Source organism: Nocardia pseudovaccinii NBRC 100343, assembly GCF_001613225.1.
GTDB classification, from domain to species: Bacteria; Actinomycetota; Actinomycetes; order Mycobacteriales; family Mycobacteriaceae; genus Nocardia; species Nocardia pseudovaccinii.
In genome coordinates, this window is the sequence record NZ_BDBY01000034.1 from 168,030 (window position 1) to 225,700 (window position 57,671).

52 protein-coding genes (2 of these 52 cut by a window edge) are annotated in these 57,671 nt (G+C 65.7%); 25 read left to right on the top strand and 27 right to left on the bottom strand.

All coding sequences use genetic code 11. From position 1 onward, the window contains the following. Together NP3_RS04825 and NP3_RS04830 are read left to right on the top strand one after the other, a co-directional pair. Nucleotides 1-203, top strand: partial view of a YggT family protein gene (locus NP3_RS04825; protein ID WP_063038113.1) — the 3' portion only. It extends 79 nt beyond the left edge of the window; only the last 203 of its 282 coding nucleotides appear in the window; its start codon lies beyond the left edge, outside the window; its stop codon occupies nt 201-203. Nucleotides 204-205: 2 nt separating this feature from the next. Beyond that, nucleotides 206-964 (top strand): alpha/beta hydrolase family protein, encoded by a 759-nt coding sequence (locus NP3_RS04830; RefSeq protein WP_063038115.1) that lies wholly within the window; start codon nt 206-208, stop codon nt 962-964. A gap of 46 nt (nt 965-1,010) precedes the next feature. Here the strand turns inward: NP3_RS04830 and NP3_RS04835 are convergent, their stop codons facing one another. Further along, complete coding sequence (locus NP3_RS04835) at nt 1,011-1,817, bottom strand: SAM-dependent methyltransferase (protein WP_063038117.1); 807 nt, start codon at nt 1,815-1,817, stop codon at nt 1,011-1,013. 297 nt (nt 1,818-2,114) lie between these two features. Here NP3_RS04835 and NP3_RS04840 point away from each other — a divergent pair, with 297 nt between their 5' ends. Continuing rightward, on the top strand, nt 2,115-3,755 hold the full coding sequence (locus NP3_RS04840; RefSeq protein ID WP_063824671.1) for a putative bifunctional diguanylate cyclase/phosphodiesterase: 1,641 nt from the start codon (nt 2,115-2,117) through the stop codon (nt 3,753-3,755). 5 nt (nt 3,756-3,760) lie between these two features. Here NP3_RS04840 and NP3_RS04845 read toward each other — a convergent pair whose 3' ends face one another. Then, nucleotides 3,761-7,231, bottom strand: a complete 3,471-nt coding sequence (locus NP3_RS04845) for a serine/threonine-protein kinase (protein ID WP_063038119.1) — start codon at nt 7,229-7,231, stop codon at nt 3,761-3,763. Nucleotides 7,232-7,576: 345 nt separating this feature from the next. Continuing rightward, nucleotides 7,577-8,032, bottom strand: coding sequence for an SRPBCC family protein (locus tag NP3_RS04850; protein ID WP_063038268.1), 456 nt, complete (start codon nt 8,030-8,032; stop codon nt 7,577-7,579). Between the two features lie 474 nt (nt 8,033-8,506). On the opposite strand from NP3_RS04850, the gene NP3_RS49770 reads away from it, so the two are divergent. After that, a complete protein-coding gene (locus NP3_RS49770; protein ID WP_218024805.1) occupies nt 8,507-8,770 on the top strand; it encodes a uroporphyrinogen decarboxylase/cobalamine-independent methonine synthase family protein in 264 nt (87 codons plus the stop codon). Nucleotides 8,771-8,776: 6 nt separating this feature from the next. Beyond that, nucleotides 8,777-9,301 (top strand): uroporphyrinogen decarboxylase/cobalamine-independent methonine synthase family protein, encoded by a 525-nt coding sequence (locus NP3_RS49775; RefSeq protein WP_218024806.1) that lies wholly within the window; start codon nt 8,777-8,779, stop codon nt 9,299-9,301. Here the strand turns inward: NP3_RS49775 and NP3_RS04860 are convergent. After that, complete coding sequence (locus NP3_RS04860; RefSeq protein WP_063038121.1) at nt 9,202-10,623, bottom strand: amidase; 1,422 nt, start codon at nt 10,621-10,623, stop codon at nt 9,202-9,204. The two genes, NP3_RS49775 and NP3_RS04860, sit on opposite strands and share 100 nt — an antisense overlap. Nucleotides 10,624-10,828: 205 nt before the next feature. Continuing rightward, nucleotides 10,829-12,088, bottom strand: coding sequence for a cytochrome P450 (locus tag NP3_RS04865; protein WP_063038270.1), 1,260 nt, complete (start codon nt 12,086-12,088; stop codon nt 10,829-10,831). A gap of 190 nt (nt 12,089-12,278) precedes the next feature. Between NP3_RS04865 and NP3_RS04870 the strand changes: the two genes are divergently transcribed. From NP3_RS04870 to NP3_RS04880, 3 genes are all read left to right on the top strand, one after another. Beyond that, nucleotides 12,279-13,571, top strand: a complete 1,293-nt coding sequence (locus tag NP3_RS04870) for a hypothetical protein (RefSeq protein ID WP_063038123.1) — start codon at nt 12,279-12,281, stop codon at nt 13,569-13,571. Between the two features lie 90 nt (nt 13,572-13,661). Further along, on the top strand, nt 13,662-15,185 hold the full coding sequence (adh, locus tag NP3_RS04875) for an aldehyde dehydrogenase (protein WP_063038272.1): 1,524 nt from the start codon (nt 13,662-13,664) through the stop codon (nt 15,183-15,185). Then, the gene (locus NP3_RS04880; protein ID WP_063038124.1) at nt 15,185-15,727 is read left to right on the top strand and encodes a DUF779 domain-containing protein; all 543 of its coding nucleotides are present in this window, start codon (nt 15,185-15,187) and stop codon (nt 15,725-15,727) included. The genes adh and NP3_RS04880 overlap by 1 nt, the downstream gene beginning before the upstream one ends. Before the next feature lie 34 nt (nt 15,728-15,761). Here the strand turns inward: NP3_RS04880 and NP3_RS04885 are convergent, their stop codons facing one another. Both NP3_RS04885 and NP3_RS04890 read right to left on the bottom strand, forming a co-directional pair. Then, the gene (locus NP3_RS04885) at nt 15,762-15,965 is read right to left on the bottom strand and encodes a hypothetical protein (protein WP_157124096.1); all 204 of its coding nucleotides are present in this window, start codon (nt 15,963-15,965) and stop codon (nt 15,762-15,764) included. Between the two features lie 92 nt (nt 15,966-16,057). Then, nucleotides 16,058-17,770, bottom strand: a complete 1,713-nt coding sequence (locus NP3_RS04890; protein WP_063038128.1) for a putative PEP-binding protein — start codon at nt 17,768-17,770, stop codon at nt 16,058-16,060. A gap of 146 nt (nt 17,771-17,916) precedes the next feature. On the opposite strand from NP3_RS04890, the gene NP3_RS04895 reads away from it, so the two are divergent. From NP3_RS04895 to NP3_RS04910, 4 genes are read left to right on the top strand one after another with little or no spacing between them, the layout of a single operon-like run. Continuing rightward, on the top strand, nt 17,917-18,684 hold the full coding sequence (locus NP3_RS04895) for a DeoR/GlpR family DNA-binding transcription regulator (RefSeq protein ID WP_063038130.1): 768 nt from the start codon (nt 17,917-17,919) through the stop codon (nt 18,682-18,684). Then, nucleotides 18,681-19,631 (top strand): 1-phosphofructokinase family hexose kinase, encoded by a 951-nt coding sequence (locus NP3_RS04900; protein ID WP_063038132.1) that lies wholly within the window; start codon nt 18,681-18,683, stop codon nt 19,629-19,631. The genes NP3_RS04895 and NP3_RS04900 overlap by 4 nt, the downstream gene beginning before the upstream one ends. 11 nt (nt 19,632-19,642) lie before the next feature. Then, the gene (locus NP3_RS04905; protein WP_063038134.1) at nt 19,643-22,012 is read left to right on the top strand and encodes a PTS fructose transporter subunit IIABC; all 2,370 of its coding nucleotides are present in this window, start codon (nt 19,643-19,645) and stop codon (nt 22,010-22,012) included. A 30-nt stretch (nt 22,013-22,042) separates the two neighbouring features. Further along, on the top strand, nt 22,043-22,300 hold the full coding sequence (locus NP3_RS04910; protein WP_063038136.1) for an HPr family phosphocarrier protein: 258 nt from the start codon (nt 22,043-22,045) through the stop codon (nt 22,298-22,300). 119 nt (nt 22,301-22,419) lie between these two features. Here the strand turns inward: NP3_RS04910 and NP3_RS04915 are convergent, their stop codons facing one another. Then, on the bottom strand, nt 22,420-23,115 hold the full coding sequence (locus NP3_RS04915; protein ID WP_063038139.1) for a winged helix-turn-helix transcriptional regulator: 696 nt from the start codon (nt 23,113-23,115) through the stop codon (nt 22,420-22,422). Between the two features lie 104 nt (nt 23,116-23,219). Here NP3_RS04915 and NP3_RS04920 point away from each other — a divergent pair, with 104 nt between their 5' ends. Further along, entirely contained in the window at nt 23,220-23,648 is a 429-nt protein-coding gene (locus NP3_RS04920; protein ID WP_063038141.1) for an organic hydroperoxide resistance protein, read from the top strand. 137 nt (nt 23,649-23,785) lie between these two features. Here the strand turns inward: NP3_RS04920 and NP3_RS47640 are convergent, their stop codons facing one another. After that, nucleotides 23,786-23,932, bottom strand: coding sequence for a hypothetical protein (locus NP3_RS47640; protein ID WP_157124098.1), 147 nt, complete (start codon nt 23,930-23,932; stop codon nt 23,786-23,788). 276 nt (nt 23,933-24,208) lie between these two features. Between NP3_RS47640 and NP3_RS04925 the strand changes: the two genes are divergently transcribed. The 3 genes from NP3_RS04925 (at nt 24,209) to NP3_RS04935 (ending at nt 28,034) form a co-directional block, all read left to right on the top strand. Beyond that, on the top strand, nt 24,209-24,769 hold the full coding sequence (locus NP3_RS04925) for a hypothetical protein (RefSeq protein WP_157124100.1): 561 nt from the start codon (nt 24,209-24,211) through the stop codon (nt 24,767-24,769). Between the two features lie 64 nt (nt 24,770-24,833). Beyond that, nucleotides 24,834-25,721: an aromatic prenyltransferase gene (locus NP3_RS04930; RefSeq protein ID WP_169814443.1), complete on the top strand. Its 888-nt coding sequence runs from the start codon at nt 24,834-24,836 to the stop codon at nt 25,719-25,721. 132 nt (nt 25,722-25,853) lie between these two features. Further along, nucleotides 25,854-28,034, top strand: a complete 2,181-nt coding sequence (locus NP3_RS04935; RefSeq protein WP_245720815.1) for a hypothetical protein — start codon at nt 25,854-25,856, stop codon at nt 28,032-28,034. A 54-nt stretch (nt 28,035-28,088) separates the two neighbouring features. Here the strand turns inward: NP3_RS04935 and NP3_RS04940 are convergent, their stop codons facing one another. The 5 genes from NP3_RS04940 to NP3_RS04960 all read right to left on the bottom strand — a co-directional run bounded on the left by NP3_RS04940 (nt 28,089) and on the right by NP3_RS04960 (nt 32,910). Further along, nucleotides 28,089-28,610: a flavin reductase family protein gene (locus NP3_RS04940; protein ID WP_063038147.1), complete on the bottom strand. Its 522-nt coding sequence runs from the start codon at nt 28,608-28,610 to the stop codon at nt 28,089-28,091. Next, nucleotides 28,603-29,112, bottom strand: a complete 510-nt coding sequence (locus NP3_RS04945) for an NADPH-dependent FMN reductase (protein ID WP_063038149.1) — start codon at nt 29,110-29,112, stop codon at nt 28,603-28,605. Before NP3_RS04945 ends, NP3_RS04940 begins: the two co-directional genes overlap by 8 nt. 23 nt (nt 29,113-29,135) lie before the next feature. Beyond that, a complete protein-coding gene (locus tag NP3_RS04950; RefSeq protein WP_063038151.1) occupies nt 29,136-30,344 on the bottom strand; it encodes an SfnB family sulfur acquisition oxidoreductase in 1,209 nt (402 codons plus the stop codon). After that, nucleotides 30,344-31,408 carry a dimethylsulfone monooxygenase SfnG gene (gene sfnG, locus NP3_RS04955; RefSeq protein ID WP_063038153.1) on the bottom strand — a complete coding sequence of 355 codons (1,065 nt, stop codon included), beginning with the start codon at nt 31,406-31,408 and terminating at the stop codon, nt 30,344-30,346. Before sfnG ends, NP3_RS04950 begins: the two co-directional genes overlap by 1 nt. Before the next feature lie 128 nt (nt 31,409-31,536). Beyond that, on the bottom strand, nt 31,537-32,910 hold the full coding sequence (locus tag NP3_RS04960) for a styrene monooxygenase/indole monooxygenase family protein (RefSeq protein WP_063038274.1): 1,374 nt from the start codon (nt 32,908-32,910) through the stop codon (nt 31,537-31,539). 124 nt (nt 32,911-33,034) lie between these two features. Here NP3_RS04960 and msrC point away from each other — a divergent pair, with 124 nt between their 5' ends. Further along, nucleotides 33,035-33,520: a free L-methionine (R)-S-oxide reductase MsrC gene (gene msrC / locus NP3_RS04965; RefSeq protein WP_063038155.1), complete on the top strand. Its 486-nt coding sequence runs from the start codon at nt 33,035-33,037 to the stop codon at nt 33,518-33,520. Here the strand turns inward: msrC and NP3_RS04970 are convergent. Continuing rightward, a complete protein-coding gene (locus NP3_RS04970; RefSeq protein ID WP_063038156.1) occupies nt 33,517-34,947 on the bottom strand; it encodes an LLM class flavin-dependent oxidoreductase in 1,431 nt (476 codons plus the stop codon). The genes msrC and NP3_RS04970 overlap by 4 nt on opposite strands. After that, the gene (locus tag NP3_RS04975) at nt 34,944-36,167 is read right to left on the bottom strand and encodes an acyl-CoA dehydrogenase family protein (protein ID WP_063038157.1); all 1,224 of its coding nucleotides are present in this window, start codon (nt 36,165-36,167) and stop codon (nt 34,944-34,946) included. The genes NP3_RS04970 and NP3_RS04975 overlap by 4 nt, the downstream gene beginning before the upstream one ends. Before the next feature lie 180 nt (nt 36,168-36,347). Between NP3_RS04975 and NP3_RS04980 the strand changes: the two genes are divergently transcribed. Further along, entirely contained in the window at nt 36,348-37,490 is a 1,143-nt protein-coding gene (locus tag NP3_RS04980) for an LLM class flavin-dependent oxidoreductase (protein ID WP_063038276.1), read from the top strand. A 185-nt stretch (nt 37,491-37,675) separates the two neighbouring features. After that, a complete protein-coding gene (locus tag NP3_RS04985) occupies nt 37,676-38,206 on the top strand; it encodes a TIGR03086 family metal-binding protein (RefSeq protein WP_063038158.1) in 531 nt (176 codons plus the stop codon). Between the two features lie 107 nt (nt 38,207-38,313). Here the strand turns inward: NP3_RS04985 and NP3_RS04990 are convergent, their stop codons facing one another. Beyond that, entirely contained in the window at nt 38,314-39,708 is a 1,395-nt protein-coding gene (locus tag NP3_RS04990; RefSeq protein ID WP_063038159.1) for a lipase family protein, read from the bottom strand. A 276-nt stretch (nt 39,709-39,984) separates the two neighbouring features. On the opposite strand from NP3_RS04990, the gene NP3_RS48910 reads away from it, so the two are divergent. Together NP3_RS48910 and NP3_RS05000 are read left to right on the top strand one after the other, a co-directional pair. Further along, nucleotides 39,985-40,461 carry a GNAT family N-acetyltransferase gene (locus NP3_RS48910; protein ID WP_063038161.1) on the top strand — a complete coding sequence of 159 codons (477 nt, stop codon included), beginning with the start codon at nt 39,985-39,987 and terminating at the stop codon, nt 40,459-40,461. Between the two features lie 230 nt (nt 40,462-40,691). Next, nucleotides 40,692-42,332 carry a GMC oxidoreductase gene (locus tag NP3_RS05000; protein ID WP_084508150.1) on the top strand — a complete coding sequence of 547 codons (1,641 nt, stop codon included), beginning with the start codon at nt 40,692-40,694 and terminating at the stop codon, nt 42,330-42,332. 25 nt (nt 42,333-42,357) lie between these two features. On the opposite strand, the gene NP3_RS05005 is transcribed toward NP3_RS05000, so the two are convergent. The 6 genes from NP3_RS05005 to NP3_RS05030 form a co-directional block, all read right to left on the bottom strand. Beyond that, the gene (locus NP3_RS05005) at nt 42,358-42,678 is read right to left on the bottom strand and encodes a DUF3349 domain-containing protein (protein WP_063038165.1); all 321 of its coding nucleotides are present in this window, start codon (nt 42,676-42,678) and stop codon (nt 42,358-42,360) included. A gap of 8 nt (nt 42,679-42,686) precedes the next feature. Beyond that, a complete protein-coding gene (locus NP3_RS05010; RefSeq protein WP_063038167.1) occupies nt 42,687-42,995 on the bottom strand; it encodes a DUF3349 domain-containing protein in 309 nt (102 codons plus the stop codon). A gap of 4 nt (nt 42,996-42,999) precedes the next feature. Beyond that, the gene (locus NP3_RS05015) at nt 43,000-43,290 is read right to left on the bottom strand and encodes a hypothetical protein (RefSeq protein WP_063038169.1); all 291 of its coding nucleotides are present in this window, start codon (nt 43,288-43,290) and stop codon (nt 43,000-43,002) included. A gap of 13 nt (nt 43,291-43,303) precedes the next feature. Continuing rightward, complete coding sequence (locus tag NP3_RS05020) at nt 43,304-44,494, bottom strand: inorganic phosphate transporter (RefSeq protein WP_063038278.1); 1,191 nt, start codon at nt 44,492-44,494, stop codon at nt 43,304-43,306. Nucleotides 44,495-44,787: 293 nt separating this feature from the next. After that, nucleotides 44,788-45,744 carry a trypsin-like peptidase domain-containing protein gene (locus NP3_RS05025; protein ID WP_063038171.1) on the bottom strand — a complete coding sequence of 319 codons (957 nt, stop codon included), beginning with the start codon at nt 45,742-45,744 and terminating at the stop codon, nt 44,788-44,790. A 26-nt stretch (nt 45,745-45,770) separates the two neighbouring features. Further along, a complete protein-coding gene (locus tag NP3_RS05030; protein ID WP_063038173.1) occupies nt 45,771-47,306 on the bottom strand; it encodes an MFS transporter in 1,536 nt (511 codons plus the stop codon). A gap of 174 nt (nt 47,307-47,480) precedes the next feature. Between NP3_RS05030 and NP3_RS05035 the strand changes: the two genes are divergently transcribed. Then, nucleotides 47,481-48,239: an LmeA family phospholipid-binding protein gene (locus NP3_RS05035; protein WP_245720816.1), complete on the top strand. Its 759-nt coding sequence runs from the start codon at nt 47,481-47,483 to the stop codon at nt 48,237-48,239. Between the two features lie 35 nt (nt 48,240-48,274). Here NP3_RS05035 and NP3_RS05040 read toward each other — a convergent pair whose 3' ends face one another. The 3 genes from NP3_RS05040 to NP3_RS05050 all read right to left on the bottom strand — a co-directional run bounded on the left by NP3_RS05040 (nt 48,275) and on the right by NP3_RS05050 (nt 53,978). Then, the gene (locus NP3_RS05040; RefSeq protein ID WP_063038282.1) at nt 48,275-50,875 is read right to left on the bottom strand and encodes a helix-turn-helix transcriptional regulator; all 2,601 of its coding nucleotides are present in this window, start codon (nt 50,873-50,875) and stop codon (nt 48,275-48,277) included. Nucleotides 50,876-50,988: 113 nt separating this feature from the next. Continuing rightward, on the bottom strand, nt 50,989-52,113 hold the full coding sequence (locus tag NP3_RS05045) for a catalase family protein (protein ID WP_063038175.1): 1,125 nt from the start codon (nt 52,111-52,113) through the stop codon (nt 50,989-50,991). Further along, a complete protein-coding gene (locus NP3_RS05050; RefSeq protein WP_084508185.1) occupies nt 52,110-53,978 on the bottom strand; it encodes a peroxidase family protein in 1,869 nt (622 codons plus the stop codon). The genes NP3_RS05045 and NP3_RS05050 overlap by 4 nt, the downstream gene beginning before the upstream one ends. 365 nt (nt 53,979-54,343) lie before the next feature. On the opposite strand from NP3_RS05050, the gene NP3_RS05055 reads away from it, so the two are divergent. Continuing rightward, entirely contained in the window at nt 54,344-55,090 is a 747-nt protein-coding gene (locus tag NP3_RS05055) for a hypothetical protein (RefSeq protein ID WP_063038286.1), read from the top strand. A gap of 467 nt (nt 55,091-55,557) precedes the next feature. Here the strand turns inward: NP3_RS05055 and NP3_RS05060 are convergent, their stop codons facing one another. Then, nucleotides 55,558-56,799, bottom strand: a complete 1,242-nt coding sequence (locus tag NP3_RS05060; protein ID WP_084508187.1) for a lipase family protein — start codon at nt 56,797-56,799, stop codon at nt 55,558-55,560. 492 nt (nt 56,800-57,291) lie between these two features. Between NP3_RS05060 and NP3_RS05065 the strand changes: the two genes are divergently transcribed. Continuing rightward, nucleotides 57,292-57,567 (top strand): hypothetical protein, encoded by a 276-nt coding sequence (locus NP3_RS05065; protein ID WP_157124102.1) that lies wholly within the window; start codon nt 57,292-57,294, stop codon nt 57,565-57,567. Nucleotides 57,568-57,659: 92 nt separating this feature from the next. Further along, nucleotides 57,660-57,671: the start of a hypothetical protein gene (locus NP3_RS05070; protein ID WP_063038179.1), read on the top strand. Its footprint extends 591 nt past the window's final position; 12 of the gene's 603 nt are visible here — the first part of the coding sequence; its start codon is at nt 57,660-57,662; its stop codon lies off the right edge, out of view.

Genomic DNA, 57,671 nt, shown 5'->3' on the forward strand with positions numbered 1-57,671 from the left:
GGGTAGGCGTGCTCGCCGATGGCAGGCATCCCCAGTGGGTGGATCGCGCCCGCGACCTGAGCCACAGCGCGACCGAACCGGTGATCGCCCCGGTGCGTCGGTACCTGCAGCCGGTTCGACTGGGCGGCCTCTCCATCGACCTGGCGTTCACCGTTGTGTTCATCGTCGCCTTGGTCCTGCGTTCGATCTTCTTCAGCCTGTAGCGATGGAATCCGTCGCCTACGGCCCGCACCGCGACCAGGTGGCCGACCTGTACCTGCCCGCAGTGGACGGTCCGGCACCGCTCGTCGTGGTGCTGCACAGCGGATTCTGGCGAGCGCAGTTCGATCGCGAGCATGCCCGGCCGGAGGCGCAGGCCTTGGCCGCCCTGGGCTATGCGGTTGCGAACCTCGAGTATCGCCGGGTCGGTGACCGCGGCGGTTGGCCGACAACCTTCGACGATGTCGCGCGAGCACTCGATGTTCTACCCGGATTGATCGAAGATGCACGGCCGGACCGCATCGACCAGGACCGCATCCTCTACATCGGACATTCCGCAGGCGGACATCTGGCGTTGTGGGCGGCACTGCGGCATCGGCTGCCGAGCGAAAGTGCTTGGCGCACTGCGGTTGCGCCGCGAGTGGCCGGTGTCGTGGCCTTAGCGCCTGCGGCGAATCTGGTCGATGCCTATCACCGCGGCAATGGCCAGGGCGCGGTCGCCGAATTGCTCGGCGGCGGGCCACCAGACTTTCCCGAGCGCTACGCCGCCACCGACCCATCGGTGCTCGGCACCGCCGACATCCCCATCGTTGTCGTACACGGCGATCGGGACCAACGCCTGCCGATCGAAATGGCGCGCGAGTACTGCGCGAAATCCGGCGCCGAACTCGTCGAACTGCCGGGCATCGGACATTTCGAACTCATCGATCCCGATTCCACCGCATGGCCTTTCGTCGTGCAGGCGCTGCATCGGTGCCTGCACTGACAAGGTGCGCGCCGTCAAGCGTGCCTGGGTAGCGCGGCAGTAGAGGTCAGATCTTGCGGGCCACACCGCCGTAAGCACCGGATTCCTCGGGCGCGGTACCGATATCGTCCGGATTGTCGGGCCGCCACAGCGGCAGATGCACAAGTCCGGGTTCGACCAGTGACCACCCGTCGAAGTATGTGGCGATCTCGTCCTTGGACCGCAGCATGATCTCGGTCGAGGTGCGGCCGGAGAGTTTCTGCGCCTCCAGCACTTCGCTCGGCTGCCCGTCGGAGGTGGCATGGGTGATCGCGAGGAAGCTGCCGCGACCGACCGAATCTCGCAGGGCGGCAACGCATCCGAGCGGATCGGCAGTGTCGGCGACGAAATGCAGCACCCCGAGCAGCAGCACCGCGACCGGCTGGTCCATATCGATCAGCTTCGCGACCTGCGGGTCCGCCAGAATCACATCCGGTTGGCTGATATCGGCTTGGACGACCGCCGTACGCGGATCGTCGTCGAGGATGGCGCGACTGTGCGCGACCGCGACCGGATCGATATCGACATAGACCACCCGCGCCGACGGATCACGCCCCTGAGCGACCTCGTGCACATTGCCGACCGTCGGAATCCCGGACCCGATATCGAGGAACTGACTCACCCCCGCATCCACGAGGAAACGCACGCACCGCCGCAACAGATCCCGATTCGCCCGCATGGTCTCGGCGATATTCGGCGTGAACGCCTCGATCTGTCGTGCCAACTGCCGATCGATCTCGAAATTGTGCATGCCGCCGACGAAATAGTCGTACACCCTGGACGCACTCGGCCGATCCAGATCGATACCCTCGGGAGCCCAACTCGGTCTGGTCATGAAAACCTCTCGTACCGCGCATATTTCGATCGCCCCCACACCAGCGAAACCGCCGCCATCGTATACCGGACGTCCCCACCACGCGCGCCGCCGAAGGTACTGGATATACCGCTGCGCCCGTCGGGCAGAACCCCCGGGAACGGCGGTGTCTCCCAACGTCATCGGTCGGGAGAGCGCTGTAAGATCAGGTCTCATGGGTTGGGAAGCCGGGCCCGGTTCAGGAGACGGCTCGCGCGGCGACCTGACCGGACGCTGGACTGCCGCGCTGACAGGTGGGGGCGTGATCATGTGGTACCGATGAGTGCGGGCGAGGCGCGCATGCTGCTGACGCGGCTGGCTATGGAGTTCGAAACAGCAACGCAGACAACCGAATCCGCCGATCGGGTGGCCGAGTTGGGTGCGGAGTTGGCGCGGTCGCATTTTGTCGGCGACGAGGTGCTCGGACGCAGCATCGCGGCGCTCAGCGCGCATTTCACCGAAGCGGGCACCATCGCAGCGGATCGACTGCCCGAATTGCTGGCTGCCTTCACAAACGGGTATATCCGCGCATTCCGGGCGTGGCTGCTGGCCGAGCAGGAGAGTGTCCGCGCCGCCGAAATCGCCGCCCGACGCGCCGTCGCCGAACAGTTGCGCGCGAGTGAGGCGCGGCTGCGATACCGCGCCCACCACGATCAGCTGACCGGCCTGCCGAATCGGACGAAATTCATCGACACGCTCGCCGCCGCCTTCGCCGATCCGAGCGCCGACTTCGGCCTCTGCTATATCGACCTCGACCATTTCAAACTCGTCAACGACACCTTCGGGCACGCATTCGGCGACCAACTGCTCATCCAGGCCGCCACCCGCCTGCGCGCCTGCGCCCGCCCCGGCCAATTGGTGGCGCGCATGGGCGACGACGAATTCGTCATCCTGGTACCGCAATCCCGGGAAAACGCGGCCGCGGTCGCGAAGCACATGCTCGACGCATTCACCAAACCCTTCGACATCGACGGCCACCACCTCACTGTCACCGCGAGCATCGGCGTCATGGAGGGACGCACCGAACACACCACCGCCGATGAACTCCTGCAGGCCGCCGGCACCACCATGTACTGGGCCAAGGCCGCGGGTCGCGGCCGCTACGCGGTCTTCGACGCCGATCGCGGCCGCCGCGAACATACCCGAGCCGAACTCTCGGCGGCCATGCCCGCGGCCCTGCTCCGCGACGAACTGTTCCTGGACTACCAGCCCATCGTCGCTCTCACCGACCAGCGAATCGTCGCAGTGGAGGCGCTGGTGCGCTGGCGGCATCCGCACCTCGGCGTACTGGCCCCGGCGCAATTCGTGGATCTCGCCGAGGACAACGGCCATATCGGCGCATTGGGCGCGCAGGTGCTCGAACGGGCGTGTCGCGACAGCCGAGACTGGCACGACCGGTTTCCGGGCCGGACGCCGATCGTGAGCGTCAATGTTTCCGCCGCCGAGGTCGCCGACCCGACCTGGCTGGATCGGGTTCAGGACGTCATCGCCGAGACCGGCATCCCAACGGACCGGCTACAACTCGAACTGACCGAGCGGGCGTTCATGCACACCACCGGTCGCCCGCTTCAGGCCTTGCGCACGTTGTCCGAGGCGGGGGTCCACATAGCCATCGACGATTTCGGCACCGGATACTCCAACCTCGCCTACCTGGGCCAGTTGCCGCTCGATGTCGTCAAACTCGCGGGACCGTTCATCCGCTGCATCCGCACCCCGGAATCCCCCGGTGCCACCGATCTGCTGGTGCTCGAATCCATTATCGAACTCACCCATGCCCTCGGCTTCACCCTCACCGCCGAATGCGTCGAAACGCAATATCAGGCCGATCGGCTGGAATCGCTCGGCTGCGACAGCGCGCAGGGCTGGCTTTTCCACCAACCTATGCCCGTCGAGCAGATCACCGAATTACTGGCCAGGTGATGGCATCAGATTCGTTGTGTCGCATGAGCATTGACCAATGCAAGTAGGAATTCCGCTGGCACATCGGGCCATTCGGGACGCCAGCGTCCGGTGACCTGATCTTCGTGCACGGCCGCGAGTGTGGCGACGACGTGTGGTCCCCCGTCCAGCAGATAGCGAACCGAACCGAGTTCGGCGCACTGGGCGGTTACCGTGGCCAGCAAGGTCTTTGCCGCATCGGTGCGGCCTGCGGCGCCGAGGCAGGCGATCAACATTCGGCGTGCTTTGAGCAATTCCCTCGGCCGCTCGACGGATTCGAGCAGATCCACCCATTCCTGGGCCCATGCGCAGGCGAGTTCGGTCTTCTCCGGTACTTCCGCGGCGAGCAGCAGCCGGATCGCGGTGAATTCCTCGTACAGAACGGTGAATTCATCGATCGCGTCGATCGGCTCGCGGCGGTTTCCGTAGTCGACAACTGGCAGCGGACCGAATTCCGGATGCGGCGGCAATCCCAATCGCAGCCGCTCGTTCTCGACCTCTGCGCCCAGCCGCGGCAATGACATCGAACGCGCGACGCGCGCACCCTCGTTCAATCGGCGAATCGCGGCCGCGCGATCGCCACGCAATGCCTTGATACGGGCCCCGACGACATAGCGCGCCAATTTGAAATCGACGACACCCGCCTCGGGCCCCAGCTTGTAGCCCTCGTCGAGCAGTCGCTCCGCATCCGCGACTTCCCCACGTTCGTAAAGCAATTCGCCGAGCAAGGATCCGGCCAGCCGCGCACCGTAGGAATGGCTGCCACCGGACTGCTTGGCCACCTTCATCGCCTTGCGGAAATACTGCTCAGCACTGGCGATATCGAGTTGCAGGCTCGCGGCCAGCCCGAGAAAGCACAGGCCGTGAATATTGTTGTAGAAGCCTTTGTTCTGGCGCATATACGGTGCGGACCACTCCTGGATGCGCAGCGCCTCGTCGAAGTCGTAGCGATACCCCGCGGTGAAGGTGGCGACATTCGCACCGATCGCCACTACATACGGTGACAGCTCCTCGGCCCGGAAAAAGCACGGCGCGAGCATGTCGTCGACTCCGGCCAGCGCATCCGCGCGCACCGCGACCACCGCACGCACCACACCGGCTTCGGCCCGCAGTCGCGCGGTGCCGCCTTCGTCGAGTCCAGCGTGATCGAGCGTCGATTCCGCAAGGCGCAGTGCGCGTTCGGCCGGTGCGGCCCGGTGCAGCAGGATATTCGCCCAGGCCAGATCCAGTTGCAGCCGTGGATGCGTTTCGATGATGGTCGCGGGCAACTTGTTGACCAGACCGATGAGACTGGCGAACTGCCCGTATTCCAGCAACGACATCCCGTCCCGCTCGACGATCTCGATGGCCCGCTGCTCATCCCCCGCCAAAAGTGCGTGATCGACCGCCTCGCTGACATGCCGATGCTCGGCCAGCCACCGGGAAGCCACCCGGTGCAATTCGGTGATCCGTTCGGGTCGATCGCGTTCCAGCCGCTGCTGCAGGAAATCTTGGAACAGGTGGTGATAGCGGAACCAATTGCCGTCATCGAGCTTGCGCAGGAACAGATCCTGCAGTTCGATCTGCTCCAGCATCGCCTGCCCGTCCGGTACACCGGTAAGTGCCGAGGCGAGTTCACCGCAGATCCGCGGCGTGATCGAGGTCGCGACCATGAAGTCGAGCGTTCCGGGTTCGAGGGTATCCAGGACGTTCTCGACCAGGAACTCGCTGATGGCGTGGTGTCGACCGGTCAGATGGCTGATCAGCTCTCCGGGATCGTCGCTGCCGCGCAATGACAGTGCCGCCAGTTGCAATGCGGCGACCCAGCCTTCGGTGGATTCGGTGAGGTCCTCGATATCGGCGCGATCCAGTTCCAGTCCGCCCAGCTCGACCAGAAACGTATACGCCTCCGCGATGTCGAAACGCAATGCGGTGGGACCGATTTCGACCAGTTCGTCGCGGGCCCGCATGGAACTCATCGGCAGTCCGGTCTGACTGCGGCTGGTGATCACCAGATGCAATGTGGGACTGCAGCCTTCGAGTAGAAAGCGCAGTGCGCGAGTCGTGGCGGGATCGGTGGCGCAGTGCCAGTCGTCGATGACGACCACGAGCTCCTCACCGCGCCGGTCGATATCGTTGATCAGCGAGGTCAGCACATAGCGTTCGGATTCGTCCCCGTGCTCCTCGAGCAGTTCGCCGAGCTCGCGCGCGAGCGAAGGTCGTGCGGCGCGAATGGCTTCGATCAGATGCGAGAGGAACCAGACGACATTGTTGTCGTCGTGATCGACGGTCAGCCAGGCCACCGCGACGCCCTCGGCGGTCAGGGCCTCGCACCATTGGGCCGCGAGGGTGGTTTTGCCGAATCCGGTGGGGCCGTGGACAACCGCGAGCCTGCGATTGCGTCCGTCGCGCAGCATTGCGATCAGGCGCTGGCGATCGACCAGTGGACGGTTGGCCACCGGCGGCCGCAAGCGGGTGGCGGGCACGGGTGGGGTGATGGTCGATGAGGTCGCCGAGGTACGGCGGCGGCCGGAGGTCGGTGTCGGTGACGGCCGATGTCCGACACGTTCGGCGGCGGGCAGCGGGACCGGCATATCGTCGGGCGACAGGCCGTGCCGCTCCTGGATCTCGCGCAGTTGCGCACCGAATTCGGCTGCGCTGGAAGGCCGTTCCGCGCGATCGCGAGACATCGCGCCTTCGATCGCGGCGGTCACGTCCGGGGGCAGGCCCGCCTCACCGAGATCCGGTATCGGCTGTTTGGTGATGCGCAGGAACTGGGCGACCAGCTGCTCGCCGTTGCGTCGCTCGAAGACCGCGTGACCGGTGCTGGCGCAGAACAGAGTCGAGGCCAGGCTGTAGATATCGGATGTCACGTCCGGAACATGGCCCTGCAGCACCTCGGGTGCGGTGAAGGCGGGTGAACCGGTGATCGTGCCCGCGGTCGTCTCGAAGCCGCCGACCAGCCGGGCGATACCGAAATCGGCCAGTTGCGGTTCACCGTATTCGGTGAGCAGGATATTGCCGGGTTTCACATCGCGGTGCAGCAGGCCGCGTCGGTGCGCGGTCTCCAGCGCGCCCGCGATCTTCACCCCGATATGCAGGGCGTCCTGCCAGCCGATCGGACCGTGCTCCTGAATGCGGGTGTCCAATGAGCCGTGCGGGTGGTACGGCATCACGATGTATGGCCGCCCGGTCGCGGTGGAGCCCACCTCGAAAACGCTGACGATATTCGGATGACCCGACAGCTTGCCCATGGCGAGCTGTTCGCGGACAAAACGTTCGAGATTCTCCGATTCCAGATCGGCGGTGAGCACCTTGATCGCCACCATGCGCTCGAGGGCGGGCTGGGCACACCGATAGACAACACCGAATCCGCCACGCCCGATCTCGGTGGCATCGGTGAACCCGGCGGCGGCCAGCTCTGCCGCGAACCCTGAGGTGAGGTCGCGTTGCGTGGAAAGCGGATCGATATGCGACACGACGACCCCGATTACAACTACCAGCCAGCTACTTCGAGCATATTCCCGTCGCGACGATTCCGCCCGCGCTCGGTAAGATGCCGCCGCAATTGCCTGCGGTGCAGGCGGTCCTGGCCGCCGAATGTCCGGCCGCCGAAACTATTCCCGGTCCGCACACCGGAAGGCTACCGGTTGGCGAACTGTGTCACGCCTTTGGTAGCCGCCGACGTGGCGCGGCAGCTGTGCGAGATTCATCCTGGGCAGTCCGGCACTGGCAGCGGCGGATCGGCATTCTCGACGAGCGATGCGAGCATGCGAGTCTGCCTTGGGATTTCGGCACGCAACCGAGCGAAGTTCAGCAAACGCCTACCCTTCGGCGATGGCCGCGAGTCGATCGATGGACGCTCGGAGTTTGTCGGACGTGGTGGCACGGGCGCGCGGGAGCCGGTTCTCGTCGGCCAATCGCGACCAGTCGTAGGTATGTGTGACCCGAGTGTGCGCCGCGTCCACCGGCTCGAGCTCCCAGCGCCACAGGTGGCCCGGCGGTTCGCTCGCCGGTTCCGCAGGCAGCCAGGCGATCCGGCGGCCCTCTTCGAATTCCACGATGTGGTTCTCGCGGATATGGCCCTTCGTGGTGGTCATGGCGAAGACCTCGCCGACTTCCTTGACACGTTGGCCCGCCGGGGCTTCGGCCAGGTTGTCGTTGCCGTCCCACCGCGGCTGTTGCGCCGGATCGGCGATCAATTCGAAGATTTCATCCGCACCGGCCGCGATCTCCCGGCTGGCGGAGACAATGCGTGGCACCTCGCTGTCGTCGGTCATACCCATGATCGAAGCATCCGAGCCCGGCTTCCGCCAGGTCTTGTGTTGCGATTTCCAACCGGGGCAGTCAATTCGGGTCTTTCAAATCGCAGATCCACCTACACTCGCGCCGTGAGCATCCCCACCGAGCCGATCGGTAGCATTCCTCGTTCCTGGCGGCCTACTACTCCGGAGAACTCGACGCACCCGCGCTCGCCGAACTCCAGGCCCGCGCGGTCTCCGAAACCATCGACGAACTGGCCGCCCTCGGCTCACCGGTCGTCACCGACGGTGAGCAGTCCAAACCGAGTTTCGCCACCTATCCCATCACCGGGCTGGCCGGGCTGGCACCCGACGGCGCGGTGATCCCCTTCGCCGACGGACATCAGCGACAGTTGCCGAGACTCACCGCGGGACCGTTCCGCTACCAGACCTTTGCGCAGCAGTATCTTCATGCGGCGCAACAACATTCGCAGCTTCCCGTGAAGCAGGCGGGTGATCGCGCCGTCCGCGCTGAGTCTGCTCTATCCGGCCGACGGCATCGAGGGCTACGGCCGCGAAACATTCCTGGCCGACCTGGCCGACGAAGCCGAAAAGGATATCCGCGGCTGTCTCGACGCGGGCGCACACTCGGTCCAACTGGATTTCACCGAGGGTCGGCTCTCACTCGAGCTGGATCCGAGCGGCGGCGTCCTCGAGAGTTTCATCGAACTGAACAACTCGGTGCTGGAACGCTTTTCGGATGCCGAACGCGCATGAATCGGCGTGCACCCCTGCCCCGGCGGTGATCAGGACTCCACGCACACTCTCGATGTCGAGTACACCGCACTGCTGCCGAAACTGTTGCAGCTCAGGGTCGGTGCGTTCTATGTACAGCTGGCGAGCGAGCCGGATCCCGACAAAATCCTGGCCGTCATCGCCGAATTCCTGCCCGCCGACGCCCGCATCTTCGTCGGCGTCACCGACCCCATCGACCCGCAGGTCGAAACTCCGGAGCAGGTCCGCGACCGCGTCCTCAACGCTGCCCGCTACCTGCCTGTCGATCGCCTCGGCACCTGCGACGACTGCGGTTTTTCGCCGTTCGCCGACGACACACCTCCACCTCCCGCGAGATCGCCTTCGCCAAGGTCCGCGCCCGCATCGAAGGAACCGCTCTGGCGGCTGCGGAACTGGGCGTCTGATCGCCGGAATCAGACCTGCTGCGTAGTGGGCTCCACGTCGATCCGCGGGAAGGGGTTCTCCGCTTCCAGCAGGTACCCGATCTCCAGCAAGGTGCGCTCGTCGCCGTAGGCCGCGCTGCACATGACGCCGATCGGGACACCGCTGGACCCGATGCGCGTCGGCATCGATAGGGAAGGCGCCCCGGTCACATTAGCGATCGGGGTGTAGCCCACATACGTCCGCAGCCGCTCGATCAGCTCTTCGGACGGCACCTTCGGATCGAGATAACCCAGCGGCGGCACCACATGGGTGACCACCGGCGAAAGCACGAGCTCGTACCGCGTGAATACCTCGGCATAGATCCGATACGCCCGGCGCAGCCGGTAGAGCGCGGCCGGTGTGCGCAGGATGCGCTCGCGGTGATAGCGACCCAGACCGCGCGTGAGATCGTCGAGCGCATGGCGATCGAATGACCTGCCGTGCAGGACCTTGCCACCGATGGCCGACATATCGGCAAGGAATGCCCAGTACAACAGGAAGTCGTCGGCGAGGTGCGGCGGGAAGGGGACAGCCATCGGCTCGACCTGATGTCCGAAGCGTTCGAGCAGCTTGGCCGCGAATTCGACCGCGCCGCGTGTTTCGGCATCCGGTTCAGCGCCGGTTCCGGCGGTGGTCAGCAATCCGATACGCAGGCGGCGGTCGGCCGGGCCGTGCACTTCGCCGATCGGCACGAGCTCCGGATTTCGCCAATACCGTTCGGCGGCAGCGGTATACGCGGCGGTATCGCGCACCGTCCTGGTCAACACGCCCTCGGAGATGAGCCTTATCGGCAGATGCTTGTCGAGAACGTTGTCCAGGTGCCGATATCGACTCGGCTTCAGTGCGACCAGTCCCGCGCACGCGGCCGGAATCCGCAACGACCCGCCGCCGTCATTGCCATGGGCGACCGGCACGACACCGGCCGCGACCATGGCGGCCGAACCGCCGGAGGATCCCCCGACCGAATACTCCGGATTCCACGGATTCCTGGTCGGCTCGGCGGCTTGGAATTCGGTCGTCGGGTTCAGACCGAATTCCGGCATCCGCGATTTGCCGAGCACCGTCACCCCGATGCTGAGGAACTGCGCGGTGTAGGCGTCGTCGCGAGCGGCCGGACGGGCCACGAACGCGGCGCTGCCCTGATTGGTCGGCATGCCCGCGACATCGGCATTGTCCTTGACGAACGTCGGAACGCCATACCAGGCACCGGCACGCCCCGACGCGTATCGCGGCCGATCGACACTCGCGTACGCGATGGCATTGAGCTGCGGCTCCACCAGCGCCGCGCGGTCGATCGCCGCTCGGGCCAGTTCCTTCGGACTCACCGCCCCCGACCGAACCATGGCCGCCAAGGCGACGGCATCGTGGTCGGCCAGGACGTCATCGGCGAATGCGTGTATTCGATCGGCCATAACACTGCCCACAGCTGCGAATCACGGGTCCGGGCGCGTCGAACCCTACGTAGTAGACGTTCGTCCAGCTAGGGAAATTGTACGCGCCCGGTCTCTGGCGAATCAGCAGTATCGACCTCCTCGCCTCCGCGCACGGATGCTGTTCCGTTGCGGCTCCACCGGCGGGTTCCCGCTCCACCGCGCGGCTACGACATTCGAGTGCGCGTCAGAAGACTTGCAGCGGAGGGGATTTGGGGAATGCAACAGGGAGGGCGACCACGGCACGGTGGAACGGCCCCGGTCGCCATTCCAGTTCTTCGACGGGGATGGCCAGCCGCATTTCCGGTAGGGCGTCCAGGAGTTGATCGATCGCGTCCTGCGCGATCAGGGTCGCGATCGAGCGGGCGGGGCAGGCATGCGGGCCGACACTCCAGGCCAGGTGGGAGCTGTTGTCGGTGTATGTGCCGGTGGTGATCGCGGGATCGTTATTGCTGCCGGTCATGCTGATGACGACCGGCTGGTGCGCGGGTAGCCACGAGCCCTCGATCAAAACCGGCTGCTTCGGGAAGGTGATGCAGTAGTTCGATAGCGGCGGATCAGTGAACAGCACCTCATCCAACGCATCGCGCGTGGACATGGTGCCGCCGAGTATGCCGCCGCCGAACCGGGTGTCGGTCAGCATCAGTCGCAGCGTATTGACGATCAAATTCTGAGTCGGTTCCATACCCGCGCCGAAGAGGCTGAGCACCTGGTGGATCATCTCCGGATCGTCGAGCTTCGCCGGGTGGGCGAGCAATCCGGAGACGATATCGTCGCCCGGCTGGTCGCGCTTGAGCTGGATCAGTTCGAACATCGCGTCCATGACCATCTTGTTGCCCTCGACGGCCGCATCCCCGCCTTCCATCAATGCGGCCATACCAGCCGCAGCACGCTGGCTGATCTCCTGCGGGCAGCCGAGTATTGCGTTGATCACCGTGAATGCCAGCGGCAATGCGTACTGCCCGACCAGATCCGCCGCGCCTTCCGCACAGAAGGTATTGATCAGCGGAGCGGCGATCCGCTCGACGGTGGTATGCAGAGCGAACAGGTCGACCACACCGAGACCCGCGACGGTCGCCTCCCGGTAGCGGGTGTGCTCGAGGCCCGCGGAACGAATTGCCGCCGGACGCCACTCGAGCATCGGCCGCACCGGGCAGTCCTCGGGAACACCCTGCTGCCAGCTACGCGAATCGTGCGGAAAATGGTCGGGATCATTGAGGATCTGCAGCGCGGTGTAGTAGCCGATCACCAAAGTCGCGGGTACACCCGGCGCCAACTCCACCGGCACCAGCGAACCATATCTCTTCCGCATCTCGTGATACGCCTCGTGCGGGTTCGCGGCGAATTCCGCTGAGTAGAGCGAGATTCGGGGGCCGTTGGTATCGATCGGCGAGCCGTGCGGGACAGGGCGGGGGCGGGTGGTGGTTGCCGACTCTGGCGTGGTCAAGAGACGTGACTCCAGTCGTTGAGCAGAAGCGATGAGCATGGTGCGCGACCGCAGGCGCATCCGTGCCGCCTGCGCAGAGCAGAGCCAGCGTACGTCGGCGGCCCGGTCCGCGCGTACCGAGCGCCCCACCGTTGGCCATACGACATGTGACCGGCATTACAGTAGGTAGGGACGACACGAAGGACGGCGATTGAGCACAGCAGCGCACGGCAACCCCTGGGTGGCCGTTCGACCGGAGGACGACCTCGCGCAGTTGGCGCGACAGGTGTCCTGCGCGCATCGCTGCTTCATCGAAGGCGACGAGCGGCTGCCGATCGATCCAGTACGGCCGGTGGTCCTGGATTCCTGGCGGCGCAGCCGCAGCAACGGCGTCGATCCGGACCGCTTCGGCGCCGGTGTCGACCTCGATGGCCTTGAACTGCAACGGTATCGGGCCACCCATCCGACCGCGCTGATCCGACCGGTGGTGCGCAAACTGCTCGTCGAGGATGCCGCCGAGGCCGGACTACTCGTCGCGATCAGCGATGCCGAGGGCCGATTACTGTGGGTGGAGGGCGATTCGAAGGTCAAGGACCGGGCGCTGGCCATGAATTTCGTCGAGGGTGCGGACTGGAGTGAGGACCGGGTCGGCACCAATGCACCCGGCACCGCACTCGCCCTCGATCACCATGTGCAGATCTTCGGGGCCGAACACTTCAGTCGCGTGGTGCACGAATGGAGTTGTTCGGCTGCGCCCGTACATGATCCGCGCAGCGGCCGGATCATCGGCGCCATCGATATCACCGGCGGACCCCGCGTGGCGGCGCCGGAGGTGTTGTCACTGATCCGCGCGACGGTATCGGCCGCGGAATCCGAACTGCGGCTGCTCATGCTGGACGCGCCGAAACCGCTCGTGTCGACGACGGCACGCCTCGAGGCGCTCGGCCCGGCCCGGCCGACGCTGATCCGCGACGGTGAGCGCATCCGTCTATCGCAGCGCCATGCCGAAATCCTGTTGCTGCTGGCCAATTACCCGGAGGGACTGAGCGCCGACCATCTCGCCATGCTGCTCGACGAATCCGAGCTGGATCCGGTCACGGTACGCGCGGAGATGTCGCGGGTGCGAAAGATGTTGGGCGCCAATGGTCTCGGCTCCCGCCCCTATCGGCTGCTGATGGATCTGGATACCGATGTCGACGAGGTTCGGCGTGCACTCGCGCGCGGCGATACGTCGGCGGCGTTGCGCGCCTATCCCGGCCCGATCCTGCCCCGCTCGCTCGCACCGGGTATCGCCGAGTTGCGCGTCGAATTGCGCGGACGCCTGCGCGCGGCCCTGTTGACGGCCGGTGATCGCCGCCTGCTCGCCCGCTGGACCGGTTCGGCCGACGGGCGCGAGGACGTTGCGGCGTGGACCGCCTACCTCTCCTCGCTGGACCGTCAGTCCTCGCTGTATGCCCAGGTGAAGACACAATTACGACTACTCGACCGCAAATTGGGCATCTGACCAGTCTCTTGCAACTGTCGTGCAACATGGGCGCTTCTAGTGTTCCGGATCACACCTGACGTGAAAAGTCAGCAGATCGAGGAGCATTCGATGACCGTCTTCGCCCGCCCAGGCACCCCCGGCGCCGCCATGTCGTTCCAGACCCGATACGACAACTGGATCGGCGGCGAATGGGTCGCGCCCGTCAAGGGGCAGTACTTCGAAAATCCAACTCCCGTAACGGGTCAGCCGTTCTGCGAGGTCGCGCGGGGCACCGCCGAAGACATCGAGCTCGCCCTCGATGCCGCGCACGCCGCCGCACCCGCCTGGGGCAAGACCTCGGTCGCCGAGCGCGCCCTCATCCTCAACAAGATCGCCGACCGCATCGAGGAGAACCTCGACGCGCTCGCCCTCGCGGAGGCCTGGGACAACGGCAAGCCGATCCGGGAAACCCTGGCCGCCGATATCCCGCTGGCCATCGACCACTTCCGCTACTTCGCCGGAGCCATTCGCGCACAAGAGGGTTCGCTGTCGCAGATCGACGCCGACACCGTCGCCTACCACTTCCACGAGCCGCTCGGTGTGGTCGGCCAGATCATTCCGTGGAACTTCCCGATCCTGATGGCCACCTGGAAGCTCGCGCCCGCGCTCGCCGCCGGTAATGCGGTCGTGCTCAAGCCCGCCGAGCAGACCCCGGCCTCGATCATGTTCCTGATCGGCCTCATCGGTGATCTGCTGCCGCCCGGTGTGGTCAATATCGTCAACGGATTCGGTGTCGAGGCGGGTAAGCCGCTGGCCTCCAGCCCGCGGATCAAAAAGATCGCCTTCACCGGTGAAACCACCACCGGCCGCCTGATCATGCAGTACGCGTCGCAGAACCTGATCCCGGTCACGCTGGAACTCGGTGGTAAGAGCCCGAATATCTTCTTCAGCGATGTCCTCGCCGCCAATGACGACTTCCAGGACAAGGCGCTCGAGGGCTTCACCATGTTCGCGCTGAACCAGGGGGAGGTCTGCACCTGCCCGTCGCGCGCGCTCATCCAGGCCGATATCTATGACGAATTCCTGGCCGCGGCCGTAGTGCGCACCAAGGCGGTGCGGCAGGGCGATCCGCTCGATACCGAGACCATGATCGGCGCGCAGGCCAGCAACGATCAGCTCGAAAAGATCCTGTCCTACCTCGAAATCGGCAAGGGCGAGGGCGCGACGCTGCTGACCGGTGGCGAGCGCGCCGACCTCGGCGGCGATCTGTCCGGCGGATACTACGTGCAGCCAACGGTTTTCGCGGGCAGCAATTCGATGCGGATCTTCCAGGAGGAAATCTTCGGACCTGTCGTCTCGGTGACCTCGTTCGCGGACTACGACGAAGCCATCAAGATCGCCAACGACACCCTCTACGGACTCGGCGCGGGCGTGTGGTCGCGCGATGGTTCGGTGGCATACCGGGCCGGGCGCGATATCCAGGCCGGACGGGTGTGGACCAACACCTACCACCAGTACCCGGCGCATGCGGCCTTCGGCGGCTACAAGCAGTCCGGCATCGGCCGGGAGAACCACCGCATGATGCTCGACCACTATCAGCAGACGAAGAACCTGCTGGTCGGCTACGCGTCGAAGGCGCAAGGCTTCTTCTGATGGCCGCAGTCCCCCGGCGCGTGCGCGCCACCGCGGCGGCGATGGACCTGCTCCGTCGCCTCCGCGGGCTGCACGGCCCGCTGATGCTGCACCAGTCCGGTGGTTGCTGCGACGGATCGGCCCCGATGTGTTATCCCGCAGGCGAATTCATAGTCGGCGATCACGATGTGCTGCTCGGATTGCTCGATCTGCGTTTGCGGGTCGACGAGTTGCCGGTTACCGCGCCGGAGCCCGACGATATCGCGCCGGTGTGGATCTCGGGGCCGCAGTTCGCTGCCTGGCAGCACACCCAGCTCGTCCTCGATGTCGTGCCGGGTCGCGGGTCGGGATTCAGTCTGGAGTCGCCCGAAGGGTTTCGATTCCTCAGTCGCGGAAGGGTTTTCGACGACGGTGAGCTCGCTGTTCTGGCTGCGGCCGAACCGGTGACGGGCGCGGGCTGGGAGCGAGGGGAACGTCCTGCGATCTCGCGCGAACCACAGGTTGTCGCCGCGGCAGCCGATGCCTGCCCAGTCCCTGGTAGCGGATCACGGCCGTCGCCTTGACAGCTAACTTTTACTGGGGCCCGCCGCTTCCGGCTCAGACTCCGGTTCGCGGCTCGATCGCGACCAGGTCGAGCACCAGGTCCTGAAGCACCCGGCGCGTGGTGTGCGCCTGCGCGATCAGCGGTTCGGATGATTCCATCTCGGCTAGCTCGACCAGCTTGTTGACGACGTGGCAGACCGCAACGAGTCGTCGGATCGCTTGACGACGCTCGGCGAGATTCATGGTGTCGGTGGCCATATTCACCAGATCGCCGCAACCGCCCCGACCGTTTCGCTCGAGTTTGCTGGATCATGAAGTGGCACTCATGGCAATCGTTGCGCAACCATCGATCATCCGGCGGACTGCAGGGCGGCGCGGGCGGCGGTGCGGGCGCTGTCCGGGTCGGAGGTCGACAGGACGGCGGCCGCGGCGCGGTGGCAGTCGTCGAGGGTGACGGCGGAGAGCGCGGCTCCGACGGCGGCTACCGCGACACCGGCGGCGGAGAGCGAGCTGATGCCGAATCCGGTTAGGACGCAAGCCAATAGTGGGTCGGCGGCGGCTTCGCCGCAGACGCCGACGGGCTTGTGCGCGGTCGCACCGGCAGCCGCGGTGCGGGCGACCAGCGCCAGGACTGCGGGTTGCCAGGGGTCGGTGAGTGCGGCGAGGTCGGCGGACATGCGGTCGGCGGCCATAGTGTATTGCGCCAGGTCGTTGGTGCCGATCGAGAGGAAGTCGACGTGTTCCAGAATTGCCTCGGCCAGAAGGGCGGCCGCGGGGACCTCGATCATGACACCGGGGACCAGTCCGCGCGCTCGCACCTTGGCGGCGAACGATTTCGCTTCGGCCGCAGTGGAAATCATCGGCGCCATGACCCACGGTGTGGGCGTGCGGTCGGCGGCGGCCTGGGCAATCGCGTCGAGTTGGCGGTCCAGGATTCCGCTGTCGCGGGCGGCGATGCGGATGCCGCGCACACCGAGCGCGGGGTTCGCTTCGTCGGCATGGTCGGCGAAACGCAGTGGCTTATCCGAACCGGCGTCGAGAGTGCGGATCACCACCTTCGACCCGGCATAGGCGTCGAAGACCTCGCGATAGATGTCCGCCTGTTCAGCGATGCTGGGCTCGGATTCGCGATCAAGGAAACATAATTCGGTGCGGAACAGGCCGATGCCCTCGGCCGGTTGTGAGAGTGTCGCGCGGGCTCCGGCCGCGTCTTGGACGTTGGCGAGAATCTCGACGCGATGCCCATCCGCGGTCGCGCCCGGACCGGTCCAGGCCGCCGTGCGCGATTCCTGTGCGCGATATTCGGCCACGGCGCGGGCTGCGGTTTCCGGGTCCGGACCGATGGCGACCTGCCCGGCCGCCCCATCGATCAGCACGTGCACTCCGGCTGGCACATTGTCGAGTCCGGCGATCGCGACCACGCACGGGATGCCGAGCTGGCGGGCGATGATCGCGGTGTGGCTCGTCGGGCCGCCGCGCGAAGTCGCAAGGCCGACAATGAGATTCGGATCCAGCCCGGCGGTATCGGCGGGGGCCAGGTCGTCGGCGAGCAGGATCGATGGCCTGGCGGGCGTAGGGATTCCCGGCTCGGGCACACCGGCCAGCTCGGCCACCACCCGGTCGCAGACATCGCGAAGGTCGGTGACGCGCTCGGCCATCAGCCCACCGAGTTTGGTGAACACCTCGGCGAACTGATCGGTGGCCGCGGTGGCCGCGACGGCGGCGGGACTGCCCGCGGCGATGAGTTTCTCGGCGGCATTGAGCCAGCCACGATCGGCCGCCATCGCGGCATTCGCGACGAGCACCTCCGCGGCCGCGCCGCTCGCGTGGTTGGCGCGCTCGCGCAAGCGCCGTGCAACCACCGATGTCGCGGCGAGGAAGGCCTCGTGTTGCGATGCCCGATCGGACTCGGCGACCGGTTCGGCACGAAGGTCCACGCGAATCCGCGGCGCCGGACGCACCGTTGGCGCGGCGGCGATTCCGGGCACCGCCGGGGTGCCGCGCAATGTCATGGCGCTGCGCGCAACCTTCACAGCGCCTGCGGCCTGCGGTGATCCGGACATTCGATTCCTCCTCCACGCCGATGTCGAGTGAGTGCGACCGATTACTCAGCTCGGCTCGTTGTGATCCAGACTACTCAAATCTCTTGACAAAGCAACACAGACGGGCATAAAACAACATAAACACACATTGCCAATCGGAGGACCGGATGTACGCAGAGGAGCGCCAGCAGGCCATCGCCGCCCTGGTCGGGCAACGCGGGCGCGTATCGGTCGCCGATCTGTCCGAGCAGTACGGGGTCACCACCGAAACCGTGCGCCGAGATCTGGCGGTCCTCGATCGGATGGGGCTGATCCGCAGGGTGCACGGGGGTGCGGTGCCCGCTGCGGCGCTCACCGCGATCGAACTCGGCACCACCGAGCGCGAACACACCCACGCCGCCGAGAAGGACCGAATCGCCAAGGCGGCGTTGGATTATCTGCCACCGACCGGCGGCAGCGTGCTGTTCGATGCCGGGACCACCACCGCGCGGGTGGCCGCCGCCCTGCCCGCCGATCGGGAGCTCGTCGCCGTGACGAACTCGGTGCCCATCGCGGCCCGGCTCAGTGGATTCGCCGGAGTGCGGCTGCATCTGATCGGCGGCCGAGTGCGGGGTGTCACGCAGGCCGCGGTCGGCGCGGAGGCCTTGCGAGTACTCGGCGAGTTGCGGGTCGATGTGGCGTTCATCGGCACCAATGCCCTGACCATCGGCCACGGACTGTCCACCCCCGATCCCGACGAGGCGGCGGTGAAGCGCGCCATGATCGCCAGCGCCCACCGAGTAGTAGTGGTCGCCGATGCGACGAAGGTCGGGCGCGAGGATCTGCTGAGCTTCGGTTCGGTCGAGGAATTCGATGTGCTGGTCACCGATACCGGGCTGCTCCCTTCGGTGCACAACGAACTCACCGAGTACGGCATCGAGGTGGTCACCGCATGATCGTCACACTCACCGCGAATCCCAGCATCGACCGCACCGTCAACCTGCGGGAACCATTGCGGCGCGGCGCCGTACTCCGGGCCGAGACCGCGCTGTCGCAGCCCGGCGGTAAGGGGGTCAACGTATCCCGGGTGATCGCCGCCGCCGGGTGCGAGACCATTGCGGTGCTGCCCGGCAATGCCGGTGATCCGTTGCTGCGCATGCTCACCGATGCCGATATCGAGCATCGCGCGGTGCCGTGCGCCACCCCGGCGCGCACCAATCTCACCGTCGCCGAACGCGACGGGACCACCACGAAGATCAATGAACCCGGATCATCGCTGTCCGCCGAATGCCTTGCCGCACTGGCGAATCAGCTCGATGCACTCGCGGATACGGCGAGCTGGGTCGTGCTGTCCGGATCCCTCCCACCCGCAGTTCCCACGGACTGGTACGCGTATCTGCTGCACCGGCTGCGCGACGTCCGGATCGCGGTCGATACCTCCGACGCTCCCCTGCTCGCACTGGCCGCCGAGCTGGAATCGGCTGCGCCGCAACTACTCAAGCCGAATGCCGAGGAGCTCGCCCAGCTCACCCACGGCGACCCCGCCGAGTTGGAGGATCCGGTCGCCGCCGCGCGTGCGGCGAGCACACTGGTCGCTCGCGGCGTCGGTGCCGTCCTCGCGACGCTCGGCGCGTCCGGAGCCGTACTCGTCACCGCGGACGGTGCGTGGCATGCCACCGCACCCGCCATTACCCCGCGCAGCACCGTGGGGGCAGGCGATTCCGCGCTGGCCGGATACCTGCTCGCCGATCTCGACGGGCTCGACGCACCGGATCGGCTGCGCCGCGCCGTCGCCTACGGCAGCGCCGCCGCCGCGCTGCCGGGGACCGGGCTGCCCGGACCACACCACACCGACCCCCGCGCCGTGGCCGTCACGACGTTGGAATCCCTGCACAGTCGCTGAAGGACACTGCGATGGCCCACTCCCCTGATTCGATCATCACCACCGAGCTGATCAGCCTCGATACCGACCTCGGCACCGCCAAGGAGACGGTGATCGCGACACTCGCCCAGCGGCTCACCGACAATGGGCGGGCCACCTCCGCCGAGGCGCTACGCGACGCGGCGCTGGCGCGCGAATCACAGTCCGCGACAGGGCTTCCCGGTGGGATCGCGATTCCGCACTGCCGGAATGCGGCGGTGACCAGTGCGTCGCTCGGATTCGCTCGGTTGGCGCCCGCGGTGGACTTCGGTGCTGCTGACGGGCCAGCGGATCTGGTATTCCTCATTACCGCGCCGGAAGGTGCTGGTGCGGAGCATATGAAGTTGCTGTCGAGTCTGGCTCGGGCGCTTGTTCGGCCGGAGTTCGTGCGGTCGTTGCGGGAGGCCGCGAACGCAGATGAGGTAGTTGCGTTGGTGACGGATGTGCTTGCGCAGAAGCCTGCGATGACGCCTAAAAAGGCTGCGACAGAGTCTGTTTCGAGTGACGCGGGTGCGTCCGCAGCTGCTTCGAACGGTACAGCCGTGACCGCGCCCGGCGGCGCACCCGTGGCCCACGCGGTTTCTGGTGCAGCCGCGTCCGGCGGCGTGTCCGCAGCCCAAGCGGCTTCGAACGGTACAGCTGGGACCGCATCCGGCGACACACGCGCGGCTCAGGCGGCGTCGAACGGTACAGCTGCGACCGGCGGAGCAACTGAGTCCCTGGCACGTTCGAACGGTGCGGCCGCACCCGCTGCGACCGACGGTGTATCCGCGTCCCAGGCGGCTTCGAACGCCGCTTCCGCCCCAGTAGCCGCTTCGATCGGCGCAACCACTGCGGCTGGAGTCAGCGCATCGCAGAGTGCGACCGACGGCGTTTCGGCTGACGAGTCGAGCGCGGTCGTCGGGCGAACAATCGTCGCGGTCACGGCTTGTCCGACAGGCATCGCCCACACCTACATGGCCGCCGACTCGCTCGTCGCCGCCGGTGACCGGGCGGGAGTCACGGTGCACGTCGAGACCCAGGGTTCCAGCGGCAGCACCCCGCTGAGTGCCGAAACCATCGCTGCCGCGAGCGCGGTCATCTTCGCCACCGATGTCGGGGTGCGCGGCCGGGAACGGTTCGCGGGCAAGCCGGTTGTCGAGTCCGGGGTCAAGCGCGCGATCAACGAGCCCGACACCATGGTCGCCGACGCACTGCGCGCCGCCCTCGACCCCGCAGCGGCAAAGGTCGCCGGATCCACACGCCCCGAAGGCGATTCGGCACCGGCAGCACTCGGCTGGGGTACCCGGCTGCGCCAGATCCTGCTCACCGGCGTCAGCTACATGATCCCGTTCGTCGCCGCGGGCGGCCTGCTCATCGCGCTCGGATTCCTGTTCGGCGGCTACGAAATCGCCGACCACGCCAAGAAGATCGTGCTCGACAACTCGCTGACCGCACTGCCCGACGGCGGCCTACCGACCTATCTCGGCGCGGTGCTGTTCCAACTGGGTTCGCTCGCATTCAGCTTCCTGGTACCGGCCCTCGCCGGATATATCGCCTTCGCCATTGCCGACCGGCCGGGTCTCGCACCAGGATTCACCGCCGGTGCGGTGGCCGTATTCGTCGGCGCGGGATTCCTCGGCGGCCTCGTCGGTGGTCTGATCGCCGGATTCGCGGCACTGTGGGTGGCGAAACTGCCTGCCCCGCAATGGGCGCGCGGACTCATGCCGGTCGTGGTCATCCCGCTGTTCGCGTCACTGATAGTCGGCGCGTCGATGTTCATCTTCCTCGGCAAGCCGCTCGCCGCGATCACCAGCGGACTCACCAACTGGCTCAACAGCCTCACCGGCACCTCCGCCCTCGCCCTCGGCGCCATCCTCGGCCTGATGATGTGCTTCGACCTCGGCGGGCCGGTCAACAAGGCCGCGTATTCCTTTGCCGTAGCAGGACTTTCGGTCACCGACCCAGCCTCGCTGCGCATCATGGCCGCCGTCATGGCCGCGGGCATGGTCCCGCCGCTGGCCATGGCATTGACCACTGCCCTGCGCCCCCGCCTGTTCACCACGGCCGAACGCGAAAATGGTAAGGCCGCATGGCTTCTCGGCGCATCCTTCATCTCCGAAGGCGCGATCCCCTTCGCCGCCGCCGACCCGCTGCGCGTGATCCCGTCGATGATGGCCGGTGGCGCGGTCACCGGCGCGCTGATCATGGCCACCGGAACCACCCTCAGCGCTCCGCACGGCGGCATCTTCGTCTTCTTCGCCGTCGGCCACATCGTCTGGTTCCTCGCCGCCCTCGTCGCGGGCACCGCGGTCGCCGCCCTCTGCGTCACCGCCGCCAAAGAATTCATCAAGCCACGCACCCCCGCCCTCGCCACCGCCTGAAATCCCCTCTCACCCAAGGAGAATCACCCCATGGCCAGCACCACGGTCACCGTCGCCTCCACCATCGGCCTGCACGCCCGCCCCGCCAACATCATCGCCGAAACCGTCACCGACTCCGGCGCCGATGTCACCCTGGCCCTGGTCGGTGGCGAGCCGGTCGACGCAGGCTCAGCCCTCATGATCATGACCCTCGGCGCCGCCTACGGCACCGATGTCATCGTCACCAGCGACGACCCCAATGCCCTCGAACTCGTCGCGAAACTCGTCGCCACCGACCTGGACGCCTGATCGGTCCAACCTGTTCATGCCGATTCCCTTGTCCCATGTGCTGCTCCGCGAACCTCCGCATCCACCGCGACGCAGTCGAAAGCGAGGTCATCGGATATGCGACAGCTCCAGCGGTGCAACTACGCGTGATCGGGACGGGGCAGGTCCACCTCGCGGGAACGCGGGGGTGGCAATCGGAAGAGCCCCTTCAGCCTGCGCAAGGCCTCCCTGTCGCCGGACGCCGACGCGGCACCGGTCTCGATCGCATCGGCGAAGGTCAGCCCATTGCTGGTCACGTCGAGGAACGCTTCCTCGCTGATCGTGATGGTCGCGTCAGGGTGCTGGGCAGGTCCGTGCAGAGCCTCGATCGTCCCGTCGTCGATCCGGGCGTGGAAGACCTCGTCGTCGATCCGGAACTCGTACACCGCGCGCAGACCGGCGGCGACCTCGGCATCGAAGCAGGCCCGTAGGCCGAGCACCGCCCACCCCGGATGGAACGTCTCGGACTCGCGCCGTTCGCCCATCGCCCACTTCAGACCCCATCGGGCCAGTCCCAGAATCGGCGCTCCGAGTTCCGCACCGGCCTCGGTGAGGGCGTACGCGGGGGTACGGGCGGGCGGCGGAAGCATGACCTTGTGCGCGAGCCCCTCCCGTTCCAGGTGCTTCAGACGAGCAGCCAGCAGACCGGTGCCGAGGCCGCGCAGACTGGCCTGGAGGTCGCCGAATCGCTTGGGCCCGGTCAGTAGTTCGCGGATCAACAGCAGTGTCCAGCGCTCGCCGACAAGGTCGAGGGTGCGCGCGGTCGCGCAGTACTGGTTGTAACTTCGCTGGTCCACTTCCTCATTCTAGACTCCGCACTTCCCGATTTTGAACTACCCATTGACTTCCTATTTTGAAAGTGCCAAGTTCATATACTGGTAGCCAAGGAAGGGAGTTCAGGATGACCGAGGCGCTCTACACGGCGGAGGCGCACGTCACCGGGGGAAGAAACGGCCGAGGACGTACCTCCGACGGACGGCTGGATCTAGACCTGCGACAGCCCAAAGAGCTGGGTGGGAACGGCGAGGGAACCAACCCCGAACAACTCTTCGCAATCGGCTACGCCGCCTGCTTCGGCACAACGCTCGCCCTGCTCGGGCGGCGCGGAAACCTCGAGGCGAACGACGCGGAGATCGACTCGTCGGTCTCCCTGATCCCGATCGACGGCGGCCGCTTCAAGCTCGGCGTCGAACTGCGGATCTCGCTGCCGTCACTCACCGGCCATCAGGCAATCGAACTTGCCGAGACGGCACACCAGGTCTGCCCATACTCCAACGCCACCCGCAACAACATCGATGTTGCCCTAGTGGTCAACGGCACTCGACTGTGAACCGCCCCGCTCCTCCCCGATGCGAGGAGCGGGCATCACACTCGACCGGCGACCTCCCCGAGCGCCGGGAGAATTCCTACACGCTCGGTGCCATGAGTTGGCGGCCCCGCCGGGGAGCTTGAAGAACTCCGGCGAGATCAGAACTGGGTGATCCCGCACCACGCCGCGAATCCGCGAATCGTTTCCGTGCTGCGGACGTCGTCGCGCGCCAGTTGCCGCACCGTCTCATGCACCTGGGGGTGGTAGCGGGTCTGTGTAGGCGCGGCCCTCTTCGCGATCCCCACATGCTCAATACCTCGGGATCTCCGGCTCCGAGCCGGTCCTCGATCCTCGAACGGCTCCCCTCGAGCAGCCGCTCGGCGGCAGCTTGTAACGACCTCGCTGGTCGAAGCTTCCAGTTTCCAGTTCAAAGCCACAGGCGGACCTACCGCAGCGGGGGGCGCACAGCAGGGACGCGTGACAGGCAAGCTCCGGTGAGACGCCGTTGAAATCGTCGTGAAACGCCCGAGGGAAAGGATTCTCTCTGCCGCCGCCGGTAACGCACAGATCAGGAGACACAGATGAAACGTTCCAGCACAACGGTTTCCGCGGTCAGGATGGCCGCAGTGGCCTTGGCCGCATCGGCAGTCACCAGCCTGGTCGGCGCCGCCGGGACAGCGCACGCGGAGTTCGCCTACTGGCTGATGTACAACCGGGGTACCGGCATGTGCGCGACGACCCAGGACGACCCCGCCAACGGAATCACCGGCACCGCCCGGTTCGCCCCCTGCGACGCCAACGATCGGCGCCAGTGGTGGCTGCGCGCGACCACCGGGTCGGACACTGTCGCCTTCAGCACCTACGAGGTGAACTCGAGAGGCCAACATCGGTGCATCGAAAATGCCTCGGGTGGTTGGGGTTTAGCCTTCCTCGGCATCTGCGATCAACAGAATTACAAACAAAACTTCACCGTCGAATACGTCCTCTTTCCGGACCACACCGGTACCGAGATCTACAAGGCCCAGCTCGATGACCGCAAACTGAGCGTGCCCTACGCCGCAGGCACGTCCTATGTCACCATCCGCAACGACTTCCCCAATGAAGACCCGCGCATGCAATGGGACAGGCTGTCCACTCCATGAATCCCGGCCACGAGATCATGCGAAGTGCTGCGATCGGGCCGACGTTTCCGCGACGATGAACCTCATGAGCGCAAGGACACTCGATCGACTCCGGAAGGATCTGCAAGAGTATGCGCGCCTGGCCGAGGTTCGCTACGACCCCGCGATCGCGGATCCGGTGCTGGAAACCCTCGCTGAGCTGTGGACCAGCTCCGTCGTCGGCGTGCGCACCACCACGCATCCGGTGCGTGAGCGCGACGTCAACGCCCGGGTGATGCACCGGGGCGGGCCGACCGAGCTCATCGAGAAGCTCTGTGCCGCAGGACTTCTCACCTACACCGGACATCCGATGGAGCAGTTGCTCGCCGAGATCGCGGCCGAGGTTCCGGTCAATTCGGGTGTCGATCTCGCCCTGGCCGGTGGGGTGCAGAAGATCTGGTTGGTCTTTCCCGAATTGCTCAGCGTGGAGCGGGTTCTCGGCTTCGCCGGGATTCCGGAGTCGGCACGTGCGCACGCCGACCATCTGTCCCGATATGGCGGCCGAATCGGGATTCTCGCAGTAGATTTCGACGCCCGCACGATGAACCTCTACTCGAACGTCTTCGAGCCCGGCCATCTCGCGCCCGCGGATATCACCGGGATCCTGGCCGAACTCGACTTCACCGCACCGACCGACACCGAACTCGCCCTACTCGCCCGCACCTTCAACCTCTACCGCACCTTCTCCTGGACCTCATCGCACATGGAGCGCATCTGCTTCCCGGTGCGCTGCGAACCATCGAGCTTCCCAACCCATCTCGACCCGGTCCTGGCCCGTTTCGTCGCCGAAGCCCCCTTCGCCGCCCCCGAAACCCGCGGCTTCGTCTTCTACGCCGCCTACGGCCCCACCGACCGCTACTACAAAGTCCAGGCCGAATACGCGGGCGTCCGCGCCGCCACCTTCCCAGGCGGAACCGCACCCCGCCCGACCTGACGAATCTGTTGCGGGCGGACCGGTCGGACGGCAGCTCGTCTTGCTCTGTTAACCCGATTCCGCTACGGTCCCGCGCTCGTGGGAGCAAGCGCGGTAACCGATTCACGAAGAGACAGATTTATTTGGGGGGCGGTGACCGCGATCGGGGTGATCGCCGGATATCTGGCGGTGTTGCTGGCGAACGCCAGGCATTACTACACCGACGACACCGAAGCGCAGTACGCGCCCATGTGGGTCGAACTCGGCACGCGGCTGCGGGAGGGACGTTTTCCCGCGCTCGTGCCGACGGAATGGATGTCGGGCAACTACTCCCTCGAAGAGGCCGGGCTCTACAACCCGCCCCAATTGCTGATCTATCTGCTCGCCCCATCGATGGACAACCTCGCGGTGTACGCAACGGCGGTCAAGCTGGTCTTCTCGATAATCGCCGCCCTCGGCGTATTCCGGATCTGTCGGGCCTACGGCGCGCGGTCGCAGTGGGCGGCGGTCGCCGGTGTCGCGTTTCCATTGAGCGGCTGGTTCCTGTTCTTCGACCAAGCCAGCTGGATGACCTCGCACACCGGCACCGCGTGGCTGGTGCACGCGTGGGCATCGGCGGTGCACTACGCGCGCGGCCGCAGCGGACCGATACCGGTCTTCGTTTTCCTGTACCTGGCACTGACCATCCAATATGCCTTTCCCGCAGTCGAATCCGGGTTGATAATCGCGATGGTGGCGATCGGCGAGATCATTTATCAACGACGCTGGGCGCCCTCGGCGCGACTCGCACTGGCGGCCGGTTGTGCCGTGCTCGCCGCCGCGGCGGCCAACCTGCCCGGAATTCTGTCCTCGCAGGCGACCTGGCGTGGCAGCGCACACATCCACAATGATCCGTTCCTGACGGTCCCGTGGTCGGAGTCGTTGAACGCCAGCCTGCCCAGCACCACACCGGCATTCACCGCGTGGTGGGGACACGTCCAGCCGTTGCCGATGGTCTACATCGCATGGTTCCTGATTCCGGCGCTGGCCTTCATCGACTGGAAGGCGGCCGCGCAGGCGGCATGCGATCTCAGCGGCGTCGCGTTGTTCGCGACCGCGGTGCTGATGTGGACCGCGGGCCCCGGCGCGATCGGCCCGCTGCGCTGGCCCGCCAGAGTGCTGCCGATGCTCGCCATCGCGCTGCTCGTACTGGTCTGTGTATTGCTCAGTCGCTATGGCAGTTTCGCGTCATGGCAGCGCCGCGGCACCGCCGCCGCCGTCTTGCTCGGGCTGCTGTTCGCGCGGTCGGTCTCGGCCGCGCCCGCGCTGGTGGTGCGCCATCTGCTCGCCGTCGTAGTAGTCGCCGCGATCGGCGCGGTGGTGGTGTGGCTCGCCTACACCAGGCGCACCGCGCTCGCCTGCGGGCTGTCCATCGCGGCGATGTTCCCGATCGCTTACGCCCAGGTGCGTGGCGCGCCGCCGACTCCGATGTCCTACGAATTCCCGGAGCGGCGTTCGGCGATGGCCGCCGCCTTCCCCGACTTCGACGGCGTCACACTGCAACTCGCCGATCGGGTGCTGGTGCACCCGGATGACCGGAGCCTGTCCGGCGCGTATGGATCGCTGGCCATCGGCAGCTACGCCAAGAATGTCGGCCTCGACTACGTCACCGGCTACACCCCCATCGGCCACGCCGCGTTCAGCGCGCTGCTGTGCCTCGCCTGGGACGGCAGCACCTGCCCGGACGCCTACCGACGCGCCTTCGCCACCGAACCGTCAACGGGCAGAACGATTGTCGACCTGATGAAGGTGGATCGGGTGGTGCTGCAACGCGCTCAGTATCCCGACGAGCGCGACCGGCCCGCGCCGCCCGGCTGGAAGTGGGTCGACTACCCGGGCCACGAACGCTTCATCTGGGTGCTCGAGCGGGAAAACGGTCTGCTGTCCACGCGCAACGGCGTGGTCGCCGACGCCAGGGGCGTGTTCGCCTCGTCCGCAACGAGCGACGATCTGACAAACCATATCCGGGTCACCTCGGTCGCGGGCGGCCGAGTCGTCTTCGCCCGCCTCGCCTGGCCCGGTTATCGAATCACGCTGAACGGCAGTGAAATACCGACGCGCGAGGTCGCGGGCAGCTTCCTTGCCGCCGACATCCCAGCGGGCACCACAGCCGCCGACCTCACCGTCAGCTGGCGCCCGCCGGGTTGGGAAATCAGCACCGCGACCACGGCGGGCGGCCTCGCTGGAATCGGTCTGCTCCAGTTGACCCATCAGCGCCTGCGCCGCCGCGACGCGATCACCGCGACCGACCGGTCCGCGGCGGAAGACCGGCAACTGGTCACCGTCAGCGTGTGAAGTCCCTCATCGGCATCCACGAACACCGCGACGCTCCCGAGTCGGTCGCAGCCCTCAGCTCGCGATCTCGGTGATCTCCCGGTGCGGATGCAGGCTGCGGAACTTGCTGCCGTGGAAGATCAGTGGTTCGGCCTCGGCGCGGGCGGCGAGCCGGTTGATCCGCAGGATGACCACCGTATGGTCGCCCGCGGGGATGCGGGCTTCGACCGCGCCCTCGATCCACGCCGTCGCACCGTCGATGAAGATCGCATCGGCCGCGCCGCGGTGCACATCCACATTGTGGAAGCGGTTGCCGTTGCGGTTGCTCAGTGCCCGAGCCGCGTGTTCCTGGTCGGTGCCGAGCAGGCTCAGCCCGAGGTGCGTGGCGGTATCCAGTTTCGGCCACGTCGCCGAGCTGTTCTGCACGCAGAACGACACCAGTGGCGGGTCCAGCGAGACCGGAACGAAGGTGCTCACCGCCAAACCGTATGGCGTACCTTCGATTTCGGCGCATACCGCGACGACACCGCTGGGAAAGCTGGCGAAGACACGACGTAGGCCGGAGCCGCCGGACGGAAATTCGAAGAGCTCATGCATGATCGGCCACTTTCGAGGCGAGAGCCGCGGCGACCGGGCGCCAGCGTTCGGTGTAGCGCTCGATGGCGCCGTCTTCGGAAAATGTGCTGTCCGACAGGTAGAGGCCGGGCAGTGCCGCCGTCGCGCCGAGTTCGACCAGCACCGGCTTGAGCAGCAGATCCGGGGCGAGTGCGTGCGCCGGGCCCGCGCCGAGCATGAGCGGGACCGTCACCACATCGGCCAGTCCGGTGCCGCCGTCGAACTGTTCGAGGAACAGCTTCAACAGACCGGTGTAGGTGGCCTTGAAGGTGGGACTTGCGAAGACCACCAGCTCCGAATCAGCCACTGCGCGAACGGCGGCCGCGACCTCGGGATCACCCCAGGACAGCAGGCTCGCGCCGAAGGAGACCAGATCGATCACCTCCGGTTCCACGTCCGGACGTAATCCCGCGGCGACCAGCGTCGCCGCGGTCAGGGTACGAGAGGCTGGCTTCGGATTCCCGACGACGACGGTAATTGTCACTTCCGTATCCTCTCCTCGCTCGATCAGATCACGCCGTGCAACGGTGGCGCGGTCTCGTGCAGTAATGCCCGGCCGATGTGCTGATATTTCCACCGGACCGGGTCGTGCAACGTGTGGGTTCGGGCATTGCGCCAGAAGTGATGCAGGTTCAGATCAGCTGCGGCACTGCGTGTTCCGCCGACCTCGAACAATGCGGCCGATACCTCGTTGGCCGCGCGATCGGCGGCCACCTTGGCCGTTGCCACGGCAAGTGATGCGGGAGCGACGAATTCGGCGTCACGAATCGCGGCGTCGACGGCCACACCGGCGGCGGTGAGCGTGGCCTCGGCGGAAGTCACGGCTACCGACAGCTCACCGAAACGCTGGATCAGCAGCGGGTCATCGATCGCCCTTTCGGCACCGGATTCGAACCACGGCCGACTCGAGGTGCGCACGAACTCCGTTGCGGCACCGAGTGCACCACGGGCGATGCCGGTGTCGATCGCCGCATGCAGCAGTTGGGCATAGGCACCGTATCCGGTGGGCGCGTGCACCGCCGCCGAACGGGCGATCAATTGATCTCGTTCGACGAGCACCTCAGCGAATTCGATGGTTCCGCTACCGGTGGTGCGCTGACCGATGCCGTTCCAGTCGTCGATGATTCGCACGCCCGGAGTATCAGCCGGTAGATACGCGATGTACTCCCCCGCAGGCAGTCCGCTGTGCCCCTGCGGATCGTCCAACCGGGTGAGCACCGCGAGCAGATCCGCGAAAAGTGAACCTGTACAGTAGAACTTGACGCCATCGATGCGGAATCGATTGCCCACCGGCCGCACTGTCGTCGCGATATCGGCGACAGTCGCGGTGCCACGTTCGGACTGCGCATTGGCAATCCGAGCACCCGCCAGCGCCTGCCCGAAGTAGCGCGTCTGCTGATCAGCGGCACCCGCCAGCCGCAACAGGTTCAGGTATATGAAGTGGCTGTGTGGAATCTGCGCGATATTCGGATCCGCGGCCGCCAGAATCCGCACCACCTCCGCCACCGCACTCGGCGCCAGATCCACGCCCCCGAAGTCCGCGGGCACGGTTATCGCGAGCAACCCACTCGCCGCGAGTCGATCCACCTCGGCGAAGGGCAGCTCGCGGCCGAGATCGCGGGCCGCCGCGCCGACGGCGAACTCCGAAGCAAGCTGTGCCGCAACCGAATACGCGTGTGCTGCGGACTCGATCCGATCGGCGGCGACGGCGGTCATCAGTGCCCCACAGTGGCGGGTGTGCGTGCGGCCTCCAGTTCGCGGACCAGTGGCAGCACCTTCGCGCCGAAGTACTCGACCTCCTCCTGGAAGTGCAGGAAACCGGCCAGAATCAGGTCGACACCGCGTTCCTTGTAGGCGACGATGCGCTCGGCGACCTGTTCGGGTGTGCCGATCAGCTTGGTGCGGAATCCGTCGTTGTACTGCACGAGATCTTCGAACGTCGAATCCGCCCACATCCCCTTGCGGTCTTTCGTGGACGCACCGGCCTGCTGCACCGCGTCCCGGAAGCCTTCCACCGCGGGCTTGTTCGCCTTCTCGATGATTTCGCGCAGGGTGTCGCGCGCTTCCTTCTCGGTGTCGCGGGCGATGGTGCGCAGTTCATCCAATTGTTCGGTGACGCCGTCGAAATCCTTGCCGTTGGAGAAGTACCAGTCGGCGTAGCGACCACCATTGCGGCGCGCCGCCGTCGAGTTCCCACCCTGGAACAGTTCGGGGTTCGGACGTTCGGGGGTGTTCAGCGGCTTCGGCTTCAGCGTGAAATCGCGGATGCGGTAGAAATCGCCGCCGTAGTTGACATCATCCTCTGTCCAGATCTTGCGGATCACCTCGAGGAATTCGGCGCTGCGCCGGTACCGTTCGTCGTGCTCGAGCCATGGCTCGCCGAGTGCGGTGAATTCCCCTGCGAACCAACCGGATACGACGTTGATGGCGAAGCGGCCATTGGAGAGGTGATCGGCGGTGGCGCCGAATTTGGCCAGCACGGCCGGATGCCAGAGTCCGGGATGGATCGCGGCGATGACCTTCAGCCGCTCGGTGGCACCGAGCAGCGCGAGGCTGAATGAAGTCGATTCGTGCTGGTATTCCGCACCGTAGGAGGCGGTGTAGCGGACCTGGGACAGCGCGTAATCGAAACCGCTGTGCTCCGCGGTTTGCGCCAACTTCTTGTTGTACTCGAAGTCCCAGCTGGTGCGCTGTTCGATATCGCTGGTGACCAGCCCCCCGCTGACATTCGGCACCCAGTAGGCGAACCGGATCTGATCGGCGATGTGCTCTGTGGTCATGCTTACTCCATTGGTGTCGGGGAACCGTCTATCGCCAGGAAGGGGCGCACCATGCGCCCCTTCCACTCCAGCACCGCAAGCCCACCGGCAGGAGGGTTTGAATCTGTGCGATCGGATCGGTGTAGCGATCAGGCGTTGGCGAGGCTGTATCCGGATCGGCTGAACCGACCGGCCGGAGTGAACCGTCCGAGCAGTGCCGCCGCATCCTCGCCGGTGATCCGAGTGATGAATTCGGCGGCCGCGTCGAGCGAATCGACACCGAGGAAAGGCTGCGGGCGGTGCAGCAGCCCGACGAGCGCACTCGCGAAGCGCGGTTCGACCGCGGCCGCGGCGAAGAGCTGATTGCCGATATCCGCCAATTCCGGATCGCCGAGGAACAATCGGGTGACCTTATTCGCCGCATCTCCGCGCGCGGCCAGGAATGCCGCGTACTGCGCGCCGATCCAGTCCTCGTCGAACGGACCCTCGTGCACGGCGGCCGCCGCGACCAGTCGCTGCGCCTGGATCAGCCCGCTCTGCGCACCCTGCCCCGCGATCGGGTCGTAGGCAACCGAGGTGTCGCCGAGCGAGGCCACCACATGGCCACCGGCAGTGCGCCCGACTCCGGACCGGACCACCGGCCGGACCGCACCTTTGAGCCAGGAATGCGGATCCTCTGTGATCACCCGGGTTTCGAGCACCTCGGGCAGATCCCAATCGATGAAATCGCGGTACAGATCCTGCACGATCCGATGCGCCGATTCGGCTGAATCCGCTGCGGCGAACCGGCTTTCCCATTCGCTGCCCGGCCGCGCCCAGCCGAGGAACGCCCAGCTCGGGCCCACGTCCTTGTGTAGATACGGCCCCCACCAGCCCTCGCCTTGCTCGGCGAAGATGGAGAAGCCGCTGTGCGCGCCACCGGCTCGGCTGCGGTGCGCGAAAACGCTTTCGTCGTGGCCGATCCCGGTCACGGTGACGGTGAGCAGCGACCGTTGCGGTGCGTCGTACGGTGTGCGTGTCCGGTCGATCGCGAAAAGGTCGGACAGGCCGCCGCGTCCGGTGGCGACCAGCGTGAGATCGGCGGTCGCGGCAATGGCGTCGAGTTTGTCGGGGGTTACCTGCTCGACGACGAAACGTCCGCCGCGTTCCAGGAACGCGGTCAGCCGTTCGTCGGCCTTCAAACGGGTATCGACCGCGACTCCAGCATATCCGTCGAAATGACCGTCGAATTGGATCAATTCCTCGCGCTCGGGTCCGGCGATGCGGACGCTGAGCCCGGTATGCCGGGGCGCGCGGCCGGTGTAGGTATCCAGGCCGAGTGCGGATTCGGCTTGTTGGGTCTCCCCGAATTCGAGCGCGGTACCGGTGGCCGGTACATCGTCGCGCAACGAACGCTGATCGCGGTCGCTGTAGAGCGTGACGTCGAATCCGGCGTCGAGTAATCCTAGTGCCGCAGTGACGCCGGTTTGACCGGCGCCGATTACCGCGGCCGAACGTGTGGAGCGGGAATTCTGCGATGTCATGCCAATCATGGTCCGTCCAGGGCCGCGTAGATTGCAGTGTTGCGATCATCGAGAATCAATGGGGTGACGTGGAATTCGCGATCGCAGTGCGCGCCACCGGTCGTGGCCGTTCTAGGATTCGGCCATGTCGTTCACTGTTTCCGAACTGACCGGTGACCGGTCCGAACAGTACCGTCAGCTCGTCGCACAAGTCGAGGCGCTGGTCGCGGGCGAGACCGACCGGATCGCGAATGCCGCGAATCTGGCCGCGCTCGTCTTCCATGCGCTCACCGAGGTGAATTGGGTCGGATTCTATTTCTACGACGGACAGAAATTGGTCGTCGGACCATTCCAGGGCAAACCGGCCTGCGTGCGCATCGCCATCGGCAAGGGTGTCTGCGGTACCGCCGCCGAGACCCGGGAAACGCAACTGGTGCCCGACGTACACACATTCCCAGGCCATATCGCCTGCGATGCCGATACTCGCTCGGAAATCGTGGTTCCGTTGGTGCGTGACGATGCCCTCGTCGGCGTCTTCGATCTCGACAGTCCGCAACCCAACCGCTTCGACGATATCGACAGGGAAGGCCTGGAATCCATCGCCCAGGCCTTCCTGAATTCGCTCGATTAAGTGACTGTGACGGTGGCGCCCGGCCGCGATACAGCATCGGGCAGCGCCGTCGACAATGCCCCGCCGACGCGATACTGAGCACCGGGGTGCTCTTGCGGCAACCGATCTCCTCTGTCGAACAAGGCGTTTCGCAGAGTGCCCGGTGTGTATTCCGCGGCGTAGGCGCCGCGCTCGGTGAGCACCGGAACCACATGGTGCACAATATCTTCGAAACTGCCCGGGGTGATGGCGTAGGCCAGGTTGAAGCCGTCCAGGTCGGTTCCGGCGACCCAGTCCTGCAGTTGGTCGGCAACCGTGACACCCGAGCCGACGAAAACCGGTCCCATACCGCCGATCCCGGCCCAGCGGCCGATATCGCGGACGGTCCATTCCCGGCCGTCGTCGTCGAATTCCTGGAAGGCGGCCACAGCGGACTGAATGGCATTGCTCTGCACTTGGCCGATGGGATCGTCCAGCTCATAGCTCGACAGATCAATGCCCATCCAGCCGGACATGAAGACCAGCCCGCCCTCGACGCTGGCGTAGGACAGGTATTCCTCGCGTTTGGCGTGCGCCGCCTCGTCGGTGGTGTCGGTGATGATCGTGGCCAGTGCGTAGATGCGGGCCGAATACCGATCCCGGCCCGCCGCCTCGAGTGCGTCACGGATGCGGGAAACAGTCTGTGCCAGAATCCGTTTCGAAGGCCCCGCGACGAATATCGCCTCCGCGTTCTCGGCGGCGAAGCGCACACCGCGCGGTGATGCACCGGCCTGGTAGATCACCGGCGTCCGCTGCGGCGACGGCTCCGAGAGATGGATACCCGGCACCTGATAGTGCGTACCCCGATGGCCGATGTGATGCACCTTCGCCGGGTCGACGTAGATGCCGTGCGCGGCATCGCGAACCACCGCGTCGTCCTCCCATGAGCCCTCCCACAGCTTGTACAGGACCTCCAGGTATTCGTCGGCCTGGTTGTAGCGCTCATCGTGGTCCAGCTGGTCGTCTGCCCCGAAATTCCGTGCGGCCGATGGCAAATAGCCGGTCACCACATTCCAGCCGATGCGCCCGTCGGTGAGGTGATCGAGAGTGGAAAGCCGACGCGCGAACGGATAGGGGTGCTCGAAGCCGGTTCCGGTGGTGATACCGAACCCGAGATGTTCGGTCACCGCCGCCATTGCCGAGACCAGCAGCAGCGGATCGGCCACCGGAATCTGGGCGCCCTGACGCAGCGCGGCAATATCGTTGCCGCCGTACACGTCATAGGTGCCGAGCACATCGGCGATGAAGATGCCGTCGAAACGCCCCTGCTCCAACAGCTTTGCCAACTCGGTCCAGTAGCTCAGTTCCTTGTACCGATGCGATTGATCGTCGGGATGTCGCCACAGACCGGGTGATTGGTGGGCGACGCAGTTCATATCGAATGCGTTGAAGCGAATGCGGCGCGTCACTGCTGCTCTCCCGTGGCGGGCGTGCGCTCACCCGCGCTCCACGCGAACGGCAGCTGGGTGCCGTTCAGCAGATAATCGCCGATCGCCCTCGCCTTTTGGATGGCCGGATTGTGCACCGAGATGGTGCGGGCATTGCGCCAGTGCCGGTCCAGGCGTAGCTGCTCGGAAACGACCGATGCGCCGCCTACCTCGAACAGCAGTGTGGTGGCAGGCAATACGAGATCGATGACCGCTAGCTGTGCCTGTGCGGCGGCGAGTTCCGCTGCCACGATGGACTCTTCGTCCTGCGCACCGCCCGCGAGCACCTTGTCGAGCACATCGGCGACGGCGAGCACAGTGGCTTCGGCAGCGAATGCGGCCGCGGAGAGTCGTCCGATCACCTGCTGCACCAATGGATCCTGGCGTGGCAGATCGGCGGCCGAATGGGTGTAGCCGCGGGTGCGTGCCGCCACCCATTCGCGGGCATCGCGCTCGGCTCGCTTCGCGATTCCGGCAAGCACCGACAGCTGGACCAGCTGTAGGTAAGAAGTCGCGTAAGTCGGTCCCGGCGCGCCGTAGCCGGGTCCGAGAATGCGCTCCGGCTCGACCGCGACATCAGCGAATTCCGTTGTACCGCTTGCCGTCAGCCGCTGCCCGAAGCCGTCCCAGTCGTCGTGCTGGCGAACGCCGTCGGCATTCGCGTCGACGAGTATGCCGACCCGCTCACCATCGCGATCGGCCGCCGCGAGGATGTAGTCCGCGTAGAGCGAGCCGGTGCTGTAGTACTTGGTGCCGTTGAGCAGCCACCGATCACCATCCTTGGTCAGCCGCGTGCGGTAATGGTCGACCGCGCCGACGCCCGGCTCGGTGATCGCATTGCCGACGAGCGTGCCCCCGGCCACGGCCTGCAGCCAATGCGCACGGTGCTCCCCCGGTTCGGCGAGCAACTGGTCCTCGACGAAGGAGAAGTGCACCCGCAACGCCTGCGGCAGATTCGATTCGGCGGCGGCCAATTCGATGAGCAACCGGAACAGCTGTCGCACCGTGACGCCGTAGCCGCCGAATTCGACCGGGACCCGCAGCGCACCGAATTTGGCCTCGCGCAGCCAGCCCACCTCCTCGAAGGGCAGCCGACGATCGATCTCGCGCTCGACCGCGCCCTGCGCGATGCGGTCGAAGATCGGTCCGAAGATCGCATCCAGGTCGGAGTCTGTGGTGGATTTCGCGTCGATGGATGTCATCACCCCACGATCGCGCGGACCCGATGTCAGCTCACCAGTTATCCGCACTGCGATCGAAACACGCTGGTAGGGGGTAAGAACCACGCAGATTTCAACCGGTGACAGCGCTCGGCGACGCTGGCAGCATCGCGGTCATCCGTGCTTGAAAACGGCATCCGAACCGGCGAGGAGCAGTTGTCGATGTCACTGTCGTTCCATTGGTTTCTGCCCACCTACGGCGATTCGCGTGGCCTGATCGCCGGTGGTCACGGCACTTCGATGTCCGGTGACCGACCGGCCTCGCTACGCTACCTCAACCAAATCGGCGCGGCAGCCGAGGACAACGGTTTCGAGGCGGTCCTCACCCCGACCGGCGCGTGGTGCGAGGATGCCTGGCTGACCACCGCCATGCTCGTCGAAACCACCGAAACGCTGAAGTTCCTGGTGGCGTTTCGCCCCGGACTGGTCAGCCCGACGCTGGCCGCGCAGATGGCCGGGACCTACCAGCGTCACTCCCGCGGGCGCCTGCTGCTGAATGTGGTAACCGGCGGCGAACCGCACGAACAACAGGCCTACGGCGATTTCCTCGATAAGGAACAGCGCTACGCCCGCACCGCCGAATTCCTGCACGTCGTGCGCGACCTGTGGGAGTCCCGCGAGCCGATCAGCTTCGAGGGCACCCACATTCAGATCCGCGATGCCCTGCTCAACAACCATCCGGACCCGATCCCACCGATCTTCTTCGGCGGCTCCTCCGGACCGGCCGGACCGGTCGCGGCCCGCTATGCCGACACCTACCTCACCTGGGGCGAACCACCCGCCGCGGTGGGCAAGAAACTCGACTGGATCCGCGCACTCGCCGCTGCCGAAGGCCGAGAACTCAGCTACGGCCTACGCATTCATGTCATCAGCCGCGACACCTCCGAAGCGGCCTGGGCCGTCGCCGATCGACTGCTGTCCGGCCTCGACCCCGCCGAAATCGCCCGCGTGCAAACCAGTCTCGCGCGCAGCGAATCCGAAGGCCAGCGCCGAATGCTGGATCTGCACGGCGGGCGCACCGATCGACTGGAGATCGCGCCGAACCTGTGGGCGGGCGTCGGTTTGGTCCGCGGCGGGGCGGGCACCGCATTGGTCGGCTCACACGAAGAGGTCGCCGACCGCCTGATCGAGTACGCCGACCTCGGCGTCACCCACTTCATCCTCTCCGGCTACCCACATATCGAAGAGGCCTACTGGTTCGGCGAGGGGGTACTGCCCATCCTGGAACGCCGCAGCCTGTGGACGCACCCCCACCGAACCGAACCCACGCCTGTAGCAACACCTTTCGCAACCGCCGCGCACTAGTCTTCCTGGTCGCCCGGTCGAACGCGAGCGGCGTCGCCAATAGTTGTATTTGTTGTCTCATAGTCGCTTTGGCCGACAGCTCAGTGGTCTGGGACCAGATTCGGCCCTCGTCAAAGTGTGACTGCTACGCTCCATGCCAGGTACCACGGAGCTGTCTCGGCCAATCGCATTGAGGACCAACCAAGATGGATGTCGCAGCACTATACATAGCGGCGGTCGATCGATTCGGCGTGGCATTGTCTGCCGTCAAGCCTGAGCAATGGGATGCCCCGACGCCGTGCACCGAATGGGACGTACGCGCGCTGGTCGACCATGTCATAAATAATCACCGCCGACTGGCCGCCATGGTAAGCATCACCCTGCCCGAAAACTCCGATCCAGTGACCGGCTGGCACGACCTCACCCCGATGCTGCGCGAAATATGGGACATCCCGGGTGTCCTGGACCGGCAAGCACCGAACAGCCAGCTGACCATCGGCAAGTACGCGTTGATGATGACAACTGATACCACCGCACATACCTGGGACCTGGCTCGCGCCATCGGCGTCGACGAGAACCTTGACGAGCAACTCGTCACCGCGCTGCTACCCGGCGCGCAGCAAACCCAGCCGATGCTCGCCGCCGCTGGCCTTGTCGGCCCCGGAATCGACGTACCTCCGCACTCCTCGCCGCAGATCCACCTGCTCGCATTGCTCGGCCGCGACGCTCGCCGCTAGCGCCCTCACCCGACAGGTCATTGTGGTAGCCGGTATCGACTTTCACCGCGTGGCGGGCTGCCTTGATGCTGCCGATGGCTCGGAACCGGATGTGTTCGTGCGGCAGTTCACCGATGCGCAACTGGTGGCGCGGGGCATTCGCTCGGGGCGGGCTCGCCCCGCAAACGTCCATCGATCCAGCCGATCTCCCCGGGAAAGCCGGTAACCAGGGCAATGACGTGCTCGCCGGGTTCGGTGCGGTGTACCGCGGGGACGCCGCGCGCGCATTGGGCGCGGTAGAGATCGTCGCCGTTTTGCTGCGGGATCCAGATGTCGCTGGCGGCGTGATAGATGTAGAGCGGCGCGCCCGACCTACGGTCGGACAGGCTGAGCCGCCCGAAGATCCGATCAGCGATATCGCTGGTCAGCGGATTGCTGATATTGGCAGCGGCATCGACGGGAATGCCGACCACGCCGAGCGGGCCATTGCTGTCACCGCAGGTGTCCTTGATAGGTGAGGTCGCCAACCACTGCGCCAAATGATTCATATAGCCGAGAATCGCCGGATGCTCCCGGCCCATCGCCAGCGCGACTATCAGCAGAATGCCGGATGCGGAGTTGCCGTTGAAGCGGCTGGCGACCATGCGATAGTCGGTCACGAGTCCACCCATGGCCGCCCCGACCACCGCACCGGACAGTTCCGGGGCGTACTCGTCGAGCAGCATCGCAGCCGCATACGATGCGATCGCGCCACCGGAATACCCGGTGATCGCGAAGCGGCTGCCCGTGAACTCTGTCGGCACCACATTGCGCACCGCGCGAATGGAATCCAGCACCAGGTGCCCGGCGACCTTCGGTTCGGCGTAGGCCATCCATGGCCCCTCGTGATCGGGAATCAGCACCGCATAGCCGCGGCTGAGGCCCCAGGCTGTGTTCGGCGGAAACAGATCCCCCGCATTGAACTTGCTGTGCAATCCGTGCGCCATCGCGTAGCTCGGCGTGCAGCTGAGCCCGAGCGAATTGATCGGCACCGCGTTCACCAGCACCGGCCGATCCCCCGGACCCGTCCATGCGGCGGCGGGAATCACCAAGGTCGCGGTGCCGAAGGATGGCACGCCGGAGGCGTCCGTCGTGCGGAACTTCAGCAGGATCGCACGCTGAATCGGCACGATCGCCAGCAGCGCAGAAGTCGCTGTCACATCTCGCGCCTCGACAATATCGCCGGGAGCGAGACGATCGAGCCCATCCGGCCACTCGTCGAACATCCGATCCCCCGATGGCGCGGACCGTACCGCTTGCCACAGCGCCGCCAGGTCCGCGGGCAACACACCCGACGGCGGTGACGCGGCGGGCGGGAACGATGGCGCGGGGATATGGGCATCGATCCACCGCTGCAGGTCGGACGGGCCGGGCGACACCGGCGCGACCGGGGTTTCGGCCGGGTCGGCATGTACAGGCACCGGCCCCATAAGCAGCGAGCAACCCACAATGCTCGCGACGACGACAGCTCGGAGACTCGACATCTGCCACCTCCCGAATTCGACACCGCCCGACGAAGGCCAGACTATGTCGCAGCGGAACAACACCTCGGATCTGTCTGGACTTGTCACGACTGCGCCCGCGCGACACGCTGGCGACACCCAAATTTCCGAAAATCATTGGCGCACAAGAAACCTCGAACGGACAACCGCCCCTGCCGCCGCAACCGGCCCCCGGCCGTTCTCACAGGCGCGGGTCAGCCGCGTATCGTTCTTGGTGCAGTGGTCCGCGATGACCTATGCCCCGGCACTAGGAAGCTCATGGACATCGTAAGAGCGCCGCAGCCGCAATACCGGCAGGCACGCTTCGCCGATATCGAAGATATCGCGGCCATCGAGGCCGAGGTATTCGCCGAGCCATATCTGTTTCTGATGCTGCGACAGCTGTATGACCTGCACGGATCCGACTGGCTGGTCGCCGAGCTGGACGGCAGGGTGATCGGCTACGCGCTGACACTGCACAAGGCGGGCCGGGCCCTCCTGTTCACGTTCGCGGTGCTCCGGCAACACCAGGGCAAAGGCTACGGTCGCGCCCTGCTCAACCACATGCTGCAGCAGTGCCGGGCGGATGGGGCCGACGTGGTCTACCTGACGGTGCGCCCGGACAACCAGCCTGCGGCGGCCTTGTTCAAGCAGGCCGGGTTCGAATTCGTCGAACATGACGACCAGTATTTCGGGCCAGGTGAACCACGCGGCATATTCGAGTACCGATTGCGGAGCCGACACCTGGACTCCTGAGCCGCGGAATCAGCTGTCCCGCGATTATTCGGCGGCACTTCCGATGCGATCGGTGCTGTGCTCGAACTTCATTGCACCCCAATGCCATTGATCCATCAATACTTCGGCGGAAGTGCTCCGTCCAGGTTTGACACATCAACATCGGAATTTGCTCAAATCTCAACTAGAACCTGTTACAGTCTGCCGACTCGAGGCACTCTCCTACGCCTCACATCGGAAGGTTTTCGCTCATGTACGACCGACGCCCCTCGGCCAACACCGGCGTTCGCCAAGGGATGAATCGCCGGAAATTCTTGGCGGGCACTGCAATTACGGCCGGGGCGATGGCGCTCAGCCCGGCCGCGTGGACCGCCAAGGCGTCGGCGGCACCCATCGGCAACGGAGATCACGTACCGAATCTGATCATCGGCAGCGGCTACGGCGGCGCGGTCGCCGCGTTGCGCTTGTGTCAGGCGGGCAAGCAGGTGGCGATGATCGAGATGGGCCAGAACTGGACCACACCCGGTTCGGACGGAAAAGTCTTCTGCACCATGCTCGATCCGGACGAGCGCTCGTATTGGTTCCGGACCAGAACCGAGCAGCCGGTCAACCATTTCGTCGGGGCCGATATCAACCGAGACATCAGCCCGAGCGACGCCGGTGTGCTCGATTCGGAGCATTTCGCGGCGACGCGGGTGTACCAGGGCCGCGGGGTGGGCGGCGGCTCGCTGGTCAACGGTGGTATGGCTCCACTGCCGAAACAGGACTACTTCCAACAGATTCTGCCGTCGGTCGACGCGACGACGATGTACTCCACCTACTTTCCCCGGGCGCAGGCCGCGCTCGGGGTCAACAATGTCGACTCGGCCTGGTTCGAATCCGCGGAATGCTACAAATACGCGCGGGTCAGTCGCACAACCGCCAATAACGCAGGCTACACAACGACATTCGTGCCCAATGTCTACGACTTCAGCTATATGCAGAAGGAGCAGGCGAATACCGTCACTCGCTCGGCGCTGGGCGGTGAGGTGATCTATGGCAACAACTACGGAAAGCGCTCACTCGACAAGACCTATCTGGCGGTGGCCGCCGCAACCGGCAACCTGAGCATCTCGCCACTGCACAAGGTCACCAGCGTGACACCGGCCGCGAGCGGCTACACGGTGGTCATCACGCAGATCGACGTACTCGGCAATACGGTGGCGACCAAGACGGTTACCGCGGACAAGGTCTTCTTCGCGGCGGGCAGCGTCGGCACGAGCAAGCTGCTCGTCACCATGAAGGCGCTGGGCAAGCTGCCCAACCTGGCCGACTCGGTCGGCGCGGGCTGGGGCAATAACGGCAATGTGATGGTCGGCCGGGCCGGACTGGATCTGACCGGCGCGCTCCAATCCGCGATTCCCTGCATGGGCATCGACAACTGGGCCGATGCGAATGGTCCGGTATTCGCCGAAATCGCCCCGTTCCCAACGAGTACCGAGAACGGCGTGAACCTCTATCTGGCGATCACCAAGAACCCCAACCGCGCCAAGTTCACCTACAACTCGTCCACCGGCGGGGTGGATCTATCCTGGCAGGCGTCATACACCCAACCCTCGATCGATGCGGCGAAACGCGTCTTCGATGCCATAAATTCCAAGGCGGGCACGATTTACCGGACCGATCTGTTCGGCGTCTACAAGGTCTGGGGCGACGATTTCGTCTACCACCCCCTCGGCGGCTGCGTACTCGGCCAGGCCACCGATAACTACGGCCGCCTCAACGGATACTCCGGGCTCTACGTCGTCGACGGATCGCTGATTCCGGGCAACACCGGCGTCAATCCCTTCCTGACGATTACCGGTCTCGCGGAACGCAATATCGAAAAGATCATCGCCACCGACCTGGCATGACACCGGCCGGTCCGTGCGGGGTCGGTCAGGCTTCTTCCCCGTCCGGATCGGGCCATGCGTCATCGATCGGCCAGCCCGCGGCCTGCAAATGCGCTCGGACGCGGGCGATATCGGATTCGAGTGGCATCTCATTGGTCAGTTTGGTGATGAGCACGCCGACATCGACCCGATCGGCCGGTATGGCGCCCTGCTCGATCAGCGCGTCCGCGACCTGCCGCACATCCGCTTCGGGCAGTCGCCGCGAGAGCAGGGCCAGCAACGGCACATAGTCCGGATCCGGCACGCCGTGCGGATATCCGGCACGCAGCCACGCGACGATTCTGGTGAGGAGATCGGATAGAGCCATAGGGGGTATCAGGCGTCGGAGGGGTGTGCCAGCGGCCACCCCACGGCGGCGAGCCGGGCCGCGACCCGATTCACATCATCCTCGCCCGGCTTCTCGTGCGCGAGTTTGCTGATCGCGTCCTGGACCTGCCCACGGTCGATCACGCCATCGGTATCCGCTGCGATCAATTGTTCGACAACCTCACCGACCTCGTCCTCGGTCAGCTTGCGGTGCAGCACGGCGAACAACGCGACGTAGTCCTCTGGTGGGACACCGTGCGGATACCCGGCACGCAGCCAGTTCAGAACCGATCCGAGGATGGATGCTTTGGATGTCATGAGTTCATTTCTTGGGAGGTTTGGCGCCGAACAGCTGGATGTCGAAGGTGTGGCTGATGAAATCCTTTGCGATATACAGGATTCCGAGGACCACCGCGACGATGACAATCGCGAAGCAGAGATACGCGACGACTTGCGCGACTTGGTTGCGCGCACCGGCGCCACCAGCGGTGGCGGGCTCCATCGACCAGAGCCGAATCCCGGTCGCGAAGATCACCGGTAATCCGGTCCCCAGCAGAACGGCGATCAGAGTCACCTCGCCCAGCGACTTGGCGATAGCGGTGAACGTATCCATGAATCCAACCTCCTCAGACCGACGCGCCGGCCTTGGTCTCGACGTTGGACGCAGGCGTGAGCCCACCTTCCCATTCGTCATTGACATTGCTGGTGTCGACCGGATCGCGCCGCGACCGCAGGTACATGTAGGCCGACATCGCGATCAGAATCGCGAAGTCGATGAGCACACCGCCCAGGCCGCCGACCAGATCGGCGATCCACCAGCACACCGCGCCGACCAGACCCGCGAGCGGGAGCGTGAACAGCCACGCGACAACCATCCGGCCCATAACACCCCAGCGCACCTCCGCGCCCGGCTTACCGAGCCCGGTACCGAGGATCGAACCGGTCGCGGTCTGCGTCGTCGAGAGCGGAAGTCCGAACTGTGCGGACGTGAGAATAATTGCGGCCGAGGATGATTCGGCCGCGAACCCCTGCGGCGGATCGAGCTCGACCAACCCCTTGCCGAGGGTGCGGATAATGCGCCAGCCGCCGAGGTAGGTGCCCGCGGCGATCGCGACCGCACAACAGATCTTGACCCACAGCGGAATCGAGTCGCTATTGGTGAACGTGCCGTGCGCGACGAGCGCCATGAAGATGACGCCCATGGTCTTCTGCGCATCATTCGTACCGTGTGCGAGCGAGACGAGCGCGGCGGATCCGATCTGGCCCCAACGGAACCCGTCGTTGACCTTCTTCTCGACCGATCGACGCGTCAGACGATAGACCAGGAAGGTGCCGAGCCCGGCCACGAGTGCGGCAACGAAGGGCGCCAACAGCGCGGGCACCAGGATCTTGCTGATCAGACCCGTCTTCTCGTTCCCGGTCCAGATCACCCCACTGGTGCCGAGCGCAGCCACCGCAGCACCGATGAGACCACCGAACAGCGCATGCGAGGAACTCGACGGAATACCGAACAGCCAGGTGAACAGATTCCATAGAATCCCGCCGACCAGACCGGCGAACACAATGTGCAGCAACTCCATGTGGTGCACATTGCCGATATTCAGCAGCCCACCCGACACCGTCTTGGCAACCTCGACCGACAGGAAGGCTCCGACCAGGTTGAGCACGGCCGACATACCAACCGCTACCCGCGGGCTCAGCGCACCGGTAGCGATCGAAGTCGCCATAGCATTGGCGGTATCGTGAAACCCGTTGGTGAAATCGAAGGCCAACGCGGTCACTATCACGATCAAAAGCACGATCAGTTCAGCGCTCACCCAGCCATTTTCATGCGCGCGCATCCCGTCTGCTACAGCGGGGCGATCTGTTCACCCACTATTTAGCCGACCACAAGAAGCCGGACAGGTACCACCACCGATCGGGCCGTCGGCGGGTGCGCGATCACGACGACGGGTTCACCTGCCTCGACGTGCCGGACGACAGGTGCCATGCGCCATCCTCGAAGCCACCGCTGCGCCGCCGCCCGGACAGGACTTCGCAGCGGCTGTCGTATACGACGCGGATCACATTGCGTCGCGGACCTTTTGCTTGATCATGACTACGAGCTCCCTCAGCGGTTCGGGTCGAATGGTTCGGTGCCGAGCACGAGTGCGAGTCCGGCAATGCCGGAATGTGTTCGGGCGTAAGTGAGTTCGTGGTTGATATCACCGATGTTGTTGACGATGGGCAACGCGAAGCCCAGCGTCGACAAGGTGCCGAGGGCGCGGCCCGCGCGATCGAGGAAGGCACTGCCGCTGTCGCCCGGAATCCCGGGAGTCGGGGAATTCAGTGCGTGGCTCCAGCCACCGTCGGCCGGATCGGCGGCCCGGCTGATGCCGGTCTGCGGGGACAGTCCGGCCAGTCCGCCACGCAGGCTCGAGTTGCCGTAGCTGTAGACACGATCGCCGGTGTTCGCGCCGCTGGTGTTGATATCGACGGGGCCACCCCAGTACGGCAGGCTCGGGTTGACCTCGGCCACATCCTCGGGAGCGAGCTTCACCAACGCGAAGTCGTTGTAGGCGCAGGTATTTCGGTCCCTTTCGCCTTCCGCCCGCATCGTCAGCCAACTGCTGTAGACCTGTTCACCGGTGGCGATCACCTCCCCCTTGGACATCGGTGTCCCGGCACGGTTGATGGTCACCGGTGTGCCCAGCGGCAGGCTGGCGGCGCTGCAGCCGTCGGTCTCGTTGCTTTCCCCGGTGCTCGCGCAGTGCGCGGCCTGGCCGAGATAGACATTGCCGGAATCGTCGACGAATACGTAGTTCGCGGTGCACTGCCCAGAGCCCTGCGTGTAGGTCTGCACCCCGGGCTTGATCGCGGCCGACGTGGCCGACGCCCATGGGTGCCCCGCCTTGTCGGCGGCGACGGTCATCCCCGCGGCACCGCCAACGGACGGCTGCGTCGATACCGGTGATGCGTTGTCATCACCGGATCCGCCGTCACATCCGGCGACCAGAAATGCGCCGGTGGCGACCAGAGCGACGGATGCGGGAATCGCGAATGCGCGGCGAATACTGAACGGTTGCAAGGGATACGGCTCCTTGTGTGGTGGGGTTACTGGGCGGGTGTCTGGTTGTGTGGCGCGTGCAGTGAGACGCCGAAGGCAGCGACGGCAACGATGACGCCGACCGCGATCAGCGATGCGGACAGACCGTCGATGAATGCCGACCGAACCGCCCCCGCCAGCGCCTCCCCTTGCGGACCGAGGCGGGTCGCCACCTGCAACCCCGCGGCCGCGGACGATTCGACCGCATGCGCGGCCTCGGGCGGAACCTGGTCGAGCGCTGGCAGCGATGATTTGTAGTGGCTGCTGAACACCGAACCCATCAGGGCAATCCCGACCGCCGCGCCGACTTCGCGCGTGGCGTCGTTCATCGCCGAGGCGACTCCCTGCTGGTCCGCGCGCAACGACCCGACGATGACCGCGGTGCCCGCCGCACTCGTCAGACCGATGCCGAGACCGGCGACGACGAGGCCGCCGAGAAAGGGCAAGTACCCGGAGTCGGCGTGCAGGAACGACAGCGCGAAAAGCCCGCCCGCGAGCAGCAAGAGCCCGACGCTCAACACGGCCTTGATGCCGACGCTCTTGGTCAGCCGCGGCGTGAGAGCACTGACCGGCATGACCACGACGGCGATCGGGATCAGCGCCACCGCACTCTTCAGAGCGCTGTAACCCAGGATCAACTGCAGGTATTGCAAGCCGACGAAGAAGAACCCGAATACCGCCATGAACTGGACCAGGATGGTGACCGCACCGGCACGGAAGCCGCGGATACCGAACAGTCGCGGGTCCAGCAGCGCATGGTGGTTGCGGAATCCGAGGAATGCGTAGATGGCCAGCGCGACAACGGAGACGACGAAGCTGCCGATCACCTTGCCACTGGTCCAACCGGCCTCGCTGCCCTCGATGATCCCGTATACCAGCGCGCCGATCGCGACCGCACTGGTCCACGCACCCGGATGGTCGAGTGGGCGGCGTTCTTCGTCACGCGTGTTCGGCGCCAACGCGATTGCCAGCAGGCCGCCGATCACCGCGACGGCGGCGCTGGCGACGAAAATCGAACGCCAACTCCATATTTCGAGCAGCCCACCGGCCGCGAGAAGCCCGATAATGGCACCGGCGGCGGCGAAACCGGACCACACCGCAACCCCACGGTCGCGCTGGGCGGGCGGAAAAGCCGCGGTGATCGTCGACAGTGTGCCAGGCATGATCATCGCCGCACCTATGCCCATGACGATGCGCCAGGCGATGAGCGTGCTGGTCGTATCGGCGAATGCCGCCGCAGCCGAGCCGAGAGCGAAGACCACGGTGCCTGCGATCAGGACATTGCGGCGGCCGAGCCGATCGCCGAGCGCACCGATCGGCAGCACCAACGCGGCCAGCGCGACGGTGTAGGCGTCGGCGATCCACGTCAGCGCGGTCGTCGAGGCCGACAGGTCCACCGCCAGCTCCGGCATCGCCAGGTTGACCGCCGAGACCGACGCGACCACGAGCACCAGGCACGTGCACATCGCCACGAGAATCCCGCCGGTTCCGGCGCGACCGGCCGCGACGGCAGCCGATTCACTGTCCAGTGCTGATCCACTCATCGTTACTCCTGGTAGACCGACCTTTCGGGCCGGTAATCGAGGTCGGTCGAAGCTTTGACTCTGCGTTGACGCATTGCCGCGGTTACCGCTGGAGGTGCGCCGCAACACGTCTATTGACGATATCGTCAGTCATGAGCACACTCTCAGTCAAGGGCGATGACGAAAACGTCATCAATGACCGTCACCACACTGGAGTCCCGCATGTTCCGTCGACGATCGACAGAAATCACCGAATCCGATCGGCCGACCGCGCCACGCCCGCGGAAGCTACGAACCGTCCTCGTGAGCCTCGGCGTCGTCACCGCGCTGACCGCGGCAGGCGTCGGGTCGGCCGAGATCTACTACCGGCACGAAACGCAACGCTGCGTCGCCGCACAGGTGGAAAACGACCTGGGCTCCGACGTCGCCGTGCATTTCGGCCCGAAACCGCTGCTGATCACCCGTTTCGACAACCGGATCCGCTACGTCATCGTCGACAGCGACGACGCCCGCTTCGGCCCCGCCGTCGACATGCGGGTGCACGCACGACTGAACGACATCGAACTCAGCGACGGCGGCCGCAGCGCCACCGTCGGCAACAGCACCGCCGATGCCACCTGGGGCAACGACGGCATCGCGAAAACGTTGCGCGGCTTGGTATCCGGAGTCACCTCGGACCCGAGCACCGGCACCATCGACGTCACCGCACTCGGCGGCCTGGCCCACCTCCAGCTACGTCCATCCATCGTCGACCACAAGATCCACATCGACACCGCCTCCACCCGCGGCATTCCAACCGACCTGACCGGAAACGTCATCGACATCATCACCGAAAGCCTGCAGAGCTACCCACTGAATCTGCGGGCCGACGAACTGAAAGTCACCGGAACCGGCATCACGGTCCACCTCACCGGCGGCCACACCACCTTGGAAGCAAGCTCGGGCAGCTGCTGATCATGTCCCGACCTGGCGCACCTGCACACATGTGGCTATCGTGTGACGTCGCCCCAGATCAGTTTGGCGAGTTGGTCGCGATCGGCGGCGTCGAGTTTGGTGCAGGCCCGGTAGATGTGGCCTTCGACGGTGCGTACCGAGACGAACAGCCGCTCGGCGATCTGGCGGTTGGACAGCCCGCGCGCGATGAGGGCGGTGATCTCACGTTCGCGGTCGGTGATCGGCAAGGGGTGGGCAGCGGATGCGATGGCGGGGGTGGTCGCTCCGTCGCACCGGGCGGCGAGGTCGAGGGCGCGGGCCGCGGCCTGGGCGCTGAGTCGGCGTTGGCCCGCATGGTCATGGATCGGAACCGCTTGCGCGGCGGCGTCGGCGGCTGCCAGTAGCAGTCCGGCGCTTTCGAATTCGACACTGACCGCGGAAAGCGCACGCGTGTCGGAGTTTTCGAAGGCGGCGGCGTGGCGGGCATAGATCGCCACTACCGGTCCCTGCACGCGGTCGGCCAGTGCGGCCAGCCGTGCGGCGAGGGTTCGGTCGCCGAATCGGGTGGCGTGGTGCAGGGCTTCGGCTTCCAATGCGTACTGGCCCGCGGTGTGGGCGATGGCTGCTGCCTGGCGGGCGAGTTCGACCGCGGAATGCTGACTGCCGGAGCCCGCCGCCAGCCATGCGCGGGCGATCATGCGTTGCGGTTCGTGCAGAGCCAAGTGCGGTCCGGTGTATTCCTCGGCCTCGCCGAGGACCCGTTCGGCTTGCTGGGAGTCGCCCAGCGCCGCATAGGCGCGGGCCAGAATCAGCTGCGCAGGCAATTTCCAGGGTAGTGAGGTTTCGGCGTTGAGTGCGGCGAGGGCTTGTTCGAATGAGGTGATCGCCTCGCGGAAGCGGCCACGGTAGGTGGCGACGACACCGCCCGCGATTTTGGCGATTGCCCAGCCGAGAAACTGTGCGGAGGAGGAGAACTCGCTATATTCGGCGGCCCGCTGCTCGGCGAGGTCGAGTTCGCCGATGATTGTCAGTGACAGTACATCGCCGTAGCGCACCATGACCCGGATCATGCCGTCGGTGTTCTTCTGCTGCGCCCGGCTGCGGGCCGCGATCGGTGCGAAGTCGGCGCCGCGCCCGGCGACCGGCATCGCCAGGCCGAGGGCGAACGCGGCCCAGTCGACAGCTTGTTTCGGCGAGCTCGCATCGGCGAGAACAGCTTCGGCGCCCTCGATGCCGACCGCGATTTTGTTCTCGTGTATCGCCATGGTGGCGTTCACGGCATCGATGATGAGGCGCAGCGCGGGATGCTCGACGCGGTCGCCGAGCAGATCCATTATTTCATGGCCGCGTTCGACATCGCCCACACACCAGAACAGCAGGCTGGCTCGCGGAACACCCCATTGGACGAGTTGAAGTTGATCGAGGCGGTCTGGATCGAAGTCGGCGAGGATCTTGTCGGCTTCCTGCGGTCGGCCCTGCCACAGCAGGGCGCGGGAAAGTACTTCGGCCGCGGGCAGCCCGCCGTCGCGTTCGCATGCGACACGCGCGAGGCGTTCGCCCAGCGGCAGATTGGACAGGGCGACAGCGTCTTTGGCGGCGGTGATCAACAGGTCGTTGTCGATGGACTGGGCGCTGTCGATGCACAGTTGTGCCAGTCTGATGCGATGGGCAGCGGTACTCAGATCCTGCTCGCGCAGCCGCTCGACGATGCGGCCGCGCCGCTTGCGTGCGGCGGCGGTGCCGATTCGGCGGCGCACCACGTCACCGAGCAGCGGATGGCTGAAGCAGGCGCTGACAGACCGGCCGTCGCGGCTGGTGCGTATCAAGCCGGAGATCTCGGCGGCGTCCACGGCGTCCTCGCCCACGAGGTCGGTGAGGACGTCGATGTCGAGTGGCTCATAGAGGGCCAGCATCTTCAGGGTCTCCAGGACCGGCTCGCCCACCCGGGCGAGCCTGCCGTCGAGCAGAGCCACCAGCCCGGCGGGCACCGCGGCGGGTCCGCGTAGTTGCCATACCCCGTTGACTTCGGTCAGGGTGCCCGCCTCGACCGCGCCTTCGACCATATTGCGCAGGAAGAGGGGGTTTCCGCCCGATGACTCCCACATGACGTCGGCGCTGAGGCCTTCCAGGGTGCCGCTCAGGACGGTCTCGACCAGAGCGACGCACTGCCGTTTGGTCAGTGGTTCCAGTTCGACGCGTTCGAGGTAGCCGTCCTTCCACAGGGAAGTGACCGCATCGGGGACGGGTTCACCGGAGCGGACGGTGGCCACGATAGGCGCGGCGCGGTCGACGGCGATCTGGTGCAGCAGGGTCGCGGAGAGCTGGTCGAGCAGGTACGCGTCGTCGACGCCGATCACGGTGTTTTGGTGGACGAGTAGGTTTTCCCTGGCCGAGCAGAGCAGTGCGATGGGATCGCGAGACGCGGTCGGGGCGACCCACGGCGCGAATACACCCAGCGGAATAGCCTGGGACGACTCGGTACAAGCCGCCCACCGGACGGGGGTGCCCAGTGCCGAGGTCACGAGTCGGGCGAGGGTGGTCTTGCCGACCCCGGCGGCACCGACGAGCACGACACCGCCGACATCGCCGCTCGTCAACGCCGTGCGAACGGCCTCGTATTCGACAGGACGATCGAGTAGTTGCCAGCGCTCCCCCATGAACAACAATTCTAGATCTTGCCCGCCGGTGCTGCGACGGGTTTTCGCTGGCGAGCGCACTGCCTCGGTACCGGACCGGACTCCTGCCACCGACGGCGCGGGTGGCGCGGTGGTCATTGTGGAAGTTGGCCGGGGGTGGGTTCGAGCCGTGGGGCGTTGTTGACGTTGTGACGATAGTTGCTGGAAGCTTCGTACACGCGCTGCTTGAGCCGGTTGATCGACCCCAGTGGCCGGTGGGCCGCCAGACCGCGCCAGGAATTGAACGACAACACGTCATCACCGAAGGCACGCCGTTGCGGGGTATATGGGTCTTGGCGGTCGAAGCGGATGGTCGCCACCGTCCGGTGCGGTGAGTCGGCTTCGGGCCATTCGACGGTGGCGTCCTCGATCGGCATGGTGTCCAGGTCGGTGCACAGCTGCACGCGCAACTCGTATTCGGCGCTGTGGCAGGCGAAGAAGTCGACGATCATGTCCTGGTGCGCATTGATGCCCGCGTCGTGGTCCACCGGTTGCCCCGTCAGGGCGCTGACTTCCGGCGAGACCGGGGTGTAGAGGATCTTGGCGATGTAGTCGCCGTAGCGCAGCGGTGCCGAGGAATAGAACGTTTCGCCCAGGATGTGGGTGTTGGGCCGTACGAACACGCCCAGGTTGGGTGGCAGGGGACGTCCGATACGCCGCAACACGTGCGCGTCGAGCGCGGAAAGGACGGTACTGCCCGTGTGCAAGGCGGGATCGGGCAACCGGGCCAGCACCCACGCGGTGGGCATCCCCCGGGTGTAGTAGGCGTGGGCGTCGGCGAACAGGAATTCGCGGTGGGTGACCATGATGAAGTCCTGGGTGGTGGCCTCGTCGCCGGGCAGTGCGCGCGGCCCGTCCACGCCGAGCACCTTGATTCCCAGCCCGCGCACGCCGCGCAGCTGGTCGCTGCGGATTACGCCGGAGGTGCTCGACAGCCGGGCGACGACCGGATAGGTAGCCGGGGTGGCGAACAAGCCCTGGGCCAGTTCGGGTGGCAGGCCGGGGTGAACAATGAGATCGCCGCGCAGGATGCCGTGACTCTTGGCGTGTGCGTCGCGCAGTCCGTGCTTGTGCTTGCGATAGGCGCGTTCGTTGTTGCTGCGCAGCACCGCGATGATCCTGTCGATGTCGCGATCTTCGTCGGGCCGGGGCCGTTCGAGGTCGTCGCGGTAGCGAAGATAGGAGCGGGTGGTCGTGCGCGGTGCGGTCAGGTCGGTCATCGCGGTCGTTTCCTTTCCGGCTCACGCAGCGGGCCGACGCTGCGCCACGGAGCGAACGGGTTGGCGACACCGTCGAGCGCGGGCGCCAAAGTGGGAAAGTGACGCAGCAGGACGCTGCGCATGGTGTTGTCGCGGACCCACGTCATACCGGCCTCGGTGTAGATCTCGGGACGGAAGTCGGTCGTGAAGAACCGGTCACCCGACAACCGCCGCGAGGCCATCAGTACGAACACGCGGAATGCGGTATCGCTGAAACCGAATCCGGGTGGTTTGGGCTCGGCGTAGAGGCCGACCATGAGATCGACATCTTCCACATCGCCGTAGACCCGCTCGAGTTCACGCGCCCACACCGCGTTGTCGGTCAACTCGTCGAACGAAGTGGCGGGTGGCAGCCGCAGTTGGCGGCGGAATTCGTTGTAGCGCGGTACTCCTCGTTCACGGACCCGCAGGATGTCCACGGTCGCGAGATCCATCAGCGGGTGGCCGGGGCGGCTGAGCTTCTGCAGGTGCACCGGATAGTTGTGCAGGGTCAGCGCACCGGGGTTGGCGCGGCCGAACGAGTAGAACAACGCATCCATCGGTGTCTCGGCCAGACGCTCGCGGATGTGGGCGACCCCGAGATCGGGCAACTCGTGCTCGGCGACGACACTGTCGTCGGCCAGGCTGCGGACCACGAAGTCGTCGGGGATGAGGGGATGCATCCGGTACACGGCGACGAATTCCTCGGTCAGCGAATACGGGACGCCGTGGTCATCGGTGGCGGATCCGGGTATGCCGCACAACACTTCGTTGCCGCTGAGGCGACCGAACCGGCGAGCGATTCGCTCCCCGAGGATGCCGAACCAGTTGGCGCGCATGGCGGCGACGGTGGTGGGGTGGGCGATGATGGCCGGTGTCCAGTCGATGGTGTGGATCTTGGCGATCAATGCCGAGTTGACCAGGCGGGCGGTGTTGTAGAGCTGCTCGTCGCTCATATCGGGGTAGCGGCGGGCCAGGCGCTCGCAGATCGCGTTGTGCTCGCGCATGAACAGCGAATGCAACAGAGCGAGTCCGACCCAGGCATTGGCCGCCGTGCCGGACAGGTCCAGCAGGCCTTCCACGTCCAGCGGCGGTAGTCCCACTTCGTCGACCTGGAGTCGCCCCTTCTCCCTCGTCCGCAGCGCTGCGGCGAATTTCGGTGTGCTGCCGTAGATCTGGGAGGCATCCCACCAATGGGATTCCTGGGTCGTGTAAGTCGTGGGGTCCTCGGGTTCGGGGCTGGCGACCGCGGGGGTGCGCGGGACCGTCATGGGCGGCACCGGCCACGGATCCAGATCGGTCAACGGAATCGTCCATGGCTCGGTATCGCTGTCACCGTGGCTGAGCCAATCGTGGACCTCGAACTGAATCCAGGCCGCCGCCAGCAGATTCAACGTGGTCGCAGGCTGAAATCGGTCGCGGGTCAACAGATCCCGGCTGATGAGCCGCGGGCTGGGTTCCATTATCCGGTCGGAATCTTCCGGGTAGGTGTACTCCAGCGGGATGTTGCGACCGAACCGGCAGCCGACCGAACCCGTGCGCGGCTCGGCGAGCGCGTTGTAGGTCCCGTCGACGGTTCGTGCGCACATGTGCGCGCCGACAGCAGACCCGTCGGCGGGCAACGGTCCGTCCGGATGCGGACCGGTGTCGAAGAGATTCTCGGCGCGCAGGCGGCTGCGCAAGCCGACCAGGACGGCCAACCCCAGCGGCGTGGGCAACCTGAACCAGCCGACACCGCGATCGAGCGCCTCGGCGACCGCGACCAACAGCCGGGTGACGGGCGGCAGGCGGCGCGACGACGGTGGATCGGGCACCGGTGGTGGAATTGTCGACTTTTCGCTGACCATGACGAACCTCCGCGTGGCTGGCGCGAGCTGCGACGCGCCAAGATCGAATTCGAATGCCAGTCTCCGGGGGCGACCGGACACCAGTCGCGAGTAGTCGACTACGCCAAACCCGATCGCCGCAGCAGAAGTGCCGATCCTTCACGACCGCGACACTTTCCTGTAGCTGCGCCTACCTCCGGGCGAGCAGTTCGGTTCCGGGCAATCCGGGCTCTTACTCGCCGTACGCCGCCGACGTCGCGCGGCAGACGCACGCAATCGGGTAGCGCGGTACGCGCGCCGACCCGCCCCGGTTGGACCACGCTGTCTTCGATGGCGCTGCCGGACAGCGGGAGGATCCGCGGCAACTGCGAGAAAGGGGCGCTCGGGTGATCACTCCGATCGAAATCAAGATCAACCTCGACGGCGACGTCGCGGCGGCACTGACCCGGCTGGAGTGCACGGACCGACCTGCGATCGAGCGTCGCATCTGGTTCGCCGAGCCCCGCCCCAACGGTCTCCACACAGCGCCGACACTGCTGTCGAGCCGAATCGTCATCCGGTTACGCAGCGGCGAGACCGACGACCTGACCGTCAAACTGCGCCCCTGCCTGCGATCGCAATTGGTCGGCCGATGGACCACCTCCTTCACCGACGACGCACTGCGATACCGCATCGAAGAAGACTGGAACGCGGAACGCCGCGTCCTGTCCGCCTCGGCAGTCAGTGACCGACCGGCCGGATCCCTGCGCGACGCGACAGTGCTCGGCGCCGACGTCACCACCGCCCTGGACACCGCCCAGCGCCAACTCCTGGTGAGCTGCACCCCTCCGGGGGTAGCAGTCGATCGCCTCCTGGCCATGGGTCCCATCGCGTCGACGAAGTGGACGAAGGTGCACGTGGGCGATCTGCACGTCGATGCCGAACGCTGGACCATCGCCGACCTGGATCTACTCGAGCTGTCCCTGAGAGTCACTCCCGAACACGGTGAGTCACACCGCGAGGTACGAAACCGCGCCCTCCACCGGCAGCGCAAATTCGAGGCCGCGGTACGTCGACGTGGTCTGCACATCGCGACCGGCGATACCAAGACCCAGCAGGTGCTCGCCGCGTTGACAGCGCGAACGATCCGGTAGTCCAGCCGGACGCTGCTGAATCCACTGCGCGAGTTGGACAAATTCGCGGGATGGAGTAGCTGAATACGCTAGCTCGACATTGCTACTCAGCGGACGATGGCATTGCGCAGGAACAGAATTCACACCTTCATAAGGAAGCCCGACGGCGATCGGACACTTTCCGGGAATTCGATGTGGCATTCCCATCAGGTTCGGTGGCCACGACAACGACGACGTGGCCGCACCGCACCGCCCAACACCCGCTTACGCCAAGAATCCACACGACCGCGGATTCCGCACGGCCGGACCGCCCCACGTCGACGATTGCGCCTGGTATCAACGAGCGCAATTGTCGATATGTTTCACCAGCGCGCTTTCGGCCTCTGCATGAACGCGCCAGAGGCTCGACTGGGTCGAAGTCGATTCCGCTCTGCGAACTGGAATAGGGGCGGTCCGTCGAGTATCGCGCTGTTTCGGGTGCCGATCCGTCAGCAGCTGGCGGGTGCGGGCTCACCGAGAATCCTGGCGTTCAGCCAGGTCAGCACCCCGGGGGCACCGATCACCGCGGCCGACAGATGCTCGAACGCGGGCACTTGCAGCGTCTGCACCCGCACCCCGGCCGCGCACCAGCGGCTGTCGACATGGTCGATCGCTTCGATCGGAATCAGGGGGTCGGTCGGTGAATGCCATTCGAACACCGGTATTTCCGGCACCCCATCGTAGAATTCCAGACTGTTCTCCCTCAACACCACCCGAGCTTCAGGGAGGGCAGCAGTCGGGGTGCTGGCGAGGTATTCGCGGGCGCTGCCGCCGACACCGGTAACGAGGATCTGGTTGGTGCAGCTGTTGGCCATGGCGTCTCGGACCGCCAAGCCGCGCTTGTTGAGATACCTGCTGACCGGCACCCGCTGCGGGTACTCCCGCTCCAGGCCGATCGCCGCCGCCATGGCCAGCCCGAAGGCCGGATGCGTCTCCATGCCCACCGCCTCCGCCATTATCTCCATATTCATCGGAGCGCCGCCGATGGCCGCTCCCGCAAGCTCCAGTTCCGGTGCGTACGACGGCTGCAGCGCAGCTGCCCATCCGGTGGCCATGCCGCCGCCGGAGTAACCGGCCAGCACCACCCGGCTGTGCTGCACGGCGAGTTCGGGCAGCCGTTTCACCGCGCGGACACCGTCCAATACGATCTGGCCGCCCAAACGCGCAGCGCCGAAAGCGAAGTTCGGGCCGAGATGATCCGGCAGCGCGACACTCCAGCCCTGCGCCAGCGCCGTGTTCAAAATCGACGCCGTCGCCACCAGATTCGGATCGCCGCTGTACAGCTGGTGCGATACCGCACAGGCGGTGCCGAGCGCATTGATGAAGTGCTGATACGACAGCAGTGGCCCGTCGGGCTGATGGCCGAAGGGGGTAAGGATCGTGGTGGTCGCCGCGATCGGCGCGCCCTGAGAGTTGGTGGAGCGGAATGAAACCAGCGTTACGGTGGCGCCGGGAAAGAGGATCACGGGAGGCAACGCCCGCACGTCGAGCACATCACCAGGCCGGTGCGCCGCCAGATCCGCCGGTGCGGCGAAGAACGGGTCCGGATCGGGCTGCGGATACAACGGTTCTGCGGTTGCCGTCGTCGCCAGCAGCAGCCCGAGTGCCACGCTACCGAGCGCACTCAGGATTCGTAGCGAACCACTGCGCCTGCTGCGGAGAAAGCGAAGAAACCGACGAGTCACGACCATGACCTCCATGGGTAGTTCACGGCATTCGTTTGACCAGCAAGTCCGAGTTCACGTGCGACCTTATCGGCAAACTTCTAGCGATACGCTAAAAATAGCCGATGCGCTGGGAAAATAGCATTGGGCACTCGATTGTGGCAAACCTCAGCGTCGGTGCGGCGGGGTCGTCGGGATCGTGTACCCGCGACGGCCATTCGGACAGCAGCACCGTTCAACCTCGACGGCTGAATCGGCGACCGTCAGCCGAGGCCATCACCGAGTTGGCAGGCGCCTACTGCATTGGTAGCTCGGGTCGGGTAACTACGGACTAGTTCAGGGGAGCCGCGGCGGGAGACCGCAGAACACGAGCGCGCCAACGCAATTCTGCGCCGTGCTCGCCGAACTCGGTGTCCGGATCGCGTTCACCATCGGTGGGAAGGGTCGGGCGAAGGTCCTGAACGAATATTGGAATACCGCCTCACCAAGAAACTAGCTGCTCGGAATTTGCGTGAATCGATGATCTGGCACCCCGCACCACGGCCGACCATGCTCGCCGATGCCCGCACATCCCCGGGACAAGCAACGAGCACCAGACCATCCGGCGAGCCGGACGTGCACCTCCGAATAAACCTGCGCGGAGTGATCCTGGACTTCATAGCACGGGCCAGCGCCGCCGAGCAGTTCATCGAGGACCACAAGACCCACCACTACGTCGACGCGGTCTCGGTAATCCCCGGCGACGGACGCGGCCTCCCGCGGCTGCCCAACGAGGAGTTATATGCCGGGCCGTAGAACTCGGTGGCCCATGGGCCCACGTTCGGTATGGTTGCCGGACCGACCTGATCGATCGCACGTCGGCCCCGGGGGTCAGCAAGGAGTTCGCCGTGGTTACGCCA

Bases quoted from the DNA above. Each gene is read 5' to 3' on its own strand.
- NP3_RS04830 (WP_063038115.1), top strand. From the start codon at position 206: ATGGAATCCGTCGCCTACGGCCCGCACCGCGACCAGGTGGCCGACCTG.
- NP3_RS04835 (WP_063038117.1), bottom strand. From the start codon at position 1,817: ATGACCAGACCGAGTTGGGCTCCCGAGGGTATCGATCTGGATCGGCCG.
- NP3_RS04840 (WP_063824671.1), top strand. From the start codon at position 2,115: ATGAGTGCGGGCGAGGCGCGCATGCTGCTGACGCGGCTGGCTATGGAG.
- NP3_RS04850 (WP_063038268.1), bottom strand. From the start codon at position 8,032: ATGACCGACGACAGCGAGGTGCCACGCATTGTCTCCGCCAGCCGGGAG.
- NP3_RS04860 (WP_063038121.1), bottom strand. From the start codon at position 10,623: ATGGCCGATCGAATACACGCATTCGCCGATGACGTCCTGGCCGACCAC.
- adh (WP_063038272.1), top strand. From the start codon at position 13,662: ATGACCGTCTTCGCCCGCCCAGGCACCCCCGGCGCCGCCATGTCGTTC.
- NP3_RS04880 (WP_063038124.1), top strand. From the start codon at position 15,185: ATGGCCGCAGTCCCCCGGCGCGTGCGCGCCACCGCGGCGGCGATGGAC.
- NP3_RS04885 (WP_157124096.1), bottom strand. From the start codon at position 15,965: ATGGCCACCGACACCATGAATCTCGCCGAGCGTCGTCAAGCGATCCGA.
- NP3_RS04890 (WP_063038128.1), bottom strand. From the start codon at position 17,770: ATGTCCGGATCACCGCAGGCCGCAGGCGCTGTGAAGGTTGCGCGCAGC.
- NP3_RS04895 (WP_063038130.1), top strand. From the start codon at position 17,917: ATGTACGCAGAGGAGCGCCAGCAGGCCATCGCCGCCCTGGTCGGGCAA.
- NP3_RS04900 (WP_063038132.1), top strand. From the start codon at position 18,681: ATGATCGTCACACTCACCGCGAATCCCAGCATCGACCGCACCGTCAAC.
- NP3_RS04905 (WP_063038134.1), top strand. From the start codon at position 19,643: ATGGCCCACTCCCCTGATTCGATCATCACCACCGAGCTGATCAGCCTC.
- NP3_RS04910 (WP_063038136.1), top strand. From the start codon at position 22,043: ATGGCCAGCACCACGGTCACCGTCGCCTCCACCATCGGCCTGCACGCC.
- NP3_RS04920 (WP_063038141.1), top strand. From the start codon at position 23,220: ATGACCGAGGCGCTCTACACGGCGGAGGCGCACGTCACCGGGGGAAGA.
- NP3_RS04925 (WP_157124100.1), top strand. From the start codon at position 24,209: ATGAAACGTTCCAGCACAACGGTTTCCGCGGTCAGGATGGCCGCAGTG.
- NP3_RS04930 (WP_169814443.1), top strand. From the start codon at position 24,834: ATGAGCGCAAGGACACTCGATCGACTCCGGAAGGATCTGCAAGAGTAT.
- NP3_RS04940 (WP_063038147.1), bottom strand. From the start codon at position 28,610: ATGCATGAGCTCTTCGAATTTCCGTCCGGCGGCTCCGGCCTACGTCGT.
- NP3_RS04950 (WP_063038151.1), bottom strand. From the start codon at position 30,344: ATGACCGCCGTCGCCGCCGATCGGATCGAGTCCGCAGCACACGCGTAT.
- sfnG (WP_063038153.1), bottom strand. From the start codon at position 31,408: ATGACCACAGAGCACATCGCCGATCAGATCCGGTTCGCCTACTGGGTG.
- NP3_RS04960 (WP_063038274.1), bottom strand. From the start codon at position 32,910: ATGACATCGCAGAATTCCCGCTCCACACGTTCGGCCGCGGTAATCGGC.
- msrC (WP_063038155.1), top strand. From the start codon at position 33,035: ATGTCGTTCACTGTTTCCGAACTGACCGGTGACCGGTCCGAACAGTAC.
- NP3_RS04975 (WP_063038157.1), bottom strand. From the start codon at position 36,167: ATGACATCCATCGACGCGAAATCCACCACAGACTCCGACCTGGATGCG.
- NP3_RS04980 (WP_063038276.1), top strand. From the start codon at position 36,348: ATGTCACTGTCGTTCCATTGGTTTCTGCCCACCTACGGCGATTCGCGT.
- NP3_RS04985 (WP_063038158.1), top strand. From the start codon at position 37,676: ATGGATGTCGCAGCACTATACATAGCGGCGGTCGATCGATTCGGCGTG.
- NP3_RS04990 (WP_063038159.1), bottom strand. From the start codon at position 39,708: ATGTCGAGTCTCCGAGCTGTCGTCGTCGCGAGCATTGTGGGTTGCTCG.
- NP3_RS48910 (WP_063038161.1), top strand. From the start codon at position 39,985: ATGGACATCGTAAGAGCGCCGCAGCCGCAATACCGGCAGGCACGCTTC.
- NP3_RS05000 (WP_084508150.1), top strand. From the start codon at position 40,692: ATGTACGACCGACGCCCCTCGGCCAACACCGGCGTTCGCCAAGGGATG.
- NP3_RS05005 (WP_063038165.1), bottom strand. From the start codon at position 42,678: ATGGCTCTATCCGATCTCCTCACCAGAATCGTCGCGTGGCTGCGTGCC.
- NP3_RS05010 (WP_063038167.1), bottom strand. From the start codon at position 42,995: ATGACATCCAAAGCATCCATCCTCGGATCGGTTCTGAACTGGCTGCGT.
- NP3_RS05015 (WP_063038169.1), bottom strand. From the start codon at position 43,290: ATGGATACGTTCACCGCTATCGCCAAGTCGCTGGGCGAGGTGACTCTG.
- NP3_RS05030 (WP_063038173.1), bottom strand. From the start codon at position 47,306: ATGAGTGGATCAGCACTGGACAGTGAATCGGCTGCCGTCGCGGCCGGT.
- NP3_RS05035 (WP_245720816.1), top strand. From the start codon at position 47,481: ATGACCGTCACCACACTGGAGTCCCGCATGTTCCGTCGACGATCGACA.
- NP3_RS05040 (WP_063038282.1), bottom strand. From the start codon at position 50,875: ATGGGGGAGCGCTGGCAACTACTCGATCGTCCTGTCGAATACGAGGCC.
- NP3_RS05045 (WP_063038175.1), bottom strand. From the start codon at position 52,113: ATGACCGACCTGACCGCACCGCGCACGACCACCCGCTCCTATCTTCGC.
- NP3_RS05050 (WP_084508185.1), bottom strand. From the start codon at position 53,978: ATGGTCAGCGAAAAGTCGACAATTCCACCACCGGTGCCCGATCCACCG.
- NP3_RS05060 (WP_084508187.1), bottom strand. From the start codon at position 56,799: ATGGTCGTGACTCGTCGGTTTCTTCGCTTTCTCCGCAGCAGGCGCAGT.
- NP3_RS05065 (WP_157124102.1), top strand. From the start codon at position 57,292: ATGATCTGGCACCCCGCACCACGGCCGACCATGCTCGCCGATGCCCGC.